This is a genomic window from Microbacterium aoyamense, assembly GCF_023155855.1.
Lineage (GTDB): Bacteria > Actinomycetota > Actinomycetes > Actinomycetales > Microbacteriaceae > Microbacterium > Microbacterium aoyamense.
Map to the genome: position 1 here is coordinate 282,153 of NZ_JAKNUT010000004.1, position 57,428 is coordinate 339,580.

48 protein-coding genes, 3 tRNA genes and 1 other RNA gene (2 of these 52 cut by a window edge) are annotated in these 57,428 nt (G+C 69.6%); 28 read left to right on the top strand and 24 right to left on the bottom strand.

Annotation, left to right across the window (positions count from 1 at the left end; translation table 11 throughout):
• From MA876_RS12665 to MA876_RS12680, 4 genes are all read left to right on the top strand, one after another.
• A protein-coding gene (locus MA876_RS12665; RefSeq protein ID WP_248149695.1) for a deoxyguanosinetriphosphate triphosphohydrolase crosses the window boundary here: on the top strand, positions 1-330 show its 3' end. 1,032 nt of this gene lie to the left of the window's left edge; 330 of the gene's 1,362 nt are visible here — the last part of the coding sequence; its start codon lies beyond the left edge, outside the window; the stop codon is at positions 328-330.
• Positions 330-2,177: a DNA primase gene (gene dnaG / locus MA876_RS12670; RefSeq protein WP_248149698.1), complete on the top strand. Its 1,848-nt coding sequence runs from the start codon at positions 330-332 to the stop codon at positions 2,175-2,177. Before MA876_RS12665 ends, dnaG begins: the two co-directional genes overlap by 1 nt.
• Before the next feature lie 36 nt (positions 2,178-2,213).
• Positions 2,214-2,996 carry an ATP-binding cassette domain-containing protein gene (locus MA876_RS12675; protein ID WP_248149701.1) on the top strand — a complete coding sequence of 261 codons (783 nt, stop codon included), beginning with the start codon at positions 2,214-2,216 and terminating at the stop codon, positions 2,994-2,996.
• A gap of 62 nt (positions 2,997-3,058) precedes the next feature.
• Positions 3,059-3,131 (top strand) — tRNA-Asn (locus tag MA876_RS12680).
• Positions 3,132-3,212: 81 nt separating this feature from the next.
• Here MA876_RS12680 and def read toward each other — a convergent pair.
• Positions 3,213-3,779 (bottom strand): peptide deformylase, encoded by a 567-nt coding sequence (gene def / locus MA876_RS12685; RefSeq protein ID WP_248149710.1) that lies wholly within the window; start codon positions 3,777-3,779, stop codon positions 3,213-3,215.
• Positions 3,780-3,820: 41 nt separating this feature from the next.
• Between def and MA876_RS12690 the strand changes: the two genes are divergently transcribed.
• Entirely contained in the window at positions 3,821-4,906 is a 1,086-nt protein-coding gene (locus MA876_RS12690) for a DMT family transporter (RefSeq protein WP_372491526.1), read from the top strand.
• A gap of 22 nt (positions 4,907-4,928) precedes the next feature.
• Here the strand turns inward: MA876_RS12690 and MA876_RS12695 are convergent, their stop codons facing one another.
• Entirely contained in the window at positions 4,929-5,210 is a 282-nt protein-coding gene (locus MA876_RS12695; RefSeq protein WP_248149713.1) for a hypothetical protein, read from the bottom strand.
• 48 nt (positions 5,211-5,258) lie between these two features.
• On the opposite strand from MA876_RS12695, the gene MA876_RS12700 reads away from it, so the two are divergent.
• Positions 5,259-5,332: transfer RNA gene (locus MA876_RS12700), tRNA-Ile, on the top strand.
• An 8-nt stretch (positions 5,333-5,340) separates the two neighbouring features.
• Here MA876_RS12700 and mgtE read toward each other — a convergent pair.
• Both mgtE and MA876_RS12710 read right to left on the bottom strand, forming a co-directional pair.
• The gene (gene mgtE / locus MA876_RS12705; RefSeq protein ID WP_248149717.1) at positions 5,341-6,723 is read right to left on the bottom strand and encodes a magnesium transporter; all 1,383 of its coding nucleotides are present in this window, start codon (positions 6,721-6,723) and stop codon (positions 5,341-5,343) included.
• 60 nt (positions 6,724-6,783) lie between these two features.
• Entirely contained in the window at positions 6,784-8,781 is a 1,998-nt protein-coding gene (locus tag MA876_RS12710; protein WP_248149718.1) for a DUF262 domain-containing protein, read from the bottom strand.
• 155 nt (positions 8,782-8,936) lie between these two features.
• Between MA876_RS12710 and MA876_RS12715 the strand changes: the two genes are divergently transcribed.
• The 3 genes from MA876_RS12715 to MA876_RS12725 all read left to right on the top strand — a co-directional run bounded on the left by MA876_RS12715 (position 8,937) and on the right by MA876_RS12725 (position 12,570).
• Positions 8,937-9,710, top strand: coding sequence for a hypothetical protein (locus MA876_RS12715; RefSeq protein WP_248149720.1), 774 nt, complete (start codon positions 8,937-8,939; stop codon positions 9,708-9,710).
• Positions 9,711-9,804: 94 nt separating this feature from the next.
• Positions 9,805-11,907, top strand: coding sequence for a RecQ family ATP-dependent DNA helicase (locus MA876_RS12720; protein WP_248149722.1), 2,103 nt, complete (start codon positions 9,805-9,807; stop codon positions 11,905-11,907).
• A gap of 159 nt (positions 11,908-12,066) precedes the next feature.
• Complete coding sequence (locus MA876_RS12725) at positions 12,067-12,570, top strand: DUF3145 domain-containing protein (protein ID WP_248149724.1); 504 nt, start codon at positions 12,067-12,069, stop codon at positions 12,568-12,570.
• Positions 12,571-12,703: 133 nt separating this feature from the next.
• Here MA876_RS12725 and MA876_RS12730 read toward each other — a convergent pair whose 3' ends face one another.
• From MA876_RS12730 to aceE, 6 genes are all read right to left on the bottom strand, one after another.
• A complete protein-coding gene (locus tag MA876_RS12730; RefSeq protein ID WP_248149727.1) occupies positions 12,704-13,942 on the bottom strand; it encodes a beta-ketoacyl-[acyl-carrier-protein] synthase family protein in 1,239 nt (412 codons plus the stop codon).
• A 54-nt stretch (positions 13,943-13,996) separates the two neighbouring features.
• Entirely contained in the window at positions 13,997-14,245 is a 249-nt protein-coding gene (locus MA876_RS12735; protein ID WP_248149729.1) for an acyl carrier protein, read from the bottom strand.
• A gap of 76 nt (positions 14,246-14,321) precedes the next feature.
• The gene (locus MA876_RS12740; RefSeq protein WP_248149731.1) at positions 14,322-15,323 is read right to left on the bottom strand and encodes a beta-ketoacyl-ACP synthase III; all 1,002 of its coding nucleotides are present in this window, start codon (positions 15,321-15,323) and stop codon (positions 14,322-14,324) included.
• Complete coding sequence (locus tag MA876_RS12745) at positions 15,320-16,234, bottom strand: ACP S-malonyltransferase (protein ID WP_248149733.1); 915 nt, start codon at positions 16,232-16,234, stop codon at positions 15,320-15,322. The genes MA876_RS12740 and MA876_RS12745 overlap by 4 nt, the downstream gene beginning before the upstream one ends.
• 93 nt (positions 16,235-16,327) lie before the next feature.
• Positions 16,328-17,539, bottom strand: a complete 1,212-nt coding sequence (locus MA876_RS12750; protein WP_248149735.1) for a PucR family transcriptional regulator — start codon at positions 17,537-17,539, stop codon at positions 16,328-16,330.
• A gap of 8 nt (positions 17,540-17,547) precedes the next feature.
• Entirely contained in the window at positions 17,548-20,274 is a 2,727-nt protein-coding gene (gene aceE / locus MA876_RS12755) for a pyruvate dehydrogenase (acetyl-transferring), homodimeric type (RefSeq protein WP_248149737.1), read from the bottom strand.
• Positions 20,275-20,425: 151 nt separating this feature from the next.
• Between aceE and MA876_RS12760 the strand changes: the two genes are divergently transcribed.
• Positions 20,426-20,498: transfer RNA gene (locus MA876_RS12760), tRNA-Val, on the top strand.
• A 3-nt stretch (positions 20,499-20,501) separates the two neighbouring features.
• Here MA876_RS12760 and MA876_RS12765 read toward each other — a convergent pair.
• The gene (locus MA876_RS12765; RefSeq protein ID WP_248149739.1) at positions 20,502-22,022 is read right to left on the bottom strand and encodes an amino acid permease; all 1,521 of its coding nucleotides are present in this window, start codon (positions 22,020-22,022) and stop codon (positions 20,502-20,504) included.
• Positions 22,023-22,101: 79 nt separating this feature from the next.
• On the opposite strand from MA876_RS12765, the gene MA876_RS12770 reads away from it, so the two are divergent.
• A complete protein-coding gene (locus MA876_RS12770) occupies positions 22,102-22,833 on the top strand; it encodes a zinc ribbon domain-containing protein (protein WP_248149741.1) in 732 nt (243 codons plus the stop codon).
• Between the two features lie 20 nt (positions 22,834-22,853).
• Positions 22,854-24,566, top strand: a complete 1,713-nt coding sequence (locus tag MA876_RS12775; RefSeq protein WP_248149745.1) for a bifunctional 3'-5' exonuclease/DNA polymerase — start codon at positions 22,854-22,856, stop codon at positions 24,564-24,566.
• A gap of 17 nt (positions 24,567-24,583) precedes the next feature.
• Here the strand turns inward: MA876_RS12775 and MA876_RS12780 are convergent, their stop codons facing one another.
• On the bottom strand, positions 24,584-26,338 hold the full coding sequence (locus MA876_RS12780; protein WP_248149748.1) for a DUF4012 domain-containing protein: 1,755 nt from the start codon (positions 26,336-26,338) through the stop codon (positions 24,584-24,586).
• 29 nt (positions 26,339-26,367) lie between these two features.
• A complete protein-coding gene (locus MA876_RS12785; protein WP_248149750.1) occupies positions 26,368-27,063 on the bottom strand; it encodes a cell wall protein in 696 nt (231 codons plus the stop codon).
• Positions 27,064-27,198: 135 nt separating this feature from the next.
• Between MA876_RS12785 and rnpB the strand changes: the two genes are divergently transcribed.
• Positions 27,199-27,565, top strand: an RNA gene (gene rnpB, locus MA876_RS12790) — RNase P RNA component class A.
• A gap of 23 nt (positions 27,566-27,588) precedes the next feature.
• Here rnpB and ppgK read toward each other — a convergent pair.
• The gene (gene ppgK, locus MA876_RS12795; protein WP_248149752.1) at positions 27,589-28,350 is read right to left on the bottom strand and encodes a polyphosphate--glucose phosphotransferase; all 762 of its coding nucleotides are present in this window, start codon (positions 28,348-28,350) and stop codon (positions 27,589-27,591) included.
• 89 nt (positions 28,351-28,439) lie between these two features.
• On the opposite strand from ppgK, the gene MA876_RS12800 reads away from it, so the two are divergent.
• Genes MA876_RS12800 through MA876_RS12810 form a run of 3 tightly spaced genes read left to right on the top strand, consistent with a single transcriptional unit; the run spans position 28,440 to position 33,056 of the window.
• A complete protein-coding gene (locus tag MA876_RS12800) occupies positions 28,440-28,670 on the top strand; it encodes an SPOR domain-containing protein (RefSeq protein WP_248149755.1) in 231 nt (76 codons plus the stop codon).
• A 2-nt stretch (positions 28,671-28,672) separates the two neighbouring features.
• Positions 28,673-30,010, top strand: a complete 1,338-nt coding sequence (glnA, locus tag MA876_RS12805) for a type I glutamate--ammonia ligase (RefSeq protein ID WP_248149758.1) — start codon at positions 28,673-28,675, stop codon at positions 30,008-30,010.
• Between the two features lie 25 nt (positions 30,011-30,035).
• Complete coding sequence (locus MA876_RS12810; protein WP_248149761.1) at positions 30,036-33,056, top strand: bifunctional [glutamine synthetase] adenylyltransferase/[glutamine synthetase]-adenylyl-L-tyrosine phosphorylase; 3,021 nt, start codon at positions 30,036-30,038, stop codon at positions 33,054-33,056.
• A 72-nt stretch (positions 33,057-33,128) separates the two neighbouring features.
• Here MA876_RS12810 and glnA (MA876_RS12815) read toward each other — a convergent pair whose 3' ends face one another.
• Positions 33,129-34,553, bottom strand: a complete 1,425-nt coding sequence (glnA, locus tag MA876_RS12815) for a type I glutamate--ammonia ligase (RefSeq protein WP_248149764.1) — start codon at positions 34,551-34,553, stop codon at positions 33,129-33,131.
• A 133-nt stretch (positions 34,554-34,686) separates the two neighbouring features.
• On the opposite strand from glnA (MA876_RS12815), the gene MA876_RS12820 reads away from it, so the two are divergent.
• The gene (locus MA876_RS12820) at positions 34,687-35,088 is read left to right on the top strand and encodes an RDD family protein (RefSeq protein WP_248149767.1); all 402 of its coding nucleotides are present in this window, start codon (positions 34,687-34,689) and stop codon (positions 35,086-35,088) included.
• On the opposite strand, the gene MA876_RS12825 is transcribed toward MA876_RS12820, so the two are convergent.
• Positions 35,085-35,792: a DUF4191 domain-containing protein gene (locus MA876_RS12825; protein WP_248149770.1), complete on the bottom strand. Its 708-nt coding sequence runs from the start codon at positions 35,790-35,792 to the stop codon at positions 35,085-35,087. The genes MA876_RS12820 and MA876_RS12825 overlap by 4 nt on opposite strands.
• A 125-nt stretch (positions 35,793-35,917) precedes the next feature.
• On the opposite strand from MA876_RS12825, the gene MA876_RS12830 reads away from it, so the two are divergent.
• On the top strand, positions 35,918-37,237 hold the full coding sequence (locus tag MA876_RS12830; protein ID WP_248149773.1) for a hypothetical protein: 1,320 nt from the start codon (positions 35,918-35,920) through the stop codon (positions 37,235-37,237).
• A 17-nt stretch (positions 37,238-37,254) separates the two neighbouring features.
• Here MA876_RS12830 and sucB read toward each other — a convergent pair whose 3' ends face one another.
• From sucB to MA876_RS12845, 3 genes are all read right to left on the bottom strand, one after another.
• Positions 37,255-39,006, bottom strand: a complete 1,752-nt coding sequence (sucB, locus tag MA876_RS12835; protein WP_248149791.1) for a 2-oxoglutarate dehydrogenase, E2 component, dihydrolipoamide succinyltransferase — start codon at positions 39,004-39,006, stop codon at positions 37,255-37,257.
• An 82-nt stretch (positions 39,007-39,088) separates the two neighbouring features.
• Positions 39,089-40,462 carry a dihydrolipoyl dehydrogenase gene (lpdA, locus tag MA876_RS12840; RefSeq protein WP_248149794.1) on the bottom strand — a complete coding sequence of 458 codons (1,374 nt, stop codon included), beginning with the start codon at positions 40,460-40,462 and terminating at the stop codon, positions 39,089-39,091.
• Positions 40,463-40,464: 2 nt separating this feature from the next.
• Positions 40,465-41,928: a leucyl aminopeptidase gene (locus tag MA876_RS12845; protein ID WP_248149797.1), complete on the bottom strand. Its 1,464-nt coding sequence runs from the start codon at positions 41,926-41,928 to the stop codon at positions 40,465-40,467.
• An 89-nt stretch (positions 41,929-42,017) separates the two neighbouring features.
• Between MA876_RS12845 and MA876_RS12850 the strand changes: the two genes are divergently transcribed.
• From MA876_RS12850 to MA876_RS12875, 6 genes are all read left to right on the top strand, one after another.
• Positions 42,018-42,938: a proteasome assembly chaperone family protein gene (locus tag MA876_RS12850; protein WP_248149800.1), complete on the top strand. Its 921-nt coding sequence runs from the start codon at positions 42,018-42,020 to the stop codon at positions 42,936-42,938.
• 219 nt (positions 42,939-43,157) lie between these two features.
• Complete coding sequence (locus MA876_RS12855; protein ID WP_248149803.1) at positions 43,158-44,525, top strand: RNA polymerase sigma factor; 1,368 nt, start codon at positions 43,158-43,160, stop codon at positions 44,523-44,525.
• Positions 44,522-45,829: a MurT ligase domain-containing protein gene (locus MA876_RS12860; RefSeq protein WP_248149806.1), complete on the top strand. Its 1,308-nt coding sequence runs from the start codon at positions 44,522-44,524 to the stop codon at positions 45,827-45,829. Before MA876_RS12855 ends, MA876_RS12860 begins: the two co-directional genes overlap by 4 nt.
• Entirely contained in the window at positions 45,826-46,563 is a 738-nt protein-coding gene (locus MA876_RS12865) for a glutamine amidotransferase (protein WP_248149809.1), read from the top strand. The genes MA876_RS12860 and MA876_RS12865 overlap by 4 nt, the downstream gene beginning before the upstream one ends.
• A 21-nt stretch (positions 46,564-46,584) precedes the next feature.
• Positions 46,585-47,205, top strand: a complete 621-nt coding sequence (locus MA876_RS19320; RefSeq protein ID WP_248149812.1) for an alanine racemase C-terminal domain-containing protein — start codon at positions 46,585-46,587, stop codon at positions 47,203-47,205.
• Positions 47,202-48,230, top strand: a complete 1,029-nt coding sequence (locus MA876_RS12875) for an alanine racemase (RefSeq protein ID WP_248149815.1) — start codon at positions 47,202-47,204, stop codon at positions 48,228-48,230. The genes MA876_RS19320 and MA876_RS12875 overlap by 4 nt, the downstream gene beginning before the upstream one ends.
• Position 48,231: 1 nt before the next feature.
• Here MA876_RS12875 and MA876_RS12880 read toward each other — a convergent pair whose 3' ends face one another.
• Positions 48,232-48,456, bottom strand: coding sequence for a DUF7455 domain-containing protein (locus MA876_RS12880; protein ID WP_248149817.1), 225 nt, complete (start codon positions 48,454-48,456; stop codon positions 48,232-48,234).
• A 169-nt stretch (positions 48,457-48,625) separates the two neighbouring features.
• Here MA876_RS12880 and MA876_RS12885 point away from each other — a divergent pair, with 169 nt between their 5' ends.
• Positions 48,626-50,695: a DNA gyrase/topoisomerase IV subunit B gene (locus MA876_RS12885; RefSeq protein WP_372491527.1), complete on the top strand. Its 2,070-nt coding sequence runs from the start codon at positions 48,626-48,628 to the stop codon at positions 50,693-50,695.
• Positions 50,696-50,698: 3 nt separating this feature from the next.
• On the opposite strand, the gene MA876_RS12890 is transcribed toward MA876_RS12885, so the two are convergent.
• Positions 50,699-51,340, bottom strand: coding sequence for a nitroreductase family protein (locus MA876_RS12890; RefSeq protein WP_248149819.1), 642 nt, complete (start codon positions 51,338-51,340; stop codon positions 50,699-50,701).
• Positions 51,341-51,360: 20 nt separating this feature from the next.
• Complete coding sequence (locus MA876_RS12895; RefSeq protein WP_248149822.1) at positions 51,361-53,817, bottom strand: DNA gyrase/topoisomerase IV subunit A; 2,457 nt, start codon at positions 53,815-53,817, stop codon at positions 51,361-51,363.
• Positions 53,818-53,885: 68 nt separating this feature from the next.
• On the opposite strand from MA876_RS12895, the gene MA876_RS12900 reads away from it, so the two are divergent.
• Positions 53,886-54,995: an alkaline phosphatase family protein gene (locus tag MA876_RS12900; protein WP_248149825.1), complete on the top strand. Its 1,110-nt coding sequence runs from the start codon at positions 53,886-53,888 to the stop codon at positions 54,993-54,995.
• A gap of 4 nt (positions 54,996-54,999) precedes the next feature.
• Here the strand turns inward: MA876_RS12900 and sepH are convergent, their stop codons facing one another.
• A complete protein-coding gene (gene sepH, locus MA876_RS12905) occupies positions 55,000-56,031 on the bottom strand; it encodes a septation protein SepH (RefSeq protein ID WP_248149828.1) in 1,032 nt (343 codons plus the stop codon).
• A 224-nt stretch (positions 56,032-56,255) separates the two neighbouring features.
• Between sepH and MA876_RS12910 the strand changes: the two genes are divergently transcribed.
• A complete protein-coding gene (locus MA876_RS12910; protein WP_248149831.1) occupies positions 56,256-56,549 on the top strand; it encodes a DUF4193 domain-containing protein in 294 nt (97 codons plus the stop codon).
• A 6-nt stretch (positions 56,550-56,555) separates the two neighbouring features.
• On the opposite strand, the gene MA876_RS12915 is transcribed toward MA876_RS12910, so the two are convergent.
• Positions 56,556-57,044 carry a DUF3093 domain-containing protein gene (locus MA876_RS12915; RefSeq protein WP_248149833.1) on the bottom strand — a complete coding sequence of 163 codons (489 nt, stop codon included), beginning with the start codon at positions 57,042-57,044 and terminating at the stop codon, positions 56,556-56,558.
• Between the two features lie 18 nt (positions 57,045-57,062).
• On the opposite strand from MA876_RS12915, the gene dut reads away from it, so the two are divergent.
• Positions 57,063-57,428, top strand: partial view of a dUTP diphosphatase gene (dut, locus tag MA876_RS12920; RefSeq protein ID WP_248149835.1) — the 5' portion only. Its footprint extends 87 nt past the window's final position; the window shows 366 of its 453 coding nt (coding positions 1-366); its start codon is at positions 57,063-57,065; its stop codon lies beyond the right edge, outside the window.

The following is a 57,428-nucleotide window of genomic DNA, read 5'->3' on the forward strand; positions in this document are numbered from 1 at the left end:
GGCATCATCGGCGCGGCCGTCGTGTCGATCGACGGCCGCAAGCAGCTCTACAAGGAGCAGCGGCGTGTGCTCAAGCGCCTCGCGACCGCGTTGTGGGAGCACCCCGGCGAGCTCGACGCCATGAGCTCCGAGGACTTCGAGAGCGCGTCGACGGATGCCGCGCGTCGCCGCGTCGTCGTGGACCAGGTCGCGAGCCTCACGGATCAGATCGCGATCGCCTGGCACGAGCGTCTCGTGGGCGATGTGGATGTCGCATCCATCGGCATCTGGGCGCCGCGTGGTTCAGATACGCGCGCCACGCGGCCCGCGCGGGTCGCGGAGGCGACCTGATGGCCGGGCGCATCCGGCAGGCCGACGTCGACGAAGTCAAGGCACGGACGAACATCGCCGACATCATCGGCGAGCGCGTCGCGCTCAAGCCCGCGGGCGTCGGTGCGATGAAGGGACTCTGCCCCTTCCACGACGAGCGCAGCCCGAGCTTCAACGTGCGTCCTCAGGCCGGCTTCTACCACTGCTTCGGCTGCGGCGAGTCGGGCGACGTGTACTCGTTCCTGCGCGCGATGGACCACGTCACCTTCACCGAAGCCGTCGAGCGCCTCGCGGGGAAGATCGGCTACACGCTTCACTACGAGGACGGGGGAGCGGCGCCCGAGACGACCGGCCGCGCGCGCCTGTACGCCGCGAACGCGGCCGCGGCGGAGTTCTTCCGCGCGCAGCTCGCCGCGCCCGAAGCCGACATCGCGCGCCGGTTCCTCGGCGAGCGGGGCTTCGACGCCGGCGCTGCGGCGCACTTCGGCGTCGGCTATGCGCCGAAGGGCTGGTCGAACATGCTGGCGGCCCTGCGCGACAAGGGGTTCACCGACGACATCCTCTCGGCCGCCGGACTCGTCTCGCAGGGCCAGCGCGGCGTCTACGACCGCTTCCGCGGGCGGGTCGTCTGGCCGATCCGCGACGTGACGGGCCAGGTCATCGGATTCGGTGCGCGGCGTCTGTTCGACGACGACAACGGCCCGAAGTACCTCAACACCCCCGAGACGACGATCTACAAGAAGGCCCAGGTGCTCTACGGTCTCGACCTCGCCAAGCGCGACATCTCGCGCGAGCACCGGGTCGTCGTCGTCGAGGGCTACACCGACGTCATGGCGTGCCATCTCGCGGGCGTCACGACAGCGATCGCGACGTGCGGCACGGCGTTCGGCTCCGATCACATCACGGTGCTGCGACGGGTGATGGGGGATGACTCGGCCGCCGGCGAGGTCGTCTTCACGTTCGATCCGGATGCCGCGGGTCAGAAGGCGGCGCTGCGCGCCTTCGCCGATGCGAAGCGGTTCAACGCGCAGACGTACGTCGCCACGGGGCCCGAGGGTCTCGACCCGTGCGATCTGCGTCTGCAGCGCGGAGACGGCGCCGTGCGCACGCTCATGGACGCCAAGGTGCCCATGGTCGAGTTCGTCATCGACCAGCGGATCACCGGCTACGACCTGGCGTCCGTCGAAGGGCGCGTCGGCGCGCTCCGCGCCGCCGCTCCCGTCGTCGCCGAGCTGCGGGATCCGCTGCTCCAGCCCGAGTACGTGCGCGTGCTGGCGCGGCGCCTGGGCCTGGACACCGAGGACGTCCGTCGCGAGGTCGAGCGTGCAGCCCGGGGCGGCTCCTCGCGCCCCGAGCGCACACCTCAGGCGGACGCGCCCGCCGACGTGGCAGAGGTGCGCGTGACCCTCGCGTCGTTGCCGCAGACGCCGGATGCCGCGCTCGAGCGAGACGCGCTGAAGGGCTTCCTGCAGTTCGGGCACCGACTCGACGGCGGATTGATCGACCGTGCCGTGGCGCTCCCGATGCGGCATCCCGCGCTCGATGCCGTCCGCCAGGCCGTCGCCTCAGCGCCCGACCGCGCGAAGGTCGGCTGGTCGGCGGACGCGGTCACGACGGTGCGCGAACCGTTCCGGGGCCTGGGCGCCGAACTGCTCGCATCGGACTTCCCCGCTCTCACCGACGACGCCGCCGTCGCCTTGGCGGCATCGTTGGCACGCCGACTCATTCTGCGGGGGATCGGCGCCGAGAAGGCGGAGCTGCTCGGCGCGATCCAGCGCGTGCCCGTCGATTCGGCGGAGGGCCGCGGCATCCGTCTTCGTCTTCATGAGCTCGACCAGGACCGCCGGCGACTCACCGACGAGGAGTAGCTGGCGCGAACGCGCACCGACAGGCAGGATGGCGATATGGCCGCATCACGAGACGCCGACGTCGCGATCCGCGCGATCGACCTGTCGATCGCCCACGACCGCCGCGCGGGCACCCCGCGCGTCGTGGACGGGGTGTCCTTCACCCTGGCGCGCGGCGGCATGCTCACGGTCATGGGCCCGACGGGCGCGGGCAAATCGAGCCTCGCCGCCGTGCTCGCAGGGCACGACCGCGGCCTCGGCGTCGTCGGCGGCGAGGCGTACGTCGAGGGCATCCGTGTGCGCCGCCCCGGCCGCGACCACCGGGTGCTGACCTACGTCACCGGGTATCTGCCGCAGGCCGCGGGGGCGGGGCTTCCGGCGCGCCAGACGGTCTCCGAGGTCATCGGCGCGCCCATCACGAGCCGTGACCGGCACGTCAACCAGCGCGCCCTCGCCGTGCGGATCGCAACCCTGCTGGACGAGCTCATGCTGCCGCTGGGCGCCGCGAACCAGTTCCCCTACGAGTTGAGCGCGGGCATGCGACAGCGCGTCGCGCTCGCGCGCGCCCTGGTGCTGCAGCCGAAGATCCTCGTCGCCGACGAACCCTTCGCGAACATGGACGTCGAGGTGCGTCGCGCCGCCCGCGATGCGATCCTGCGCCGGCGCCGGGACTACAGGATGTCGGCGCTCATCGTGACGAACGAGCCCGAGGTCGCCTCAGAACTGGGCGCGCACGTGCTCGTGCTGAGGAGCGGTCACGCCGTCGCCTTCGGCCGGAGCACGGCGGATCTGCTGTGGACGCCGAGCGGCGAGGCGGACCGTCGATTGATCACCGTCTGAGTTCACGAGCACCCCTCAGGCTTTGCTAGGATAGTCGAGTTGCCTCGCGCGAGCGGGGCTCTTCCTCGGTAGCTCAATTGGCAGAGCAGCCGGCTGTTAACCGGCAGGTTCTTGGTTCGAGTCCAAGCCGGGGAGCGAGAATCCCGCGTCATCTGCGCGGCTCTCGAATGAAGGCCCGGGCTTCCACCCCGGGCCTTCCCCGTTCCTGCAGGAACCTCAGGCGTCGATGTCGTCGACGCCCGGCATCCACGAGACGCCGGGACGCCCCCACCCGCGCTTGCGGGCGATCTTCTGCACCGTCTTCCAATCGCCGTCGTCGAGGCGATCGACGTAGAGCACGCCGTCGAGGTGGTCGAACTCGTGCTGCAGGATGCGGGCGCGCCAGCCGTCGACCTCGAGGCGGACGGCGGCCCCGTCGAGGTCGGTGCCCGTCAGGAGCGCCGACTCGGAGCGGCGGAGCGGGAATCGCTCGCTCGGGAACGACAGGCACCCTTCGGACTCCTCATCGGGGTCCGGAGCGCCGGGCTCGAGCGGACGGATCCACAGCTCGGGGTTGATGACGACACCGCGCCACGGCGTGCCGTCGTCGTCGGCGTACGAGTACGTGAAGATCCGCAGCGACACGCCCACTTGCGGCGCCGCGAGGCCGACGCCCGGTGCGCGATCCATCGTCTCGAACATGTCGGCGACGAGGGTGCGCACCTCGTCCGTGATCTCATCGACGAGGGACGCAGGAGCGTGAAGGACGGGATCGCCCATGATGCGAATCGGGAGAACGGCCACGTCTCCAGCCTATCGAGCGGCACTGCGGTTAGTGTCGAGGGGTGATATCGAGCGGGGACATCGACAACATCGGGGACGTCGGAGACGTCCTGATCGGCGTCTTCGAGAACCCCGCGCTGCTCATCGGCATCCCGCTCGCCCTCGTCGGCGCAGTCTTCATGTCGTTCGGCGCGCAGTACCAGCACCGCGGCGTCACGAAGGTCGAGGCGCTTTCCGGCGGGGCGGCATCGGGTGGTCTCACCCTGCAGCAGCTCGGTCGCCTCCTGACCCGGCCGTCCTGGGTCGTCGGCACCGTCATGCTCGGCCTGGCGATCGTCTGCCAGCTCGGCGCGCTCTACTTCGCGCCGCTCATCGTCGTCCAGCCGCTCGGTGCGATCGCCCTCGTCATCACGACGCTGCTCAACGCACGGATCAGCGGCCACAAGCCGACGAAGCGGTCGATCCGAGCCATCATCGAGTGCGTCGGCGGCATCTTCATCTTCGTGACGATCGCCGCGCTCGTCGCGACGGACGAGCCCGTCTCGAATCAGCAGCTGATCACGATCCTCCTCATCCTGCTGGCAGTGCTGATCGCGTTCGGTGCCCTGTGGCTGTGGCTGCGCCACCGCATGAGCGCGCTCTTCTACATCATCGGCGCCGGCGTCATGTACGGCTTCGTCGCGACGCTCGCGAAGGTCGTGCTCAGCCGCATCTCGAGCGGCGACTTCGAGTGGCTCACCGTCGTGTGTCTGCTCGGCCTTCTCATCGCCGCCGGCATCGGGGCGTACTTCGTGCAGAGCGCCTACTCGTCGGGCCCGCCCGACCTGGTGATCGCCGGCCTCACGGTGATCGACCCGATCGTCGCGATCGTCATCGGGCTCACCGTGCTCGGCGAGGCGGCCAACGCGCCCCTGTGGGCGTACATCGGCTTCGGCGTCGCGGGCGTCATCGCGGTGATCGGGGTGTGGGACCTCGCGCGCAACCACCCCCAGGTCGTGAGCGACAGTCAGGAGCTGCCGATCCAGCGGGGGAGCGGCGCTGAAAAGCCCCCCGGCGCGCCGAAGACCAACACCGAGAAGTTCGACGAGGCCGTCGCGAAGGTCTGGCCGAATCCTCCCGTCGACGACGAACGCAAGCCGCGCCGCTGAGGGCGGCGGATGCTGCGGTCGCTCAGTCCGCGACGTCGATCGTGATCCGGCCGTCCTGCATCCGGCCCTTGTCGCCCGGCGTCGGCGCGGGCGCCGGAACCTCGATCTGAGCCTCCCACTGCGCGTGGGCATCTTCCGCGCTCGGGCGCCACACGGAGTCGAACCCCGATCCGACGCCGGATATCGTTCCCTGACCGCGCGCCTGCCTTCGGCGGGTGTCGCGGATCATCGCGGGGATCGCGATCATGAGTCCGATGACCGCGACCACGCCGATCACAGCGGCGAGCAGGGCTCCGGCATCCATGCCTTGCATTCTCGCACCGTCGCCTGCCGGTAGGCTCGATGACCGCAGGGGGCGGTGGCCAAGCTGGTTAAGGCAGCGGGCTCATAACCCGACGATCGCGGGTTCAAGTCCCGCCCGCCCTACAGCCCTTTCAGAGCCCGGCGAGCTCGGGGAGCAGCGCCTTCGCGATCAGGAAGTAGATCAGCAGGCCCGTGCCGTCGACGATCGTCGCGATCATCGGCGCCGAAACGACCGCCGGGTCGACGCGCGTCTTCTGCAGCAGCAGCGGCAGGATCGACGCGATGAGCGCCGCCCAGAGCACGATCGCGGCGAGCGACAGCGAGACCACCAGCATGATCTGCCAGCCCACTCCGAGCGTGAAGGCGCGGATGAGGCCCGCCCCGGCCATCGCGACGGCGATGAGGCCCGCGGTGCTGAGCTCTTTGACGACCACCCTCCCGATGTTGCGCAGCCGCACCTGCCCGGTCGCCATGGCGCGCACGAGCGTCGACGTGATCTGCGTGCCCGTGTTCCCACCCGTGCCGATGAGCAGCGGGATGAAGAACGCGAGCACCACGACTGCTTCGAGCTCGTCCTCGAACGCCTGCAGGACGCTCGACGTGTACGCCTCGGCGACGAAGAGCACGAGCAGCCACACGACGCGCTTGCGCCACAGCAGCCACGGCGACGCACGGAGGTAGGGCACGTCGAGCGGCTGCGAGCCGCCCTGGCGCTCGGCATCCTCCGTCGCCTCCTCCTCGGCGATGTCGGCGGCCGCATCCGCCGTGATGATGCCCAGGATGCGACGCTCGCCGTCCACGACGGGGATGGCGAGCAGACGGTGGTCGAGGAGCAGGCGGGCCGACTTCTCTGGATCGTCGAGCGGTGAGACCGCGAGGACGTCGTCGTCCATGAGGTCGGCGACGAGTGCATCGGCCGGTGCGAGGACGAGTGCGCGGAACGCGACGACTCCGCCGAGGCGGCCGTTGCCGTCGACGACGTAGACGTACCCGCCGGACTGCGAGTCCGCGCGCAGATGCGCCGCCCCCGAGCGCACGGAGTCGATCGCCGCCGCGGCCGTGGACTGCGCCTCGACCGTCAGTACGTCGGGGATCATGTGGGCGGCGCTCGAATGCTCCGGCCACGACAGCAGACCGCGCAGCACGAGCGCCTGATCGGCCGGCACAGCGGACAGCAGCGTTTCGCGGTCGTCGGGTGGGAGCTCACGCAGGATATCGGCCGCGAGGTCGGTGTTGAGCTCGTTGAGGATCAGCCCCGCGGTCGGAACCCCGATCCCGATCAGCAGTTCGCCGGCAGCGAGCGGGTCGAGCGTCGAGACGAGCTCCTCACCCGTCTCGGCGTCGAGCAGCCCGTCGAGGACGCGAAGGTGCTCGGGGGTGAGCGCGGCGATCTGCTCCTCGCGCTCCACCGGGTCGGGGACGACCTCGAGCCACAGGGCGACGGCGCGCGTCGTCCCTCGATCGAGGACCTGGGCGAGCTCGATCGTGGCAGGCGGTTGTGCAGCGCGGGCCATAGCGCCCCCTTTCCCGGCGGTGAGTCGCATTATCCACCCCGAGGCGATCGCGAAAGTGAACTACATCGCGTTGCCGATGTAGGAGTACTTCACGAAGACCTCCGGTGCGCTCCCGGCCTCGTCGAGCACGCCCTGCACGGCGGTCAGCATGTAGTGGAGATCCCAGCCCATGTAGAGGAAGTTCTCGTCGTCGAGGGCGTCCCACTGGCCGTTCCACGCCATAGCAGGGTAGACGGGGCCGCCACGGCGTGCGCTGAAGCGCACGACGCTGTCGCGGTCGTCCGCCCAGAGGCGCTTGAAGACGCGGTTGAAGAGGTACTTCACGTCGGGCACCTCCCAGTGCTCGCCGCGGTATTCCGTGTAGGCGAACTCGCGCTCCCAGCCGGGCGGGAACCCGCGCCGCAGGATCGCATCGAGGATCGGCGTGAGACCGTCGTCGTCGATCCCGACGATGTCGGGGCGTCGCCAGACCTCGATGAAGCGCTCGGTGAGCTCCGTGGTGCGTGCGGAGATGGATGCCGTGCCCCACGCATCCGCATCGGCCAGCGCTCGTGTCTGCGGTACCGCGCTGCGCGCATAGGCGGCATCGCGCTTCTCGGGGAAGGGCAGGTCCATCGCGCGCAGCGCGAGGTCGTCCTCGAGGAGCGCGAGATTGCCGAGCGTCTTCGAGAGTGCGCGGTGGCTGTTCTGCTCGTCATCGGTGTAGTCGGCCCACACGCGCACGCCGTCGCCCGACCACGTCGCGTGCGGCGAGAGCGGGAAGACGTGATCGACACCCAGGTCGTCGACGGCGTCGAGGTCCGCGAGACGGCCGAGCACGTATGCCGGATGCGGCAGCTCCGCGAACTTCAGTGCGGCGCGCATGCGCTCATCCGAGGGGGTGATCCGGGCGATCGCGTGGCGCAGAGCCTGCTCGCCGTCGGACCGCGCGCGACACAGGCGCGCGACGAGCCGCTCCGTCGGCAGGCCCGCGACCGCCCGCCGCAGCAGCAGCGCCTGAACGTCGTCGAGCGTCGCCGCGACGGCAGCGCGATCCACGCTCCCTTCGCGCAGATCGAGGAGAGCGCGCATGACGAGGGGATACATGCCGCGCCCGAAGGTCGAGAGGTGTCGCAGCCGGCGCGCGAGCGCGGCATCCCTCTCGTACGACGGCTCGAGCAGAGTGCGGTAGACCTCGGAGCACGCGAGCCATTCGGCGGCGTGGACACGCAGCGTGTCGAGATCGAGTCGCGGAAAGCGCGCGCGGAACTCTCCGTAGACGCCGTGGTCGCCGGATGCCGCGACCTCGCGCCCCGTCGTCATGACCATGTAGTGGCGCCAGAATGCGCCGATCGCCGCGCCCGTGTTCTGCTCGATCGGCAGCCAGAAGTCCGCTTCGACCTCGCGCTGCTCGGCGTGCGTGAGGCCCATCAGGATGTAGTTGTGGATGAGCTCGTGGTCGCGCAGGGGCTCGCCGGTGGAGTTGAGGCTCGCGAAGATCTGCTGCGCGTTCGCACCCGCACCGAGGGTGATCGCGACGTGCTCGAGCTTCTGCAGTCCGCGCCAGATGTGCGGAGCCTCGTCGGGCGAGATCTTGCTGCGGAAGAACGCGTAGTTGTCGTCGAAGCGCGAATCGCGGAGTGTTCCGTCCGCCGGCCGACGATCGAACACGACGCTCTCGAAGACGTCTGCCCACGCCTCGTGGGGGCGCAGCTTGGTGCGGCCGTCGGGGCCGGACAGCACGCGGGAGAGGTCGTCGGCGAGGTCGGGATGCTCGGCGCGGACGGTGTGGTGGAGAGCGGCGACGAGGAGCATGAGCGTCGTGATGCGCTGCTGCCCGTCGATGAGGACGAGTTCGTCCCCGCCGGCGCTCATGGAGGACAGCACCGACCCGATGAAGTGCATGTGGTGGGGATCCGAATCGGCGACGGCGCGCACGTCGGCGAGGAGCTGCTCGCAGCCGCCGATGTCCCAGCGGTACTGGCGCTGGTACACGGGGACGACGATCGTGGCATCCACTGTCTGCAGCCAGGAGATCGTGTTGACGGCCGTCGCATCGATGTTCGTGGCCGTCGTCATGTGGTGTTTCCGCCCCCTCGGTGCTGCGCAAACGAGTCTAGCCGCGGCGGGATTATTCACGGTCGCCCCCCGGGCGCGTCGGGGAGCGCCAGGTAGGCTTGCCTAAGTTGGGCCTGTTAAAACGTGCTGGCCCCCTACGAAAGGCTGATCCTCTCATGGGTTACATCAAGTCCGCCGCGCTCGAAGAGACCGGCTACGTCGTCCTCGACCGTTACAACCAGGAGCTCGACCCCAAGGAATGGCTCGACATCGAGTACAACGACTGGAAGTCCTCGGGTGACACCCGCTTCGCGCCGCTCGCGAGCGCCTTCGGCGAGATCGAGTGCAACGGGTTCTGGAACCACAAGCCTCCGCGCACCGACAAGGACGGCGTCTGGATCGACTCGCAGGTCGAGAAGGCCCCGAACCTCACGCGTCGCGCACAGGAGCCCGGTGCGAACGTCGGCCGCTGCCGCGTCATCGAACTGCAGCCGACGCCCTACGGCGAGTGCCTCTACAACCTGCACCAGGACGACAACAACCGTCTGAACCCCGATGGCACCGGCTGGGTCGTGCGCGGATTCTTCAATCTCACGGACGACAAGGACAGCTACTTCGTCCTGCGTGAGAACCGCACCGACCCCGCGGGCGAGGTGCGCATCGCGCTGCCGGCCGGCGCTCAGCTCATCATCGACACGCAGCGCCTGTGGCACGCGGCGACGCACAACGGCGACGAGCCCCGCTACTGCCTCATCACGTCCTGGACCTCGGGGCCCGAGCTCGATGCCTACATCGAGAAGTACAACGGCGTGAACCACACCGAGAGCGTCCACGTCGACCAGGACATCCTCGACGCCGGCTACGCAGAGCAGGCGCGCAAGGATGCCGCGCGCGCCGCGTACTACGCCGCGAAGGGCCAGGTCGAGGTCCAGGCCATGAGCGAGGCCTGACCTCTCGCCTGAAGAGAATGGATGCCCCTGACCGCCCGGTCGGGGGCATCCGTCGTCCTGCGTGGTGTCGGTGGAGACTGGCAGACTCGCTGTGATGAACGACGACACCCGGTCCGCCTCCCTCGAGACTCTGCGGGCGCTCGTCGGCCGCGACGACGCCGACTTCCACGAAGGCCAGTTCGAGGCGATCTCGGCCCTCGTGGACGACGGCAGCCGCGCGCTGGTGGTGCAGCGCACCGGGTGGGGCAAGTCGGCCGTGTACTTCGTCGCGACGCTGCTGCGCCGCCGGATGGGTGCCGGGCCGACGGTGATCGTCTCGCCGCTGCTCGCCCTCATGCGCGACCAGATCGCCGCCGCGCAGCGCGCGGGCGTGCGGGCCGTCGCGATCAATTCCACGAACGCTCACGAGTGGTCCGACGTGCTCGCCCGCCTCCACGACGACGACATCGACGTCCTTCTGCTCTCGCCCGAACGGCTCAACAACCCCGCGTTCCGCGACGAGCAGCTGCCGTCCCTCGTTCGGCGGATGGGGATGCTGGTGGTCGACGAGGCGCACTGCATCAGCGACTGGGGTCACGATTTCCGCCCCGACTATCGCCGACTCGGCGAGCTCATCACGAGCCTGCCGGCGGGAGTGCCCATCCTCGCGACCACCGCGACGGCGAACAGCCGCGTGGTCACCGACATCTCGGAGCAGCTGGCTGCGTCCTCCGACGGAGGTTCGGTCGATGTCGTCACCATCCGCGGTGCGCTGGCGCGTGCGTCGCTGCGACTGGGTGTCCTGCGGCTCCCGGACGCCCGGGCCCGACTCGCGTGGCTGCTCACACACATCGGCGAACTGCCCGGATCGGGCATCATCTACAGCCTCACGGTCAGCGGTGCACAGGATGTCGCCCGACTTCTGCGCGAAGCGGGGCACGACGTGCGCGCCTACACGGGTCAGACGGACGCCTCCGAGCGCGAGGAGTCCGAGGCGCTGCTGAGGGACAATCGCGTCAAAGCGCTGGTCGCGACGAGCGCGCTCGGTATGGGGTTCGACAAGCCCGACCTGGGTTTCGTCGTGCACCTCGGCGCTCCGTCCTCGCCCGTCGCGTACTACCAGCAGGTGGGCCGCGCGGGCAGAGCGACCGACAACGCCGACGTGCTGCTGCTGCCGGGGCCCGAGGATCCCGACATCTGGCGCTACTTCGCCACGGCCTCGATGCCGACGCGCGAGCGGGCAGAGCGCGTGATCGCCGAGCTCGGCGACGCACCTGTCTCAACGCCTTCCCTCGAGGCGCTCGTCGACATCCGGCGTACACCCCTCGAGCTTCTCCTGAAGGTGCTCGATGTCGACGGCGCCGTCCGCCGGGTGCGCGGCGGGTGGGTCGCCACGGGCGAGCCGTGGGTGTACGACGCGGAGCGCTACGAGCGCATCGCCGCGGCGCGCGTCGTCGAGCAGCAGCACATGCTCGACTACGAGAGCACGGCCGGGTGCCGCATGGAGTTCCTCCAGCGCGCACTCGATGACGAGTCGGCGGCCCCCTGCGGGCGCTGCGACAACTGCGTCGAGGCGTGGTACCCGACCACGGTCGACGCGGGCGCGGCGACGTCCGCCGACGCCGCGCTCGCGCGCGTCGGCGTGCCCATCGAGCCGCGCGCGCAGTGGCCGACGGGCGCTGATCGGCTCGGTATGCCGCTCAAAGGCAACATCCCGCTCGCCGAGCGCGCCGAACCCGGACGCGCGCTCGCACGGCTCACCGATCTGGGATGGGGCGGCCGGCTGCGCGCGATGTTCGAGGGCGCAGCCGCCGATGCAGAGGTCAGCCCCGCGCTACGGGAGGCGGTGATCAGAGTGCTCGCCGACTGGGACTGGGTGGAGCGTCCCGCATCGCTCGTCGCCGTCCCGTCGCGGCGACGTCCGGCACTCATCGAGACGCTGGCCCGATCGCTCGCCCAGGCGGGGCGTCTGCCCTATCTCGGCACGCTGCCGATCCGCAACGGCGGACCCAGCGGGGAGCCTGGCGGCAACAGCGTCTACCGGCTCGCCGGCCTCTGGGACCGCTTCGATGCGTCGGGCTTCGCGTTTCCACCGGGCCCCGTCCTGCTGGTCGACGACATCGCCGACAGCCGGTGGACGCTCACGGTCGCCGCGCGCGAACTCCGCCGGGCCGGAGCCTCGGCGGTGCTGCCCTTCGCCCTCGCCCTGCGAGGCTGACCACTTCGAACGCGGGGTGGCGCGACACGCGCGACACGCAGGGAATCACACGGTTGTGATTCCGGGTGGTCGTGGGCGATAATGGGCCCACAACCGAACACGCCACGAATCCGTGACCCAGGTCGTTGGGGAAGACGCACCTGACGGAACGGAGAGATCATGGCGACACCACAAGCGCGTGGGGTGGTCTTCATCCACTCTGCGCCACGAGCACTATGCCCGCACCTCGAGTGGGCTGTCGGTCGCGCCCTCGGGCGCGCGGTGAGCTTCGAGTGGGCAGAGCAGCCCGTCCTGGCGGGCAGCCGCCGGGCGGAGTTCTACTGGGAGGGCACGGCCGGCATGGGCGCCGCCCTCGCGACCGCGATCCGCGGCTGGGAGCATCTGCGGTTCGAAGTGACCGAGGATCCGACGCCCCGCAGCGACGGCGGACGCTGGCTGCACACGCCGGGCCTGGGCATCCACTTCGCGCAGACGGACACGGCGGGCAACGTCGTGATCGGCGAGGACCGCGTGCGCTACGCGATGGAGGTCGCGGCGGGCGATGCCGCGGAGCTGCAGCGCGAGCTCCAGATCGCCCTCGGCGCCGCGTGGGACGAGGAACTCGAGCCCTTCCGCCACGCGAGCGACGACGCGCCCGTCGTGTGGCTGCACAAGGTCGGTTGACCTCAGAGACTCGGGCGGATCGAGGCGCGACTACCGACGGTCGGAGACCAAGCTCCCGGACGACGCGAAAGCGAATCGCCGCCTGACACGAAAGACGCCCCCGGGGAACCGGGGGCGTCTTCGGTTGCGGGGATCAGACCGAGGCGAACGCCGCGACGGCGTTGTGACCGCCGAAGCCGAACGAGTTGCTGATCGCGAGCTGCGAGCCGTCGCCGAGGGGCTGCGGCTCACCCGAGAGCCGGAACGGCACCTCGGGGTCCTGCTCGGTGATGTTGATGGTCGGGGGAGCGACGCGGTCACGCAGCGCGAGCACCGTGAAGATGGCTTCGAGCGCGCCCGTGCCGCCCAGCAGGTGACCCGTCGAAGCCTTCGTGGCCGAGACCGGGATGTCGTCGATCCGCGCGCCGAAGACGGCCTTGAGAGCGGTGTACTCGTTCGGGTCGCCGACGGGGGTCGACGTCGCGTGCGCGTTGACGTGCGTCACGTCGTCGGGCGAGGCATCCGCCATCGCCAACGCCATGCGCACGGCCCGCGCCGCACCCGTGCCCTCGGGGTCGTTGGCGGTGATGTGGTACGAATCGGCGGTGACGCCGCCGCCGACGACCTCGGCGTAGATCTTCGCGCCGCGCGCCTTCGCGTGCTCCTCGGACTCGAGGATGAGAACGCCCGCGCCCTCGCCCATGACGAAGCCGTCACGGTCGATGCTGCCGGGGCGGGACGCCGTCTCGGGGGAGTCGTTGCGGCGCGAGAGCGCCTGCATCGACGCGAACGATGCCACGGTGATCGGGTGGATCGCCGATTCGGTGCCGCCCGCGATCACGATGTCGGCGTATCCGGCGCGGATGTGCTCGACGGCGTTCACGATCGACTCGGTGCTCGACGCGCACGCGCTCGCGACTGTTCGTGCGTATGCGCGGGCGCGGAAGTGCAGCGAGAGGTTGCCCGCGGCGGCGTTCGGCATGAGCATCGGCACCGTCATCGGCATGACCCGACGCGGTCCCTTCTCTTTGAGGGTCTCCCACGCGTCGAGAAGCGTCCACACGCCGCCGATCCCGGTGGCGAAGTCGACGCCGAGGCGCTCGGGATCGACCTCGGGGCTCCCGGCATCCGCCCACGCCTCCATCGCCGCGACGAGCGCGAGCTGCGACGACGGGTCGAGACGCTTCGCGATCGGGCGCTCGAGCACGGTGTCGGGCCGCACGAGGGCCTCGGCGGCGAACGTGACGGGCAGCTGGTACTGCTCCACCCAGTCGTGCTCGAGCGTGCGGGCGCCGGACGCTCCGGCGAGGAGCGCCGACCAGCTGTCGGGGGCGGTGCCGCCGATCGGCGACGTCGCGCCGATGCCGGTGACGAAGATGCGGGTGCTGCTCATGCGTGGTGTCCTCGTGAGGTGTCCGGTGGGGGCGCGAACCCCCACCGGTGCGACTTACGCCTGGTTGGACGTGATGAAGGTGACGGCGTCGCCGACGGTCTTGAGGTTCTTGACCTCGTCGTCGGGGATCGTGACGCCGAACTTCTCCTCGGCGTTGACGACGATCGTCATCATCGAGATCGAGTCGATGTCGAGGTCGTCGGTGAACGACTTCTCGAGCGCGACCTCGTCGGCTGAGATGCCGGTCTCGTCGGTGATGAGCTCGGCGAGTCCGGCGAGGACCTCGTCAGTGCTGAATGCCATGGGATTCTCCTGTTTCTTGTGAGGTTCTTGAGCCCGGGGCGGGCCGTTGTTCAGTCTAGGGTCGGGCTTCCCGCCGTCAGGGGAGGACGACGACCTGCGCGCCGAACACGAGTCCGGCGCCGAAGCCGATCTGCAGCGCGAGCCCACCGCTCAGCTCTGGGTGCTCATCGAGCAGCCGATGCGTCGCGAGCGGGATCGAGGCCGCCGACGTGTTGCCGGTCGTCTCGATGTCGCGGCCGATCACGACGGTGTCGGGGAGCTTCAGCTGCTTGGCGAACTCGTCGATGATCCGCATATTGGCCTGGTGCGGCACGAAGGCGGCGAGGTCGGATGCCTCGACTCCCGCGGCCTCGAGGGCCTGGCGGGCGACCTTGACCATCTCCCACACCGCCCAGCGGAACACCGTCGGGCCCTCCTGGCGGAGGGTCGGCCACGGCACCTCGCCGTCGCGGAACTGCGTCAGGGTGCCGTTCATGCCCACGGCTTCGGCCTTCGAGCCGTCCGAGCCCCACACGGTCGGGCCGATGCCGGGGAAGTCGCTCGGACCGACGACGACCGCGCCCGCGCCGTCGCCGAGCAGGAACGAGATGCTGCGGTCGGCGGGATCGACGACGTCGCTGAGCTTCTCGGTGCCGATGACGAGCGCGTAGTGGGCGGCTCCTGCGCGGATCAGCGCGTCGGCCTGGGCGACGCCGTACGCGAAGCCCGCGCACGCGGCGTTGACATCGTAGGCGGCCGCGGGGTTCGAGCCGACGCGGTCCGCGACGATGGCCGAGACCGACGGCGTCTGCTTCGGGTTCGAGATCGTCGCGACGATGACGGCGTCGATGGATGCGGCATCCACCCCCGACTTCTCGATGGCCTCGCGGGCGGCATCGGTCGCGAGATCGATCGCGTCGGTGTCGTGCACGGCGCGCATGCGCGTCACGATGCCGGTGCGCTGGCGGATCCACTCGTCGCTCGAGTCGATCGGCCCGATGAGGTCGTCGTTGGGCACGGCGATCTCACCTCTGGCGGCACCGTACGAGTAGATGCGCGTGTGGGCGGGGCCCGTGGGCTGGATGAGCGCGTGGGTCATGCGGTGCCTCCCGAAAGCAGCGTCTGGGCCGCGACGAGGTCGTCGGGGGTCTTCACGGCGACCGTCGGCGTGCCGCGCAGGGCGCGCTTGGCGAGCCCTGCCAGCGTCCCGGCGGGAGCGAGTTCGATGATGCCGGTGACCCCGGCGTCGCCGAACGCGGCCATGCTGAGATCCCAGCGCACGGGCGAGGCGACCTGGCTCACGAGCAGCTCGGCGAAGACCGCGCCGTCCGCGACGACGGTGCCGTCGCGGTTGGTCCATACGGTGAGCGCCGGGTCCTGCGTCGTGGTCTCGGCGACCGCCTCGCGCAAGGCGTCCACGGCCGGTGCCATGTAGCGCGTGTGGAAGGCTCCCGCCACCTGCAGCGGGATGACGCGCGTGCCGGCCGGCGGCTCCGCCGCGAGTGCTGCGAGGGCGTCGAGGGCGCCGGCGGCGACGAGCTGGCCGCCGCCGTTGTAGTTGGCGGGCGCGAGGTCGAGTTCTTCCAGGCGGGCGACGATGGATGCCTCGTCCCCGCCGATGACGGCCGCCATGCCGGTCTGCGCCGCGGCCGCGGCATCCGCCATCGCCCGCCCGCGCAGGCCCACGAGGCGCAGGGCGTCCTCCTCGGACAGGATGCCGGCGGCCGCCGCGGCGGCGAACTCGCCGACGGAGTGACCGGCGACGCCCGCAACGGCGGTGCGGTCGTCGAGCGCGTTCCACGACAGGAGGCTCGCGGCGACGATCAGCGGCTGCGCGACCTTCGTGTCGCGGATCCGGTCGGCATCCCACTCCGTGCCGGCGGCGACGAGGTCGACGCCCGCCCACTCGGAGTACGCCTCGAGCTGCTCGCGCGCACCGGCGCGCTCGAGCCAGGGTGCGAGGAACCCGGGCGACTGGGAGCCCTGCCCGGGGAAGACAGCGATGATCACCGTTCTATCCTTCCGATCCATGTGGTCCACCCTTCTGGCGGAGATGTCACAACTATCCGGCGATGCTTTGTGCGTGACGCACAGCCTGCCGGGTCAATGCGCCGATCGGCGCGCGGGGGCGCGCCGGCGTGTCGCCTCGGAGCCGACGGATCCGAGGATGAGCGCCGTCTGCAGGATGAGCGCCTCGCGCGCACCCGTGGCATCCCACCCGATGACTTCGGACACGCGCTTCAAGCGGTAGCGGACCGTGTTGGGATGCACGAAGAGCTCGCGTGCCGTCGCCTCGAGCGACCGCCCGTTGTCGAGGTAGCTCCACAGCGTGAGCACGAGGTCGGCACTGTGGGTCTGGAGCGGCCGGTAGATCCGTTCGACCAGGGTGATCTTCGCGAGCGGATCGCCCGCGAGCGCGCGCTCGGGGAGCAGATCGTCGGCTTCGACGGGCCGCGGGGCGTGCCGCCACGCGCGCGCGACGGCGAATCCGGCGAGCGCGGCGCGGGCGCTCTGGCTCGCGTCGACGAGCGCGGGGACGGCGGGACCGAGCACGAGGTGACCGGCGCCGAATCCCGGTTCGAGCCGCTTCGCGATCTCGAGGAACGCGAGGTCGACCTCGATGTCGTCGCGCTGCGACGTATCGGCCCGACCGATCACGAGCACGAGTCGCGACCCCTGCACGCCGATGAGCACATCGACTCCGAGCTTGCGAGCCGTGCGACGCAGCTGGTCGACGTCGAACTGCGGGGGAGTCGTGCCCACGAGCACCGAGACCTCGCCGTGTCCGTGCCAGCCGAGCGCCGCGATCCGGCTCGGGAGCTCCTCATCGGCCTCGCCCGTGAGGATCGAGTCGACGACGAGCGCCTCGAGGCGGGCATCCCACAATCCGCGGGCCTCGGCAGCACGGGCGTAGACGTCCGCCGCAGCGAAGGCGACGTCGCGCGAGTACAACAGGATCGCATCGCGGATGCTCGCGCCCTTGCCCGCGACGCGCTCCTCGGTGACGCCGACCGTGACGCGGATGAGTTGGAGCGTCTGCTGCAGGCTCACGCTGCGCAGGAGCTCCCGGGGAGCCGCTGCGAAGATGTCGGCCGCGATCCACGGCGTCGAGGTGGGGTCGTCGTACCACTGGATGAACGACGAGATGCCCGCCTGCGCGACGAGGCCGACCGCCGACCGTCGCGCGGGCGGCATGTCGGCGTACCAGGGCAGGGTGTCTTCCAGCCGCTGGATCGTCGCCGTCGCGAGATCACCCGAGATGCGTCGCAGCCAGGCGAGCGTCTCGGCCTTGTCCATCTCGGGAGCGCCGGGCATGGCGGCGGTCAGCTCTCGCCGCCCGCGTTTCCGCTCGTTCCGGCTGTCACGTCATGCAGGCGGTACTTCTCGATAGCCTGTGCCGCGAGGCTTCGGTCGACGGCGCCTTCGTCCGCGAGCGCTTGCAGCGTCCGCACGACGATCGACGGACCGTCGATCTTGAAGAACCGGCGCGCCGCGGGACGCGTGTCGGAGAACCCGAAGCCGTCGGCGCCGAGCGTCGCGAAGTTGTTCGGCACCCACGGACGGATCTGGTCCTGCACGGCGTGCATGTAGTCGCTCACCGCCACCACGGGCCCGGGGACGTCGCGCAGCTTCTCGGTGAGGTACGCCGTGCGGGGCTCCTCGTGCGGGTACAGGAAGTTGTGCTCGTCGGCGGCGAGGCCGTCGCGGCGGAGCTCCGTCCACGACGTGACCGACCAGACGTCCGCCTGCACGCCCCAGTCGTCGCGCAGCAGCTGCTGCGCTTCGAGGGCCCACGGGACGCCGACGCCCGACGCGAAGACCTGCGCACGAGGACCCTCGCCCTCGAACGACGAGATGCGGTGGATGCCGCGGACGATGCCCTCGACATCGACGTTCTCGGGCTCGGCCGGCTGGACGATCGGCTCGTTGTAGACCGTCAGGTAGTACATGACGTCGGGATCGGGGTGGTTGCCGCCGTACATGCGCTCGATGCCCGAGCGGACGATGTGCGCGATCTCGTATCCGTACGCGGGGTCGTAGGACACCGTCGCGGGGTTCGTCGAAGCGAGCAGGTGCGAGTGGCCGTCGGCGTGCTGCAGGCCCTCGCCCGTCAGCGTCGTGCGCCCGGCGGTCGCGCCGATGATGAAGCCGCGCGCCATCTGGTCGCCCGCCGCCCACTGGGCGTCGCCCGTGCGCTGGAATCCGAACATCGAGTAGAAGACGTAGACCGGGATGAGCGGCTCGCCGTGCGTCGCGTACGACGTGCCGATGCCGGTGAAGGCCGCGAGCGCCCCCGCCTCGTTGATGCCGACGTGGACGATCTGCCCCTGCGGGCTCTCCTTGTAGGCCAGGAGCAGCTCCCGGTCGACCGACGTGTAGTGCTGGCCGTTGGGGTTGTAGATCTTCGCCGTCGGGAAGAACGCGTCCATGCCGAACGTACGTGCTTCATCGGGGATGATCGGCACGATGCGGTGGCCGAAGTCCTTCGCCCGCAGGAGGTCCTTCAGCAGCCGCACGAACGCCATCGTCGTGGCGATCTCCTGCGTGCCCGAGCCCTTCTTCGGCAGCGCGTACGCGTCGTCGCCGGGGAGCGTCAGGCCCACGTGGTGGGTGCGACGCTCGGGAAGGAACCCGCCGAGCTCCTTGCGGCGCTCGAGCATGTACTGGATCGTCTCGTCCTGCGCGCCGGGGTTGTAGTACGGCGGCAGGTACGGGTTCTCTTCGAGCTGGGCATCCGTCACCGGGATGTGCATCGAGTCGCGGAAGAGCTTGAGGTCGTCCAGCGTCATCTTCTTCATCTGGTGCGTCGCGTTGCGCCCCTCGAAGTGGGGACCGAGGCCGTAGCCCTTGATGGTCTTGGCGATGATGACCGTCGGCTGGCCCTTGTGCTCCATGGCCGCCTTGTAGGCCGCGTAGACCTTGCGGTAGTCGTGGCCGCCGCGCTTGAGGCTCCAGATCTGGTCGTCCGTGTAGTCCTTGACGAGGGCGAGGGCGCGCTCGTCCCGGCCGAAGAAGTTCTCGCGCACGTAGGCGCCGTTCTCGGTCTTGAACGTCTGGTAGTCGCCGTCGGGCGTGACGTTCATGAGGTTGCGGAGGGCCCCGTCGGTGTCGCGGGCGAGGAGGTCGTCCCACTCACGGCCCCACACGACCTTGATGACGTTCCAGCCCGCGCCGCGGAAGAAGCTCTCGAGCTCCTGGATGATCTTCCCGTTGCCACGGACGGGTCCGTCGAGGCGCTGCAGGTTCGCGTTGATGACGAAAGTGAGGTTGTCGAGGCCTTCGTTCGCGGCCACCTGCAGCTGGCCGCGGCTCTCGACCTCGTCCATCTCGCCGTCGCCGAGGAACGCCCAGACGTGCGAGTCGGCCCGGTCGGCGATCCCGCGGTTGCTGAGGTACTTGTTCGTCATCGCCTGGTAGATGGCGTTGATCGGGCCGAGGCCCATCGAGACCGTCGGGAACTGCCAGAAGTCCGGCATGAGGCGCGGGTGCGGGTACGACGGGATGCCGTTCGGCGCGGCCGACTTCTCCTGGCGGAAGCCGTCGAGCTGCTGCTCCGTGAGGCGCCCCTCGAGGAATCCGCGCGCGTAGGCGCCGGGCGACGCGTGGCCCTGGATGAAGATCTGGTCGCCGCCCGAGGGGTGGTCGTGACCGCGGAAGAAGTGGTTGAAGCCGACCTCGTACAGCGCCGCAGAGGACGCGTAGGTCGAGATGTGACCGCCGACGCCGATCCCGGGGCGCTGCGCGCGATGCACCGTGACGGCGGCGTTCCACCGCAGCCAGCGGCGGAAGCGGCGCTCGAGCTCTTCATCGCCCGGGAACTCGGGCTCGTTCTCGGGGGCGATCGTGTTGAGGTAGTCGGTCGTCGGCACCATCGGCACGCCCAGGTGCAGATCGTGCGACGTCTTGAGCAGGCTCAGCATGATCTCGCGGCCACGGGCGTGGCCTTTCGCGCGGACGAGCTGGTCGAGTGACTCCTGCCACTCCGACGTCTCTTCGGGATCGCTGTCGAGGGCGTCCTGCGAGTACGGATCCTGGTCGTTGACAGTCACGGAAGACCTTTCGCTATCTGGCAGATCGTGCCAGGGAATCTCAACGGAAGCGGGCTCGGCTTTGTCGGCCGCGCACAACGCACCGCCGACTAGCCTACTCATGTCGCAGAGCCCACGGATGCGTGCGTCGCGCTCTAGACTCGGAGGCTGAGGGCCTTTAGCTCAGCTGGTAGAGCGCCACGTTTACACCGTGGATGTCGTCGGTTCGAACCCGGCAGGGCCCACCGTCATCCATCGCCCGCAGGCGTCTCACCCGGCGGCGGCGCCACGACGTGGGGCTTCGCGAAATCGATGTAGTCCGCCTGCCCGACGCGCGAGCGCCGCCGTGAGTAGGCGAAGTAGATCAGGAAGCCGATCGCGAGCCACACGAGGAACCGCAGCCACGTGTCGACGGGCAGATTCAGCATCAGGTAGAGGCAGATGAGGGCCGAGAGCCCGGGCAGCCAGGGGTTGAGCGGCACGCGGAACCCGCGCTTGAGGTCGGGCTGCTGGCGCCGCAGCACGATGACGGCGATCGAGACGAGCACGAACGCCGAGAGCGTGCCGATGTTCACCATCTCTTCGAGGGTGCCGATCGGCGTGACACCGGCCGTGATCGCGACGACGATCGTCACGAGGATCGAGATCACCCACGGCGTCCGCAGCTTGGGGTGCACCTTCGCGAGGCCCCGGGGCAGGAGCGCGTCGCGCGACATCGCGAAGATGATGCGCGTCGCACCGATCATGAGGGTCAGGACGACCGTCGTGAGGCCCGCGACCGCGCCGGCCGAGATGACCGTCGCCATCCACTCCTGGCCGTGATACGCGAAGGCCTGCGCGAGCGCCGCGGACGGATCGAGTTCGTCGTAGCGCACCATGCCTGTGACGACCGTGGCGACGGCGCAGTAGAGCACGGTGCAGATGAGCAGCGATGCGATGATTCCGATCGGGAGCGCCTTCTGCGGGTTCTTGGTCTCTTCCGCGGTTGTGGCGACGACGTCGAAGCCGATGTAGGCGAAGAAGACGAGCGCCGCGCCGGCGAGGATGCCGCCGACACCGAACGTCTGCGGGGGCAGGCCGAAGAGGAACTGCAGCAGAGGTTGGTGCAGACCCGACGCGCCTTCCGTGGCGACCGCCTCGGGCACGAACGGTGACCAGTTCGCAGGGTTGATGAACGCGATGCCGGCGACGATCACGAAGAGGACGATGAAGAGCTTCACCGCGACGAGGACGAGGTTGACCCGCATCGACTCCTTGATGCCGAACGTCATGAGTGTCCCGAGCACGAGCACGAAGACGATCGCGACGAGGTCGACCGTGCCTCCGTAGCTGATCGCCTCGGGGAGCACGACTCCGAGTTGGGAGAGGAAGGTGGAGAAGTACGCGCTCCAGCCCTGCGCGACGACGCTCGCGCCCAAGAACATCTCGAGGATGAGATCCCACCCGATGATCCAGGCGAACAGTTCGCCGAGCGTCGCGTACGAGAACGTGTACGCCGAACCCGATACCGGGACCGTCGATGCGAACTCGGCGTAGCACATCGCGGCGAGCGCGCACGCGATCGCCGCGATGACGAAGCTGATGACGATCGCCGGCCCCGCGACGTCATGGGCGGCGCGACCTGTGAGCGTGAAGATGCCGGCGCCGATCACGACCCCCACGCCGAAGACCGTGAGGTCGAGCGCCGTCAGCGAGCGCTTGAGTTTGAACTCGGGCTCGTCGGTGTCGGCGAGCGACTGCTCGATAGATTTCGTGCGCAGCAGGCTCATGGCATCCATCCCTCCGGAGTCGTTTCTGCAGACTAGACCCGACGCGTACGGCGTCGACACCCCGCGGTAGGTTGGAGGGGTGAAAGCCAGCCCTGCCGACCAGACCCGACTTCTCGAGGTCGCCGAGCTCGACGCCCGCATCCGTCAGGCAGACAACGCCCGCCGCAATCCGCCGCAGGCGGCCCGTGTGCAGGAGCTGCTGGCGCAGCGTCAGACCCTCGCGCAGGAGCTCTCGACTCGTCTCGGCGCGCGCGACGACCTGCGTACCGAGATCTCGCGCATCGAGTCCGATGTCGCCGTCGTCGACGCCCGGCGCGCACGCGACGCCGAGCGCCTCGCCGGTACCTCGAATCTCAAGGAGGTGCAGGGCTACGAGAGCGAGCTGCAGGCTCTCGCGAAGCGCAAGAGCGACCTCGAGGACCTCGAACTCGACGCCATGGACCGTCTCGAGCAGGCCGACGCATCGGTCGCCGAGCAGGAGGCCCTGATCGCGGCGACGAATGCCGAGGGAGCCGAACTGAGCGCCGAGGCCAAGCGACTCGTGGCCGAAGCCACCGCGGCGGGCGAAGCGGCGACGCGAGATCGCGCCGCGGTCGCCGGGACGGTGCCGGCCGACCTGCTCGCGCTCTACGAAAAGCTCGCGACGCGCAGTGCGGGCGCCGGTGCGCTGCGCCGGCGCACATGCGAAGGCTGCCACATGGTGATCTCGGGCTCCGATCTCGAAAAGCTGCGCGCCCTCGCGTCCGACGACGTCATGACGTGCCCCGAGTGCGGCTGCATCCTCGTGCGCACCGAGGACTCGGGGCTGTGACCCGCGGCGCCTGACGGCCGATGAGCCCCTCCTGGGTGGTGCTGGGCCGAACCGCGGGCACCATCAGCGCCGTGCTGCTGGGGCAGGAGGGCGAGGAACTCGAGCGATCGACGTTCGATCCGGCCGTCCTTCCCGATTGGATCGCGGCCACGGAGCGCGAGTACGCTCCTCGATGGGTGTGGAACGACGCTCCCGCCTGGTACCCGGCGCTGCTCGAGCGCGGCATCCGGATCGCCCGCTGCCACGACCTCCGCCTGTGTCACCTCATCCTGCGCGCGAGTGCCCTGGTGGATCAGGGTGCCGTCGTGCGGCTTCCGTCGGCATGGGATGCCGCGGCCGCGACGATCGAGGCCGCACCGACCCTCTTCGACCTCGACGCGGACGACGGCCAGACGCTGCCTGACGACCTCGACGCGGCGGTCGCCGAGTTCACACGCCAGCGTGACGCCGTCGCGACGTCGGGGGATCCCGCGCGACTGCGCCTTCTCGTCGCGGCCGAGTCCGCCGGCGCCCTCGTGGCCGCGGAACTGCAGGCCGCCGGGTTGCCGTGGAACACCGCGGAGCACGACCGCATCCTCACCGACGTCCTCGGCGCACGGCCGGTGGCCGGGGGAGTTCCGGCGAAGATGGATGCCGCGGCCCGCCGCGTCCGCGACGCGCTGGGGGATCCGGCGGCGAGTCTGGACTCGCAGCCCAAGCTCCTGCGGGCGCTCCACCGCGTCGGCGTGCCGGTCGAATCGACCAGCAGGTGGGAGCTCGCAGAGCACCAGCATCCCGTCATCGCACCGCTGCTCGAGTACAAGAAGCTGTCGCGACTGCATTCGGCCAACGGCTGGGCCTGGCTCGCGGAGTGGGTGCGCGATGAGCGCTTCCGGCCCGTCTACGTGCCCGGCGGGGTCGTCACGGGTCGGTGGGCGTCCTCCGGCGGTGGCGCGCTGCAGCTGCCGCGGCAGCTCCGCGCCGCCGTCCGGCCCGACCCGGGCTGGCTGCTCGTCGTCGCCGACGTCGCGCAGCTCGAGCCCCGCGTGCTCGCCGCGATGGCACGGGATACGGCGCTCGCGGACGCGGCGCGCGGACGCGACCTCTACGCCGGAATCCTCGAGACCGGCGCCGTCGACACCCGCGCCGAAGCGAAGATCGCGATGCTCGGGGCGATGTACGGAGCCACGACGGGGGATTCGGGTCGTCTCGTGCCGCGCCTGCGTCGGACCTTCCCACGAGCGATGGGTCTGGTCGACGACGCGGCGCGCATCGGCGAGGACGGCGGTGTCGTCTCGACATGGCTCGGCCGCACGTCGCCGCCGCCCTCGGACGGATGGATGCAGGTGCAGTCCCGCGCGACGGAGGCCGACGCCGCCGCCGGTGAGGAGACCCGCGCACGACGCTGGGCGCGCGATCGGGGCCGGTTCACCCGCAACTTCGTCGTGCAGGGAACGGCCGCGGAATGGGCGCTCGCCTGGCTGGCGGATCTGCGGACGCGGCTCGCCGCATTGCCGGAGGTCGACGAGAGACGCGCCGCTCCGCGATCGGGCGCGGCCTTCGCACGGCGACCTCATCTCGCCTTCTTCCTCCACGACGAGATCATCGTGCATGCGCCCGAGGCGGTGGCAGAGGAGGCCGCCGCAGCCGTCCGTGCCGCGGCCGAGGTCGCCGGCAGGCTCCTGTTCGGCGACTTCCCGATCGACTTTCCGCTCGACCTGCGCATCGCCGACTCGGCCGACAAACCCGGGTGAGGAACGCCCGTCCGCGACTACGGGCAGGCCGGTGCGAGGTCGAGCAGTTCGACGTCGTCGAGGAGAGGCGTGTGGATGAGGGAGATGTCGGTGTCGCCTGCCGTGCGCTGCGTGTACCGGAACTCGATCGTGTGCGACGTGCCGGGGGCAGCGGTGACCGACGCTGCAGTCGTCGGTGAGCCCGCCTCGGTCGCCGTCACCGTCTGCACGATCTCTCCATCGACCCGCACGCCGTTCAGCACCACGTCGTCCGACGACGCGACGGACACGCTCGTGGAGATCTCGCCGGGAGGCACACCCTCGATGCCGCCGCCCGTGATCCACCATGGCCACGTCGCGGCGTCGGCGGGCGCGTCGTTGCTCAGCACGACGGTCACGATGAGGTCCTGTCGTCCGTCCGATCGACATTCGATCGCACCGGCCGCCATCCCGACGCGGAGGTAGGGGCCCATCTTGCCGGCGGTGTCGTCGTTGAGGTAGACGCCGAACGCTTGCGGATCTGCGCCGGCCAAACGGACGGATTGGCCGCCGAGCACGGAGTGGCTGATCTCGTCCTGCAGAGACGTGTCTGCGCTCCACGCCGAGATCCGACCGTCCTGAACCGGCGCCAGCAGTGCCTGCGACCACGCGATCGGGTCGGAGGCTCCCCGGAAGAGCTGCGCAGCGGCGGCGGCGACCACAGCACGCTGAACAGTCGACTGCTCTTCGCGATCGAAGTCGAAGTAGGTGTCGACGACGAGCGCCTCGACGAGTGATTCGCCCGCGATCTCGGTGCCATCGGGCAGCAGAAGCGGTCCCGTCGCACCGACGAGAGCAGCGACGGCGGGGAGATCGATCGAGAGCACGGCGTCGGGCTCCTGGCCTTTGACCTCGGTCCACCACGAGCTGATGAGGCCCGCGGTGACGGCGAAGTCGGGTGTCATCGTGGAGTTCTGGATGAAGGCGCCCGCACCGGCGCCGTACAGCTCCGCCGTCGACGCCGGGAAGCCCGACACCTCAGGGTCCCGCGGTGGGAAGTCCGCGGCGTCCGCCTGATCGACCACGGTGAGGGTTCCCTCGTTCGCGTCGAGGAGGATGAACCACCCGGCGATACCGCCGGCGGTGCGGACCTCGGCGCCGTTCTGGATGACCAGCAGGACCTCGCTCCGACCACCGACGCCGAGAAGCGTCGGCAGCACTGCCGCGATGTCGGCGACCGTCGTGATGTACGGCGCTCCCTGCGACACGACCGCCTCGAGTGCTCCGACGCCGTCGGCGACCTGGGGGATCATGGCGGCGGGCTCGAGTGCGGAGAGCTCGGCCCCCGCAGTCGTGAAGGCTTCGGCTGCCGCGGACAGCGACGGGGCGAGTTCAGCTGCCGACTCGAGTCCGAGATCGTCGCCGTCGGCTCCGATCTGCTGGATTTCATCGAGGACCTCGCCGACGCCGGCTGCGAGGGCGTCGGCGGACGCCGACACGACCCGCGCACCGGCCAGGTTCGGTCCGATCACGGGAACCCACTCGGCGGCCCGCCACACGGGATCACCCGTGAGACCGCGCGCTTCCGCCGCGTGCCCTTCGGCCTCTGCGAGGAGCTCCCGAAGCGAGTCGAGATCCCGCGCGTCGGCGGCTTCCTGAATGGGCGCGGCCAACGGCATGATCATTTCGAGCTCGCTCTTGGCCATGAGCGCCCTGATTCCGACCCATGCGCCGCACGCGACCAGCACCGCGACGATCGCCGTCAGCGTCAACACGACCCAGAGCACTCGACGTCGACGCGTGGGCTGGCTCACGTCGCCCAACCTAGCTCAGGAGCGAGGGATTACGCGTTCGAGCCTCGGCGACGCGTGACGATCATCGCGCCGACACCGACGAGCACGAGGGCACCCGCGAACAGGCTGATCGGGAGCATGGCTGCCTCGACACCGGTGCGGGCGAGATCGCCCTTACCCGCGACATCGCCCGTGAGGCCGAGCGCGATCGGATTCGTGGCGCAGTCCGGAGTCGCCTCGGGGTAGGAGAGCGGGACCTCGAGCTGCGGGTTCACCTGGATGACCGCCTTGATGTCGCCGCGGGTCCAGGCGAAGTTCTCGTCCGTCGGGACGTACGTGCCCGAGGCATCGATCGTCCAGCCGGGCCAACCGATGGCGTTGCCGTTCTCGTCGACCTCTGCGCCGGGCCACAGGACCCGACCGGAGAGCTTGTTGTCGACGAGCGTCCCGAGCTCGACCTTGTACTCCTCGTCACCGGCGGTCATGACGAGCGACGCGACGTGACCCGTCGCGACGTTGTCGGGATCGAGCAGGAAGACCGAGTAGTTGATCCACGGGACGTCGCGGTCGCACTCGCCCACGGCCGTGGATCCGCCGAGCGTCGGCTCGGTCGGGTCGACCGGCGTGTAGCCGGTCGCGGCCGGCGACGGTGCCGACGGATCTCCATCCTCGACAGCAAGGGCAGCCGAGCCGCCCATCACGACGAGTGCGGCGGCCAGCGCCGCGGAAAGCACGATCTTGCGCATGATAATTGCCTCCCCAAAGGCGATTGATCTTCGGACCCAACCCCAGTTGCAGGGTCCGTAGCGGTCTCACACTACAACAGAGGTCGGTGGACCGTCGGTAATACTCAGGGTTTCTTCATACAATCGTGAGGCGAATGGGTCGGCTGGACGGTCGCGTCGCCCACGGTCATCCGTGGGCGCCGAGGAACGTCCGGGCTCCACAGGGCAGGGCGGTGGGTAACACCCACCCGGAGTGATCCGCGAGACAGTGCCACAGAGAGCAGACCGCCGGGCTACGGCCCGGTAAGGGTGAAAGGGTGGTGTAAGAGACCACCGGGGTCGCGGTGACGCGACTCGCACGGCAAACCTCGCCCGGAGCAAGGCCAGACAGGGGATGATGACGCGGCCCGCCGAGTCCCCGGGTAGGCCGCTGGAGCGGCACGGCAACGTGTCGCCGAGAGAGATGACCGTCCACGGGGCGCGAGCCCCCGGACAGAACCCGGCGTACAGGCCGGCCCATTCGCCCTCTCGCCGCGGTCGCGGCGCTCAGCCCAGTGCGAGCGCCGCGGCCCCGATGATGCCCGCGTTGTTGCGGTGCACGGCCGGCACGATCTCGGTCTTGAGGTTCAGCAGAGGCAGAAACTGGTCCGCGTGCTTCGACACGCCGCCGCCCACGATGAACAGGTCGGGGCTGAAGAGGAACTCGATGTAGTCGTAGTACCACTGCAGGCGCTTCGCCCACTTCTCCCACGACAGGCTCTCGCGTTCCATGGCCGAGTACGCGGCGAAGGCCTCGGCATCCTTCCCGTGCTTCGCACGCTGGACGTGACCGAGTTCGGAGTTCGGCACGAGCACACCGTTGTAGAGCAGCGCCGAGCCGATACCGGTGCCGAGCGTCGTGAGGATCGTGAGGCCGGGCTTGTCCTTCGCGGCGCCGTAGCGCATCTCGGCGACGCCCGCGACATCCGCGTCGTTGGCGAAATGGATGTCGCGGCCCAAGCCGTCCTCGAAGAACTTCTCGGCCTCGAAGCCGATCCACTTGTCGGAGACGTTCGCAGCCGAGAGCGTGCGACCGTTCTTGACGATCGCGGGGAATGCGACGCCGAGCGGGATGGCGTCGTCGGCGATGCCGAGGCGGTCCAGCACTTCTCGGACGGCGGCGAGCACGTCCTCCGGCTCAGCCCCCGCCGGTGTCGCGACCTTCATGCGATCGCTCACGAGGATGCCTTGATCGAGATCGACGATCCCCGCTTTGATGCCGGTTCCGCCGATGTCCACGCCTACCGCGCGCGCTGCTGCCGTTGCCATGCCGACAGCCTATCCAGCACCGTCCGCCGGATCAGTAGGATCGACCATGGCGGCCTCCATCACGCGGAACCGCCCTGGGAGGAGACATCGTGTCGGGCGACAGCGAGAAGTTCTGGTACAACCTCACGACGGGCGAGGTCGAGAAGGGCTTCGAGTCGCCCGCGATCGACCGCGCGGGTCCGTTCGACACGGCCGAGGAGGCTGCGAAGGCTCCTGATCTCCTGCGCGAGCGCTCTCGCTCGTGGGCCGAGGACGAGCGGCGCGAGGACGGCTGGGGCCGCACGCTCGAAGAGGTCACCGAGCAGGAAGACGAGCTGTGACGATGGACAAGCAGCGCGACTTCGTCCTGCGCACGATCGAGGAGCGCGGCGTCAAGTTCGTGCGTCTGTGGTTCACGGACGTCATCGGCACCCTCAAGTCGGTCGCGATCGCTCCTGCCGAGGTCGAGGGAGCGTTCGCAGAGGGTCTCGGCTTCGACGGGTCCGCGATCGAAGGTCTGACGCGCTCGTACGAGTCCGACCTGCTCGCGCACCCCGATCCGACGACGTTCCAGACGCTGCCGTGGCGCGGCGAGATCGACCCGACCGGTCGCATGTTCTGCGACATCACGACGCCCGACGGTCAGCCCGCGGTCGCCGATCCGCGGCACGTGCTCAAGCGCGCACTAGCGAAGGCCGCCGATTCCGGATTCACGTTCTACACGCATCCCGAGATCGAGTTCTATCTTCTGAAGTCGTCGTCGTACGGCCCTGACGGCCCCGAGCCGGTGGATTCCGCCGGCTACTTCGACAACGTGCCCGGAGGGACGGCCCACGACTTCCGCAGGCGCTCGGTGCGGATGCTGGAGGACCTCGGCATCTCGGTCGAGTACAGCCACCACGAAGGCGGTCCGGGTCAGAACGAGATCGATCTGCGGTACGCCGACGCCCTCGCCACCGCCGACAACATCATGACCTTCCGCACCGTCATCAAAGAGGTCGCGATCGAGCAGGGCGTCTACGCGACGTTCATGCCCAAGCCGCTCAGCGGCAAGCCCGGCAGCGGCATGCACACGCACATGTCGCTGTTCGAAGGCGACCAGAACGCGTTCTACGAAGAGGGTGCGCAGTACCAGCTCTCGAAGGTCGGCCGCCAGTTCATCGCGGGCCTCCTGCGGCACGCGAATGAGATCTCTGCGGTCACGAACCAGTTCGTGAACTCGTACAAGCGACTGTGGGGCGGTGACGAGGCCCCGAGCTTCATCTGCTGGGGTCACAACAACCGCTCGGCGCTCGTCCGGGTGCCGATGTACAAGCCCAACAAGGGCCAGTCCTCGCGCGTCGAGTATCGAGCGCTCGACTCGGCCGCCAACCCCTACCTCTCCTTCGCGCTCATGCTCGCGGCGGGTCTCAAGGGGATCGAGGAAGGGTACGAGCTGCCTCCCGAGGCCGAGGACAACGTGTGGTCGCTGACCGACTCGGAACGCCGTGCGCTCGGCTACGCACCGCTGCCCGCGAGCCTCGACCACGCGCTCGAGTACATGGAGGAGTCGGAGCTCGTCGCCGAGACGCTGGGCGAGCAGGTCTTCAACTACGTGCTCCTCAACAAGCGCAAGGAGTGGCAGGAGTACCGCTCGCAGGTGACGCAGTACGAGCTCAAGAGCAACCTCGAGATGCTCTGACCGCGCCCGCGCGCTCCGAACAGCCATGCCGAACGCACGCTCCTCGTCGCTGACGGAGCTCGCGCGACTCGGTTTCAGCGAGCTCTCCGAGGCCGACGCCCTGTTGGGCGAGGTCGAGACCGAGACCGGCATCGCGCGCCACGACCTGCTCATCCACGCCGCGGAGGCGGCGGATCCGGATGCCGCGCTCACCGGCATCGCGCGGATCGCGCGTCGGGATCGCGAGTCCGTCGCGGCGGCCTTCCGCGCACCGGCCGCCTGGCGTGCACTGTGCGCGCTGGTCGGGGCATCCACCGGCTTCGCGGACTTCTTCCTGCGCAATCCCGGTGAGATTGCCCACCTCGCTGACGCCGGCACGCGCCTGCCGACCGCGACGGAGATGACCTCGTCGCTGCTGGATTCGGTCGCCTCGGTCGACGGGTTCGCCGGCGACGGGGGAGAAGCGTCCTGGGTCTCCCTGCGGGTCCGCTACCGGCGCATCCTCGCGCAGATCGCGGCGTACGATCTCCTTCAGCCGTCGCCGGTCGATGTCGTCGCCGACGTCGCGGCGGCGTTGGCGGATGCCGCGGGCGCCGCGCTCGAGGCCTCCCTGTGCGTCGCACGCACGCGCATCTCGTCCGGCGCGGCCGGCGCGGGCCTGTTCCCCCGTGAGCAGGTCGCCCGGGCGCAGCTCGCGATCATCGGCATGGGCAAGACCGGCGCGCGTGAGCTGAACTACGTCAGCGACGTCGATGTGATCTTCGTCGCGGGAGGCGACGACGACTTCGTCGATGAAGTGGGGGAGAGCCGCGTCGTCGACATCGCGACGCGACTCGCCGTGCAGACGATGCGGGGGATCTCGGGGATCGAGATCGAGCCCCCGCTGTGGGAGGTCGACGCGAATCTGCGCCCCGAGGGCAAGCAGGGTGCGCTCGTGCGGAGTCTCGACTCGCACCTGTCGTACTACGACCGGTGGGCGAAGTCGTGGGAGTTCCAGGCGCTCCTCAAGGCACGCCCGATCGCCGGCGACGCGGCGCTCGGTGCGGCGTACGTCGCCGCGGTGCAGCCGAAGATCTGGACGAGTGCCGCGCGTGAGAACTTCGTCGACAGCGTCCAGCGCATGCGCGAGCGCGTCACCGAGCACATCCCGCCCGACGACGTGCCGTATCAGCTCAAGCTCGGTCCCGGGGGCATTCGCGACATCGAGTTCACGGTGCAGCTCCTGCAGCTCGTGCACGGGCTCGCGGACGACCGCATCCGTCAGCGCGGGACTCTCGACGCGCTCGAAGCGCTCGTCGCCGAGGGGTACATCGGGCGCAGCGAAGCATCCGCCTTCGCCCGGGACTATCGCATCCTCCGCCTTCTGGAGCACCGCGTGCAGCTGCGCCATCTGCAGCGCACGCATCTCATGCCCTCCCGGCCGGAGGAGCTGCGCACGCTCGCGCGAGCGACGGGACTCGTCGACAGCGGCCCGGCCGTGTGGGAGCTGTGGGAGTCGGTCAAGCGCGAGGTCCGCGACATCCATGTCCGTCTCTTCTATCGCCCGCTGCTGTCGGCGGTCGCCGCCCTGCCCGCGGACGAGCGTGCGCTGCCCGGGGCGGAACGTGCGCTGTCGACGGAGCAGGCGCACGACCGCCTCGCGGCGATCGGCTTCGCGGATCCTGCAGGCGCACTTCGTCACATCGCGGCGCTGACGAGCGGACTGAGCCGGAAGGCGACGATCCAGCGGCACCTCATGCCCGTCATGATCCGGTGGTTCGCCGACGGCGTGGACCCCGACTACGGCCTGATCGCCTTCCGCCGGCTGAGCGAGCGCCTCGGCGATACGCCGTGGTTCCTGCGCATGCTGAGGGATTCCTCCGGCGCCGCCGAACGCCTCACGCGGGTGCTCGCCGGCTCGCGCTACGTCGGCGAGCTCATGGAGTGGATCCCCGAGTCGGCGGCCTGGCTCGACGATCCCGACGCGCTGCGGCCGCGTTCCGGCGTCGCACTGCAGGACGAGGCCCGCGCGATCCAGACGCGGCACGAGACGACGGATGACGCGATGCGCGCCGTTCGTGGCCTGCGGCGCCGCGAGCTGCTGCGGACGGCGATGGGAGCGCTCGTCGGCGACACCTCGATCGAGGAGGTCGCCGACGCTCTGTCGACGATCACCGAGGTCACGATCCAGGCCACGCTGCGCGCCGTCCGCCGCGAGACGGTGCCTCCCGAGGACGATGCGCTGGACTTCTCCATCGTCGCGATGGGGCGCTTCGGAGGTCGCGAGCTCGGTTTCGGCTCGGATGCCGACATCCTCTACGTCTATCGGCCGAACGGCGTCGATCCGCAGCGCGCGAACGACCTCTCGCGAGGCCTCGTGACGGCGTTGCGCGCACGGTCCGAGGACCACCGAGTGCCGCTCGACCTCGACGCGGACCTGCGCCCCGAGGGTCGCAACGGCCCCCTCGTGCGTTCGCTCGACTCGTACGCCGAGTACTACCGGCGCTGGTCGCTGTCGTGGGAGGCCCAGGCGCTGCTGCGTGCGCGCGGCGTCGCGGGGAGCGTCAAGCTCATCCGCGAGTTCATCGGCCTCGCCGATGACATCCGGTATCCCGCGACTCCCGACCCGCAGGGGCTCCGCGAGATCAAGCGCATCAAGGCTCGGGTCGAGAACGAGCGCCTGCCGCAGGGCGTCGACCCCGCACGCCACCTGAAGCTGGGTCCGGGCTCGCTGAGCGATGTCGAGTGGCTCGTGCAGCTCCTGCAGCTCGAGCACGCGCGCGCGGTGCCCGAGATGCGCACGACGTCGACGATCGGCGCTCTGCGCGCGGCACAGGATGCCGGCATCGTGACGGCGACGGATGCCGATCGCCTCGCCGACGCGTGGCGTCTGGCGAGCAGACTCCGCTCGGCCAACACCCTGCTGTCCGGCCAGACGAGCGACGTCCTGCCGACCGACCGGCGCCGGCTCGACGGGATCGGACGCCTGCTCGGCTATCCGCCGCGCTCGGCGACCGCCGTCGAGGAGGACTACCTCGGCGCGACGCGCCGTGCGCGCCGGGTGTTCGAGCGGCTGTTCTACGGATAGCGGACGTCGCCGAGACGACGGGAAAGCCCCCGGATCCGAGGATCCGGGGGCTTCCCGTCGTGCTGGAACGGGTCAGACGCCGAAGTACAGCTCGAACTCGAACGGGTGCGGGCGCGCGGCCAGCGGCTTGATCTCGTTCTCGATCTTGTACTCGATCCACGTCTCGATGAGCTCGGGCGTGAAGACGTTGCCCTTCGTCAGGAACTCGTGGTCGGCGCGGAGCGCCTCGAGCGAGTCGAGCAGCGAGTTCGGCACCTGCGGGATGTTCTTCGCCTCCTCGGGGGGAAGCTCGTACAGGTCCTTGTCGACCGGCTCGTGCGGCTCGATGCGGTTCTGGATGCCGTCGAGGCCGGCCATGAGCTGCGCCGCGAACGCCAGGTACGGGTTGCCCGAGGCATCCGGAGCACGGAACTCGATGCGCTTCGCCTTGGGGTTCGAACCCGTGATAGGGATGCGGATCGCCGCCGACCGGTTGCCGGCCGAGTAGACGAGGTTGACGGGGGCTTCGTAGCCCTTCACGAGACGCTTGTACGAGTTGAGCGTCGGGTTCGTGAACGCCAGCAGTGCGGGCGCGTGGGCGAGGATGCCGCCGATGTACCAGCGTGCGGTGTCGGACAGGCCGCCATAGCCCTTCTCGTCGTAGAAGAGGGGCTTGCCATCGAGCCACAGCGACTGGTGCGTGTGCATGCCCGATCCGTTGTCACCGAAGAGCGGCTTGGGCATGAAGGTCGCGACCTTGCCCCACTGCTCGGCGGTGTTCTTGACGACGTACTTGAACTTCAGGATGTCGTCGGCCGCGTGCACCATCGTGTCGAAGCGGTAGTTGATCTCCTGCTGTCCACCCGTGCCGACCTCGTGGTGCGAGCGCTCGAGGAGCAGGCCCGCCTCGATGAGCTTGAGGGAGATGTCATCGCGCAGGTCGGCGGTCTTGTCGACGGGTGCGACGGGGAAGTAGCCACCCTTGTAGGGCGTCTTGTTGGCGAGGTTTCCGCCCTCTTCCTCGCGACCGGTGTTCCAGGCGCCCTCTTCCGAGTCGACGCTGTAGAAGCTCTGGTTCTGCGTCACCGAGTAGCGGACGTCGTCGAAGATGTAGAACTCCGCCTCGGGGGCGAAGAACGCCGTGTCGGCGATACCGGTCGAGGCGAGGTACTTCTCGGCCTTCTTGGCGACCTGGCGCGGGTCCTTCGCGTAGATCTCACCCGTGCGCGGGTTGTAGATGTCGAAGACCATGATGAGCGTCTTCGCTTCGCGGAACTGGTCGAGGTAGGCCGTCGACACGTCCGGGATGAGCTGCATGTCGGACTCGTGGATGTTGGCGAATCCACGGATCGAGGAGCCGTCGAAGAGCTGGCCGACGGTGAAGAACTCCTCATCGACGGTCGCAGCGGGGATGTTGAAGTGCTGCTGGACACCAGGGAGGTCCGTGAAACGGATGTCGAGGAACTTGACGTCCTCGTCCTTGATGAACTTGAGCACCTCGGAAGAATCTTTGAACATTAAGGCTCCAGAGGTAGGGCATTCGGGAACGTCGACCCGCGAGCGGGCTTGTGAGCACGGTACCGGCGGGGCATGTCCCGGCAGTGACACCATTGTTTCCGGCATGTTACACAGCCCTGTTTAGGCTGGACGAATGCCAGACGAACTGCCAGCAGGCTTCTACCCGGGCGAACGACTCGGTCTGCCCGAGAACGGCCCCGGCAGTCTCGCGAAGCTCGGCCGCCGCGTGGGCGGGATCGCGATCGACTGGGCGTGCGCCGTCCTCATCTCGATCGCCTTCTTCTCCTATGACGCGATCGCGACCACCGTCATCTTCATCGTCGTGCAGTGCGTCTTCATCCCGACGATCGGTGGAAGCCCCGGGCATCGACTGCTGGGAATGCGCGTGATCCGCGTCACCGGAGGATGGCCCGGCCTCTGGCGTCCGATCGTCCGCTCGGTCCTTCTCTCGCTCGTGATCCCCGCCGTCATCTGGGACGCCGACAACCGCGGCGTCCACGACAAGGCCGCCGGAACGGCGCTCGTCCGCTCCTAGCGGGGGCGGGGCGCCCGAGCCTTCGTCGGGTCGATGCCCTTCGGGATCGGCAGCGACGCGAGCGACTGCGATACCGAATCGACACGCTTGATGACGGCCGCCATCGTCGCGCGGTCGATGGCCTTGGGGTACGACTTGATGGTCGACGCGAGCTTGGCGATGGGGACCTCGTCCTCGCCGTGTCCGATGTAGATCACGTGGACGGGCACGCCCGACGCCACGCGCTGCACCTTGGAGCGCTCGTCGTTGACCAGGCGCGTGAGGCGACCGCGCGCCCCTTCGCCGACGATGACGACACCGCCGCGGCCGATCGCGCGGTACACGGCTTCCTGCGTCTTGGGGTTCACGCCGACAGGCATGTCGCTGGCCTGCCACCGACGGCCGAGGGAGGTCGACAGCACGTGTCCGGTCGCTCCCGGCATCCCGTCGAGTCGCTTGTACATGGCCCGCGTCGAGAGTCGCGTCATCAGCATGAGCGAACCGAGCACACCGAGCATGAGGCCCGTGACGCCCCAGAGGATGACGCTCCAGATGGCGACGGGCGGGATGAGGAAGCCGACCGCGATACCGGCGCCGATGCCGAGGAGCACGATGCCGACGAGGAGGAACGGCAGCCAGCGGAAGGCCTTCTGCGTGAAGGTGTAGAGCGTGCGGAGCTGGGAGAAGAAGCCGGGACGCTTCTCGGGAGCGGTACTGCGGGCCATGCCCACCAGCCTACCGTCGGCGCTGGGCCGCCATTCGCTCCTCCCCAGGCGACGTTCGCGCACAGCGTTCCACCGTTGTGTCGTCCACGGCGGGTCGGCGCTTGTGGAGAACGGATGCTCGGAGGGTGACCGCAGATCCCACCGACCGCCTCCTCGCCCCCTACCGCGCGGTGCGGCGCGTCGCCGCGCCGGCGGACGGGCCGTGGTCGGGAGTGCTCGTGCGCACTCCGGCAGGCGTGTCGGGCGTGCTCGTCGAGGCGGACAGCCTCACTGACGATTGGGCCGGGTGGGATGCTGCGGCCGACGGCCACATCGCTGCGCCGCTCGACCTCGTGCGGACCTCACACGGTCACCAGGTGCTCCTGCCGGTGTGCGGCGAACGTCTCGCCGACTTCCTCACCCGGCGTCGTGACGCCGGGTGCCCGGTGAGTCGCGGCGAAGCCGTCACCATCGGCGTCAGTCTGGTGCGGGCGATCGCCGAACTCGGACACCGTATGCACACGACGTGCGGTGAATGGTGGCTCACGGATGACCGCCGCCCGGTCTTCGCCGCAGATGCGGGGGAGCGTGGCGCAGCGGACGAGACGATCGATGTCGTGCGCGGGCTGGCCGCCGAGGCCTCGGATCTGCCCTGGCATCTGCTGGACGAACTGCTCACGCGAGAACGGATCAGCGACCGCGACTGCGTGCGCGTGGAAGATGAGCTGTTCTCGCACGCCGCTGCCGAACCTCTGGCCGACGCTCCGCTGGCTGTGCGGCGCTCCCTCGCCACGTTGAGCCCGGGGCATCCTCCGCTGCGCGTACACGAGCCGGATCGCGAGCACGAGCTCGCGGCATCCGGAGGCTGGATGGACCACCTCACGCGGCACGTGGACGTCGGCCTCGCTGACGCGGTGTCCCGCGCGACCACCGGCCTGTGGCGTCGCGTGTCCGTGCGCGGATCCGGTCGGCGACGTTCACCCTGGCTCGTCGCCGCCGCTGTCGGTGCGGTCGTGCTCGCAGGCGGACTGCTGTGGCCGGCGACCGGGGCCGAGCCGGTGGCTGCCGACCCCCGTGCATCCCCATCACCCGCTGCGGACGGGACGCCGAGCCCGAGTGCGGACGCAACAGGGTCTACCGACGGGCAGAGCCCGGCGCCCGAGCCAGCGGCTGCGGGAGACGATCTGACGGGAATCGTCGCCGAACTGCTGAGTGCGAGAACGGTGTGCCGCGAGGAGACCTCATGCCTGGCGGACGTCGTGGTCCCGGGGGCGGATGTCTTCCCCGAAGGCGTCATCGACCTGGACGCGAGAGAGCGCACGCTGACGATCGTGGACGAGTTCGGCGGCGTCGCCGTGCTGCGTGCCGACGACGCATCGGGAGCTCTCGCTTCGCAGCTCATCGTCGTGCAGCAGGACGGACGACGATGGCTGCTGCGCGACGTGTATGTCGCGCAGCAGCCATGATCGGTCGTGCCGCTGGTTCAGACTCCGAGCTGAGGCGCGAAGTCCGCGGCTTCGAGTCGTGCCTTCACCGCGCCGAGGAAGCGGGCCGCGTCGGCACCGTCGATGATGCGGTGGTCGTACGACAGCGCGAGGTAGACGTACGAGCGCACGGCGATCGCGTCCTTGCCGTCGACAGAGACGACGCCCGGCTTCTTCACGACGGCACCGAGACCGAGGATCGCCGACTGGGGCAGGAACACGATCGGGGTGTCGAACAGCGCGCCGCGCGAACCCGTGTTCGTGAGCGTGAACGTTCCGCCCGCGAGCTCGTCGGGCTTGAGCTTGTTGTCGCGCGTACGCGCGGCGAGGTCGGCGATGTCACGCGCGAACTGCGCGATGCTCTTGCCCGCGGCATCCTTCACCACCGGCGTCAGCAGCCCGCGCTCGGTGTCGACGGCGATCGCGATGTTCTCGGTCGCGGGGTAGACGATGTCGCTGCCGTCCACGGTCGAGTTGATGATCGGGAACGCCTGGAGCGCTTCGACGGCCGCGATGGCGAAGAACGGCAGGAACGACAGCTTGTCGCCCGTCTTGGCCAGGAAGTCCGCCTTCACCGCATCGCGGTACGAGGCGAGCTTCGTGACATCCACCTCGACGACCGTCGTCAGCTGGGCGGTCTGCTGCATCGAGGCGACCGCGCGCTCGGCGATCACCTTGCGCAGACGCGACATCGGCTGGGTCGTGCCGCGCAGCGGCGAGACTTCGAGCGGGGCCGGGGCCGGGGCGGCCGCTGCCGGGGCGGCTGCCGCCGGGGCGGACGCCGCCGCAGCGGCCTTGAGCACGTCCTCCTTGCGGATGCGACCGCCCACGCCTGTTCCCTTGACCGACGCGAGGTCAACGCCCTGCTGCTGCGCGAGCCTGCGGACGAGCGGAGTGACATACGAGACGCCGTCGTCGTCGGATGCCGCGGCGGCGGGTGCCGCCGGGGCAGGTGCCGCCGGTGCGGGAGCTGCGGGGGCGGGAGCCGCCGGTGCCGGGGCCGCAGCCGACACGGGGGCCGGAGCCTCCGCCGGAGCCGCCTCTTCGGGCTCGTCGTCCTCGTCCGGAGCGGGCTCGGCCGCCGGCGCCTCGGCCGCAGGCGCTGCGCCGTCACCGATGCGCGCGAGCACCGCGCCGACCTCGATGGTCTCGTCCTCCTGGACGAGGACCTCCTGCAGCACGCCGGCGATGGGCGAGGGGATCTCGGTGTCGACCTTGTCGGTCGAGATCTCGAGCAGGGGCTCGTCGACCGCGACATCGTCGCCGACCTTCTTGAGCCACCGCGTGACGGTGCCCTCGGTGACGCTCTCGCCGAGTTCCGGGAGCACGACGTCCTTGCCGCCGGACGCGGCGGGAGCCGCCGGCGCTGCTTCGGCGGGTGCGGGCTCTGCGGGTGCCTCGGCGGGCGCGGGCTCTGCGGGCGTCTCGGCCGTGGGCTCAGCAGCCGCGGGCTCAGCAGCCGCGGGCTCAGCGGGAGCCTCGGCCGGGGCGTCCCCGTCCGACGAAGCGCCGGATCCGTCGCCGATCTTCGCGAGGACGGCGCCGACCTCGACGGTCTCGTCCTCTTGCACGAAGATCTCCTCGATGACGCCGCTGATGGGCGAGGGGATCTCGGTGTCGACCTTGTCGGTCGAGATCTCGAGGAGGCCCTCGTCCGCTTCGACGGTGTCGCCGACCTTCTTCAGCCAGCGGGTGACCGTTCCCTCGGTGACGCTCTCGCCGAGCGCGGGGAGGACCACGGAAGTGCTCATGGGCTTGTCTCCTTCAGGATGCCGATGTCTTGTCTAGCTTAGTGATCCGACTGCACTCGCGCGCCGCGCGCGCGAACGTGGCTCACAGCGCGTGGAGCGGTTTGCCCGCGAGAGCGAGGAACGCCTCGCCGAGAGCTTCGCTCTGGGTCGGGTGCGCGTGGATGTACGGGGCGATGTCTTCGGGATGCGCCTCCCAGCCCACCGCGAGCTGCGCCTCGGTGATGAGTTCGCCCACGCGGTCGCCGACCAGGTGCACGCCGAGCACGGGGCCGTCCTTCGCTCGCACGACCTTGACGAGGCCGCCCGTGCCGATGATCTCGCTCTTGCCGTTGCCGGCCAGGTTGTACTCGTAGGAGAGGATGCCGTCCGCTCCGTGGGCTTCGACCGCCTGCGCCTCGGTGAGGCCGACCGAGGCGACCTCGGGGTGCGAGTACGTGACCTTCGGGATCTGGTGATCGGGGATGACGACGGGGGAGAGCCCCGCGATCTCCTCCGCGACGAAGATCCCCTGCTGGAACCCGCGGTGCGCGAGCTGCAGCCCGGGGACGATGTCGCCCACCGCCCACACGTGGTCCACGCCCGTGCGCAGCCGCTCGTCGGCGACGACGAAGCCGCGGTCGATCGTGATGCCGGCCTCCTCGAAGCCGAGCCCCGCGGTGACCGGCCCCCGGCCCACGGCGACGAGCAGGTAGTCCGCCTCGAACGTCTTGCCGTCCTCGAGCTTCACGGTGACGGCGTCCGCCGTCTGCGTCGCCGACTGGAATCGCACGCCGAGCGAGTACTCGATGCCGCGGCGGCGGAACGCGCGCTCGAGCGTCTTGCTCATCGCCACGTCCTCGTTCGGCACGAGGTGGTCGAACGCCTCGACGATCGTGACCTGCACACCGAACGAACGCCAGACGCTCGCGAACTCGACGCCGATCACGCCGCCGCCGAGGATCACGACACTCGTGGGGATCTCCTCGAGCCCGAGTGCCTGCTCGCTCGTGAGGATGCGTCCCCCGATCTCGAGCCCGGGCAGCGTCCGGCTGTACGACCCGGTCGCGAGCACGACATCGGTGCCGCGATAGAGATCGTCGCCGACCCGCACCGCGGGCCCCGCCTCGAGTCGGCCTTCGCCCGCGACGACGGTGATCCCGCGCGCCTTGATGAGACCCTCGAGCCCCTTGAACTTCTTCGCGACGATGCCCTCGCGGTAGGCGCGGACGCCGGCCGGGTCGACGCCGTCGAAAGTCGTCCGGATGCCGATGGATGCCGCATCCCGCGACACGTCCGCGACCTCCGCCGCGTGCAGCAGCGCCTTGGTCGGGATGCACCCGCGATGCAGGCACGTGCCACCGACCTTGTCCTTCTCGATGAGAGCGACCCTCTTGCCGAGTTCAGCGGCCCGGAGCGCCGCCGCGTAGCCGCCACTCCCGCCGCCCAGGACGACGAGGTCGAAGTCGTGGTCTGCCATGTTCACTCCTGTCCCGCCACGAAGCGGATGAGCGACCGCACCGTCGCGGCCGTCGGTCCCTTGTCGGTGTAGCCGAAGCCCGCACCCTTGTTCATGCCGACACCTGCGATGTCGAGGTGCACCCACGGGATGCGGGGGGCGTCCGCATCATCGGACGCCCGGCCCACGAAGCGCTGCAGGAACAGCCCCGCGAAGAGCGAGCCGCCCGCCGGGTCGCCGATCTTGGCATTCTGCAGATCGGCGATGGGGGAGTCGAGCTCGTCGTTCATGTGTGCCGGGAGCGGCAGGTGCCAGGCGAGTTCGCCCACCTCCGCCGCAGCGGCGAGGTAGTCCGCGACGGCGTCGTCGGATCCCATGACACCCGCGTGCCGATTCCCGAGGGCGATCGTGATGGCGCCCGTGAGGGTGGCGACGTCGACGATGACATCGGGATGCTCGCGGGATGCCGCGACAAGCCCGTCGGCCAGGACGAGGCGTCCTTCGGCGTCCGTGTTGAGCACCTCGACGGTCTGCCCGTCGGCCATGCGCAGGACATCGCCCGGGCGAGTCGCGCGGCCCGAAGGCATGTTGTCCGCGATGCACAGCCACGCCGTGACGTGCACCGGCAGGGCGAGGGTCGCCGCGGCGCGCAGCACCGCGAGGGCCGTCGCGGCGCCGCACATGTCGTACTTCATGCCGACCATCGACGCGGCGGGCTTGAGCGAGAGGCCGCCCGTGTCGAACGTGATGCCCTTGCCGACGAGCGCGACATGACGTGTCGCGCCGTCGGGTGCGTAGTCGAGGCGAACGAGACGCGGCGGGCGGTCCGAGCCCTGCCCGACACCCAGGATCCCGCCGAATCCGCCCTCGCGGAGGGCGTCCTCGTCGAGCACCTCGACCGTGACGTCGAGCCCCTCGACCGCGTCGGCCGCGCGCTGTGCGAAGTCCGCGGGTCCCAGCCACTCCGCCGGGATCGAGACGAGGTCCTTGACGAGCGCTGCGGCATCGGCGATCGCGGACGCGGCCGCGAGGGCTCCGGCATCCTCATCCGTCGTCCCGTGCACGACGACGTGCGCGGCGCGTGGCTTGGGTGCTTCGGACTTGTATCCGTCGAAGCGGTAGCCGCCGAGCGCGGCGCCTTCAGCCGCGGCGCTCCACAGCTCAGCCCCGGCGAGAGGAGCGGCGACGGCGACGGTCTCGAACCCCGTGAGGGTGCGGATGCCGGCGCCCACGGCGTCGCGGAGGGCCGCGGCATCCGGAGCCGTTCCCGTCCCGACGACGGCGAGCGGCACCGACGTGCTCTCGGGGGCGTAGGCACGCACGAACGAGCCTGGGGCGCCCGTGAAGCCGACGGCGGCGAGCGACTCGCCGAGCCCCGGCCAGTCGGCGACGGGGCCACCGTCCAGCGGCGGCAGGGCGAGCAGGATCGCGTCGGCGTCCGACTCTCTGATGGGCGTGGTGCGGTATTCGAGGTCGGGGAAGGCCATGGACTCCATCCTAGGTATGCGGGCATTGTTCGCTGTGGGCGGGATCGCCCTGGCGCCCTCGGGTCGTCGTCGGCTCGTAGCATGGAGGCATGCCCTATCCCGGTTCGCTCTACGAGCGCTCGGCCTCCGCACCGCCCGTGCCGCCGGGGCTGCCGCTCGTCATCGCGCTGACCGGCTTCACGGACGCGGGCAGCGCCGTGAGCCAGCTCGTGGATCACTTCCGCGAAGAGCTCGAGCCCATTCCGCTCGTCGTGTTCTCGAACGACGTGCTCCTGGACTACCGCGCCCGGCGTCCGATCGTGTCGTTCGAGCAGGACCACCTCACCGACTACCGACCGCCGCGCCTCGAACTCTCTCTCGCGCACGACGCGCTCGGTCAGGCCTTCCTCCTGCTCGCGGGGTACGAGCCCGACTTCGCGTGGGATGCCTTCAGCGAGACCGTCCTCGCGTTCGCCGACGACTACGCCGTCTCGACGGTCACCTGGGTGCACGCGATCCCGATGCCGGTTCCGCACACGCGGCCCATCGGCACGACGGTGAGCGGCACGCGCAGCGACCTGACCGAAGCGCATTCCGTCTGGCAGCCGCACACGCAGGTGCCGTCGACGGCCGGCCACCTGCTCGAGTACCGCTTCGCCGAGTCGGGCGCGCGCGTGGCCGGATTCGTGCTCCTCATCCCGCACTATCTCGCCGACACGGAGTACCCCGCCGCAGCCCTCGCGGGCCTGGACAGCCTGGGTGTCGCCACAGGGCTCGTCTTCCAGGGCGACGACCTTCGCGACGAGAACAAGGATTACGTCGCGAAGGTCGCAGAGCAGGTCGAGGGGAGCGATGAGCTCTCGCGGATGCTGCAGGGCCTCGAAGAGCGATACGACGCCTACATGGCGGGCTCGACGCTCGCGACTCCGATGATCCACACGGGCGACCTGCCGAGCGCGGACGAACTCGCCGCCGAGCTCGAGCGCTTCCTCGCCAGTCGTCCGTCCCCCGACGAGGACAAGCGCGCCTGAAGGAATTCCGCTGCTCACCCCTGCGTTGTGGATGGAGCATCCTCTCCTCACGTCGTGTGGTATCGGCCGACGGCGAGTATGAGATACTGGATGGATCGACCCGTTGTCAACCGGTCCCGCAGGTGCGTCCTCGCGGTCTCGGGACTTGACAAGGGTCTTACTAGTGTCCGAAATCTCCCGAGGGCCCGTGAATGAGGGCCCACCGGTGAAAGGCGAACCGTGACCCCTGGCACGAACACAACGACCCGCGCGAGCGCGGCGAAGGACACCGAGGCAGAGCTGACCGAGACGGTCGCCGCCGAGAAGGCTCCCGCCAAGAAGGCGCCCGCGGCCAAGAAGGCCGCACCCGCGAAGAAGGCCGCGCCCAAGACCGCCTCGAAGCGCGGCGCGAAGAAGGACGACGAGAACGAGGATGACGTCGCACTCGACGAGGTCGAGATCGACGACCTCGACGCCGACGACGAGGACGAGACCCCTGCTCCCAAGGGCAAGGGTCGCGCCGCGAAGCCCGTGGCCGACACCGAACCGGCCGCCGAGGCCGAGTCCGAGGATGACGACGACGAGGAGGAGAGCACCAAGCCCGCCTTCACCGAGCCGCTCCCGACCGGTGCGATCGTCATCTCGTCGTCCGACGACGAGGACGTCCCCGTCTACTCGACGCAGATCACGGGGGCGACGGCCGACCCCGTCAAGGACTACCTGAAGCAGATCGGCAAGGTGCCGCTCCTCAACGCGGCCGAAGAGGTCGAGCTCGCGATGCGCATCGAGGCGGGCCTGTTCGCCGAAGAGAAGCTGTCGCACATGTCGGCCGCCGAGAAGACCAAGCAGCTCGGTCTCGATCTGCAGTGGGTCGCCCGCGACGGCCAGCGCGCGAAGTCGCACCTGCTGGGCGCGAACCTGCGTCTCGTCGTGTCACTCGCGAAGCGCTACACGGGCCGCGGCATGCAGTTCCTGGACCTCATTCAGGAGGGCAATCTCGGCCTCATCCGCGCCGTCGAGAAGTTCGACTACACCAAGGGCTTCAAGTTCTCCACGTACGCGACCTGGTGGATCCGTCAGGCGATCACCCGCGCCATGGCCGACCAGGCGCGCACGATCCGCATCCCCGTCCACATGGTCGAGGTCATCAACAAGCTCGCCCGCGTGCAGCGGCAGATGCTGCAGGACCTCGGGCGTGAGCCCACGCCCGAAGAGCTCAGCCGCGAACTCGACATGACTCCTGAGAAGGTCATCGAGGTGCAGAAGTACGGGCGCGAGCCCATCTCGCTGCACACACCGCTCGGCGAGGACGGCGACAGCGAGTTCGGCGATCTGATCGAGGACACCGAAGCGGTCGTTCCCGCCGACGCCGTCGGGTTCACGATGCTGCAGCGTCAGCTCGAGTCGCTCCTGGACTCCCTGTCGGAGCGCGAAGCGGGCGTCATCCGCATGCGCTTCGGCCTCGGCGACGGACAGCCCAAGACCCTCGACCAGATCGGTGACACGTTCGGTGTGACGCGCGAGCGCATCCGCCAGATCGAGTCCAAGACGATGGCGAAGCTCCGCCACCCTAGCCGTTCGCAGTCGCTGCGGGACTACCTCGAGTGAGCGGCGCGACCGGGAGCGGCATCCGGTACGCGCCAGCGATCCTCGCCGGCAAGCTCGCGCGCTTCGCGACGCGCTTGCGCGGCGGCGGTTCGGCGTTCCCGGGCTACGTCGCGAACCGCATGGCGCCGTCGCTCCTGCGTACGCTCGGCGGTCAGTTCCCGTACGGCGTCGTGTTCGTGCTGGGCTCGAACGGCAAGACCACGACGACGCACATGATCAGCGAGATCCTGCGCGCGCACGGTCTGAAGGTCTTTACGAACCCGACGGGCGCGAATCTGCCGCAGGGCGTCACGAGCGCTCTGCTGGCCGACGCGACGCTCACCGGCAGGGTGAAGGCGGATGCCGCCGTGCTCGAGGTCGATGAAGGCTTCGCGGCCGAGCTCGCCGACATCCTCGATCCGAGCGTCATCGTCGCCCTGAACGTCCAGGTCGATCAGCTCTACCGCTTCTACGAGACCGAGCGCGTGGCCGACATGATGCTGGATGCCGCGACGCGCGCATCCGGTCTGGTCGTCGTGAACCGCGACGATCCGTATCTCAGCAAGATCGACACGTCGTCGCTGAAGGCGCCGGCCGCCTTCTTCGGCGCGTCGACCGAGGTCGTCGCCGAATCCGCGCACGGGCTGGTCAACGCGCTCGATACGCGCAGCGGTGAGACGGGCACCCGCGTGCAGGACGCGGCGAGCGAAGTCACCTCGATCTCCGGCCGCGCCGTCGAGATCCGCCTCGGCGGCCAGCAGATCCCGATCACGCTGCCCGCGCGCGGCCTGCACTACGCCGTGGACGCGGCTGCGGCGCTGAGCGCCGCGCAGCAGGTGCTCGGAAACAGGTTCGACGCGGGCGACGCGATCGCCGGCTTCGCGGCCATGGCACCCGCATACGGTCGCGGCGAGCTCGTGCCGCTGCGCCACGCCCGCGGCGGCGAGCAGGTCGAGTTCGTCATGTTCAAGAACGGGCCGAGCCTGCAGCTCAACGTCGACGCGCTCGAGGGCGCTCCCGAGCGGTTGCTGATGGCGATCGACGAGGGCACACCCGACGTCTCGTGGCTGTACGACGTCGACCTCGGCGCTTTCGACCACGTCGATGTCGTGACGGGCGAGAAGGCCCACCAGATCGCCCTGCGACTCGCGTACGCGGGCATCCCGATCGGAACGGTCGAACCCGACATCGAGAAGGCCGTCGAGATCATGCGCGGCTTCGCGCCGACCGCCGCAGGTCGCCAGATCTGGTTCGTCAACTACGAGCTCATGATGCTCGGCCGACGCATCCTCGGCTACGGCGATCAGGAGGTGGCGCGCCGATGACGACCCTGCGCATCGTTCAGCTGTACCCCGACCTGCTCGGCATCACGGGTGACCGCGGCAACGTCGATGTCCTCGCGACGCGCGCACGGCTGGCAGGACACGATGTCGTCGTCGAGTCGGTCGGACTCGGCGACCCGTCTCCGGCCGAGGCGGACGTCATCGTGATCGGCAACGGGCCGCTCTCGGCCGTGCGCGCCGTGCGCGACGACCTCGCGGCGCGGAGCGCCTGGCTCTCAGCGAAGCGGTCCGGCGGCGCATCCCTCTTCGCCGTCGGCGGCGGGGCCGAGCTCTTGACCGAGGGGATCGACCTGCTCGACGGCACCTCGGTCGACGGGCTCGGGATGCTGGCTGCCCGCGTGACGCGGACCCGTACCCGCAAGGTCGGCTACGTCGTCGCTGAGACGGTCGACGGCAGGCTCGTGGGTTTCGAGGACCACGCGTCGGAGTGGTCGGTTCCGGATGCCGCGGCCCGCTATGGTCGGGTCGCCGCGGGCGTCGGCGGCATCGCCGGAGGCTTCGAGACGGTCGCCGTGGACGGCGTGTGGGCGACGAACGTGCAAGGACCCGCGCTGCCTCTCAATCCGCAGCTCGCCGACGCGATCCTGCTTCGCGCGCTCGGCGATGCCTACGCCACGACCGGCGCCCACGAGGCGATCGACGTGCACGCCCGCGCGGCTCGCGCCGAGATCGAGCGTCTCGCCGCGAGCAAGCACTTCACCGCGATCAAGCTCTGAGCCGCGGATAGTCTGAAGCGTGTGATCGCCGATCCTCCCGTGCGGAGTGCTCCCCTCGCGCGGATCTCGCGCGAGGCCGTGCGGGAGAACGCCGCAGGCCTCGCTCCCGGCAGCACCGTCGGGATCGCGGCGGACGCGCTCGGCCACGGTGCCGACGAGGTCGCCGCGATCCTTCTCGCACACGGTCTCGTGCCCGACCCCGCAGGGATCGAGAATGCCGACCGCGTGCTGGGCCTCGCAGAGGGGACCGTTTCCGCCATGCGCATGTCGGGCACGGTGCTGAGCGTGAAGCCGCTGTTCGCTGGCGAGGGCGTGTCGTACGGCTACGCGCACCGCGCGGCGCACGACACGCACGTCGCACTCGTCGTCGGCGGATACGCGCAGGGGATCGTGCGCTCGCTCGGGGGTCGCGCGTCGGTCACGATCGCGGGGGAGCGGCATCCCATCGTCGGTCGCGTCGCGATGGACGTCTGCGTCGTCGACATCGGCGACGCGCCCGTCTGGCGGGGCGCCGAGGTCGTCTTCTTCGGCGATGTCTCGCACGGAGAGCCTTCGGTTTCGGACTGGGCATCCGCGTCCGGTCTGACCACGCTCGAGATCGTCACGACCGTCGGTCTTCGGTCACAGCGGGTGTGGTCGTGAAGCCGCTCCTGCGCGTCGACCTCGACGCCTTCGCCGCGAACCTGGCCCGCATCCGCACGCAGGTCGAGCCCGCGCAGCACATGCTCGTCGTGAAGGACGACGCGTATGGTCACGGCCTCGAGCAGATCGTGCGCCGCGCGTGGCGCGAGGGTGTGCGGTGGTTCGGCGCCTTCGACGTGCGCACGGGCGCCGACGTGCGCCGCGTCGCAGGCCCGGAGGCGCGGATCTTCGCGTGGATCGCGGCGACGGATGCCGAGGTGCGCGCGGCCCTCGATCTCGACCTCGACATCGGGGTCGGTGAGCCGACGCTCCTGGACGACGTGGCGCGTCTCGCCGACGGCGGGCGCGCGCGCGTGCACCTCAAGATCGACACCGGTCTGCACCGCAACGGCATCCGCACGGAGGATTGGGATGCCGCAATCCGCCGAGCGGCGGAGCACGAGGCATCCGGAGCCATCGTCGTGGAGGGCATCTGGAGTCACCTCGCAGAGGCGTCGGACGACGAGGACGACGCGGCTGCGGCTGCGTTCTCGACGGCGGTCGAGGCCGCGCGCGATGCGGGCTTGACCCCGCGTATCCGGCATCTCGCGGCCAGTGCTGCGTCGTTCGAACGGCCCGAATTCCGAGGGGACCTCGTGCGCGTCGGCGCGTTCGCGTACGGGATCCGCCCTGCGGGCGGACCGGGAGAGGGCGACCTGGGCATCCGGCGCATCGCCTCGCTCGTCGCTCCCGTCGTCGCGGTGGAGCCCGCCGGTGTGCGGGTCGCGACCGGATCACTCCACGGATTGCCGTCGACCCTCGCGGGCCGGGTCACGGTCAGCACGCCGGTCGGACCGCGCCGGCTGATCCGTGTCGGGGCACTCGAAAGCGTCGTCGAAAGCTGGCGGGAGGCGCTGCGCGGCGACGAAGTCGTCGTCTACGGCGAGGGCGCCGCCTCGGCGACGGATCTGGCCGAGCAGACCGACACGATCGGCGAAGAGATCGCCGTACGGGTGTCGCCGCTCGTCGAGCGGGTCTGGCTCTAGATCAGCGCGCCTCGGCGAGACGAGCCGTCTCGTCGTGCCACGACGTCGCGATCGAGCGCAGCTTCTCTTCGTACTTGCGGCCGTGGTGGGCGCAGAAGAGCAGCTCACTGCCGTTGACCTCGGCGGCGATGTAAGCCTGTGCCCCGCAGGAATCGCAGCGATCCATGGCGCTCAGGCGGTATTCGAGGACGGCGGTGTTCTCAGCGGGTGTCGAAAGCGTGTTCATCTCGGTGCCTCCTCGTATGTGTGGAGCGTTTCGTGCAGGTATGAAATACAACCACGGCATTGTTTCGAGAATGCCGCGAATCGGTCGCAGTTCGCTCACCGCGTACGCGATCACGCCCGTCGCCGTGTCTGCGGCTGCATGTCATTCGGCGCGGATACGCTTGAGGATTGTGACCGCCGAGTATTCCGCCCATCACCTCCAGGTGCTCGAGGGACTCGAAGCGGTCCGCAAACGCCCCGGCATGTACATCGGCTCCACCGACTCGCGCGGGCTCATGCACTGCCTCTGGGAGATCATCGACAACTCCGTCGACGAGGCCCTCGGGGGGTTCGGTTCACGGATCGACATCATCCTGCACCCCGACGGCAGCGTCGAAGTGCGAGACCGCGCCCGCGGCATCCCCGTCGACATCGAACCGCGCACCGGGCTCTCGGGCGTCGAGGTCGTCTTCACGAAGCTCCACGCCGGCGGCAAGTTCGGCGGCGGTTCCTACGCAGCCTCGGGAGGGCTCCACGGCGTCGGAGCATCGGTCGTCAACGCCCTCTCGGAGCGTCTGGACGTCGAGGTCGACCGCGGCGGCAAGACGTGGGCGATGTCCTTCCACCGCGGAGAGCCGGGCGTCTTCGCGAACGGCGCACCCGACAGCGCCTTCACGCCGTTCGAGAAGAGCTCCGAGCTGCGGGTGGTCGGCCGTGCGGCCAAGGGTGTCACGGGCACCCGCATCCGCTACTGGGCCGACCGGCAGATCTTCACGAAGGACGCCGCCTTCAACCTGCAGGAGCTCGAGCAGCGCGCCCGTCAGACGGCGTTCCTCGTTCCGGGGCTCGAGATCGTCATCCGCGACGAGCGCGGTGAGGCCGTCGAGGAGACGAGCTACCGCTTCGACGGCGGCATCTCGGAGTTCGCCGATTTCCTCGCGCCCGATGCCGCGATCACCGACACCTGGCGCCTCGCGGGCACCGGGAGCTTCACCGAGACCGTCCCCGTGCTGCAGCCGTCCGGCGCCATGGTGCCCACCGAGGTCGAGCGCGAGTGCCACGTCGACATCGCGGTGCGGTGGGGCACGGGATACGAGACGACATCCCGCTCGTTCGTCAACATCATCGCGACGCCCAAGGGCGGCACGCATCAGGCGGGCTTCGACCTCGGCCTCATGAAGGTGCTGCGCACCCAGGTCGAGCAGAACGCGCGACGCTTGAAGGTCGGCAACGACAAGCTCGAGAAAGACGACATCCTCGCGGGTCTCACTGCCGTTCTCACGGTCCGTCTGCCCGAACCGCAGTTCGAAGGCCAGACGAAGGAAGTGCTCGGTACGCCGGCTGTCCGCCAGATCGTCGCGAACGTCGTCTCACGCGAGCTCGCGGCGCGGTTCAGCTCGACCAAGCGCGACGACAAGGCGCAGACGGCGCTGCTGCTCGAGAAGGTCGTCTCGGAGATGAAGGCGCGCATCTCGGCGCGCACCCACAAAGAGACGCAGCGCCGCAAGAACGCCCTCGAGTCCTCGTCGCTTCCGGCGAAGCTCGCCGACTGCCGCACGAACGACGTCGAGGCATCCGAGCTCTTCATCGTCGAGGGCGACTCGGCGCTCGGCACGGCCAAGCTCGCGCGCAACAGCGAGTACCAGGCTCTGCTGCCCATCCGCGGCAAGATCCTCAATGTGCAGAAGGCGTCGATCAGCGACATGCTGAGCAACGCGGAATGCGCCGCGATCATCCAGGTGATCGGCGCGGGCTCGGGTCGATCGTTCGATCTCGAGGCCGCCCGCTACGGCAAGATCGTGCTGATGACCGACGCCGACGTCGACGGCGCGCACATCCGCACGCTGCTGCTGACCCTCATCTTCCGATACATGCGCCCGCTCGTCGACGCGGGGCGCGTGTACGCCGCCGTCCCCCCGCTGCATCGGATCATCGTGATGAACCCGGGCTCGAAGCCGAACGAGACGATCTACACCTACTCGGAGCAAGAGCTGCATACCCTGCAGGCGCGCTTGACCAAGGCCGGCAAGCGCTGGCAGGAGCCCGTGCAGCGCTACAAGGGTCTCGGCGAGATGGATGCCGATCAGCTCGCGACGACGACGATGGATCGCTCGGGGCGCACCTTGCGTCGCGTTCAGATGAAGGATGCCGAGGCCGCGGCATCCGTCTTCGAACTCCTCATGGGCACCGACGTCGGGCCCCGCAAGGAGTTCATCATCGACTCGTCCGCCAACCTCAGCCGCGAACGCATCGACGCATAGGGCTCACCAGCCGTCGATGTGCACGACCTCGTCCAGCGGCGCGCGATGCGCGGGACGGAAGTCCGTGCCGAGCGCATACGCGACGGGGAGCAGCACGCCCTGGTGGACGGTGGCGGGGATGCCGAGGAGCTCCGCGATCTCGCGCTCGTAGGCGAGGTGCAGGGTCGTCCACGCGCTGCCGAGGCCGCGCGCGCGAAGCGCGAGCTGCAGGCTCCACGCTGCAGGCAGCAGCGACCCCCAGAGCCCGGCCTGAGAGCCCGGCTCGAAGTCGTCTCGTCCGTTGAAGATCGCGCCGATCACGAGCACCGGGACCTCGGCCATGTGCTCCGCGAGGTAGTCCGCGCTCGACGAGACGCGCTCCTGGACCGCTTGGCGCTCGGCGTCCGCATACGCCCGCCCGCCGGAGGAGCGGTACCGAGCGAACGACCGGGCGTAGAGCTCCGCGATGGCCGCGCGCTTGTCGGGGTCGGTGACGATGATCCAGTGCCAGGTCTGGGCGTTGCTCCCCGTCGGCGCCTGCAGGGCGACCTCGAGGGCTTCGCGCACGATCTCGAGCGGCACGGGTCTGGTGAGGTCGAGACGCTTGCGCACCGAGCGGGTCGTCGTCAGCAGTTCATCGGGATCGAGGGGGAGGAGATCGGTCACAGCTCGACGATAGCCGGGGGTCAGTCGACCCCGGTGCCGATCGCGGCGACGACGCCGTCGAGCGGGGCGCCCGAGGCATCCCGTTTCGCCCCGGCCGCCGGCAGTGCACGCGTCGCTCCGTCCGCCCCGACGGCGCGCGGTTCGCTGCCCACCCAGGCGAGCGTGAGGGCGTTCTCGCCCTTGAGGAAGCGCTGCGCGCGCACACCGCCCGTGCCACGGCCCTTGGCGGGGAACTCGTCGAACGCCGAGACCTTCGCGGTCGCGGAGTCCGCCCCGGCGAGGGTCTCGGTCGAGCCCGCGACCGTCACCACGACCACGTCGGGCGCGTCAGCGGGCACGACGTCGAACGAGACTACCCGCTCGCCCGACGACACGCGGATGCCCGCCATGCCGCCCGCCGAGCGACCCTGCGGGCGGACGGATGCCGCGTCGAAGCGCAGCAGCTGGGCATCGGTCGCGACGAAGACGAGTTCGGAGCCGTCCGGCGCGGGCGCCGCGCCGACGACGCGGTCGCCGTCCTTGAGGGCGATGAGCTCGACGTCGTGCTTGTTCGCGATCTCACTCGCGGAAACGCGCTTCACGACGCCCTGAGCCGTGCCGAGGGCGATGACAGGGGTATCCACGAGCGGCACGACGGCGACGACGTGCTCGCCGGTCGGAAGCGCGAGGTACTGATCGGCACGCGTGCCGGCGGCGAGCTGGACCGAGTTGCCGGGCACAGCGGGCAGGTCGACGGGCGAGAACCGCACGATGCGACCGAGCGAAGTGACGGCGCCGAGATCCCCGCGCGTCGTCGTGTCGACCGCGGAGCGGATCGCGTCGTGCTTCGACCGGCGCGACGGCGGGACGATGCCACCGCCGTCCTCGTCGAGCGCGGCGCGCACCATGCGGCCGGTCGCCGAGAGGAAGACGCGGCACGGGGCGTCGGCGATCTGCAGATCGGCCGCCGCGGCTGCCGCCCGCGAACGCGGCTGGACCGGACCGCCATCGAGCAGGAGCGTGCGGCGCGGCGTGCCATAGGCCTCGGCTGCGGCATCCAGTTCCCGCGCCACCTGCGACCGCAGCAGAACGTCGCTCGCGAGAAGCTCTTCGAGCTGAGCGATCTCGGCTTTGAGGTTGTCGCGTTCGGTCTCGAGTTCGATGCGCGAGAACTTCGTCAGTCGCCGGAGACGCAACTCGAGGATGTACTCCGCCTGCAGCTGCGACAGATCGAAGACGTCCATGAGGCGCGTGCGCGCCTGCTCGCCGTCGTCGGATGCACGGATGACCTGGATGACCTCGTCGATGTCGAGGATCGCGATGAGCAGACCCTCGACGAGGTGCAGGCGCTCCTGCCGGCGCGCGAGGCGATAGCGGCTGCGGCGCGTCACGACACTGAGACGATGCGCGAGGTAGACCTGCAGGAGCTCCTTGAGGCCGAGCGTCTGCGGCTGCCCGTCGACGAGGGCGACGTTGTTGATGCTGAACGAGTCCTCGAGCGGAGTGAGGCGGTAAAGGTGCTCGAGGACGGCGTTCGCGTCGAAGCCCGTCTTGATGCCGATGACGAGCCGCAGACCGTGGTGCCGGTCGGTGAGGTCGGTCACGTCGGCGATGCCCTGGAGCTTCTTCGCCGTGACGGCGTCCTTGATCTTCTCGATGATCCGCTCGGGACCGACGAGGTACGGCAGCTCGGTGACGATGATGCCCGTGCGCCGCGGACCGAGCGACTCGACGGACACCTTCGCGCGCGTGCGGAAGCTGCCGCGGCCCTTCGCGTAGGCGTCCTTGATGCCGTCGAGGCCGACGATGATGCCGCCGGAAGGCAGGTCGGGGCCGGGCACGAACTCCATGAGGTCTTCGACGGATGCCTCGGGGTTGTCGAGCAGGTGGATCGCGGCGCCCACGACCTCGATGAGATTGTGCGGCGCCATGTTCGTCGCCATGCCGACCGCGATACCGGTCGTGCCGTTGACGAGCAAGTTCGGGAAGGCGGCGGGCAGGACCTCGGGCTGCTGGAACTGGCCGTCGTAGTTCGGGATGAAGTCGACGACGTCCTCGTCGAGGTTCTCGGTCAGCGCGAGCGCGGGCGCGGCGAGTCGCGCTTCGGTGTAGCGGGGCGCGGCGGGACCGTCGTCGAGCGAGCCGAAGTTGCCATGGCCGTCGACGAGCGGCACGCGCAGCGAGAACGGCTGTGCGAGGCGCACGAGCGCGTCGTAGATGGGCGCATCCCCGTGGGGGTGGAGCTTTCCCATGACCTCGCCGACGACGCGGGCGCTCTTGACGTGCCCGCGGTCGGGGCGCAGCCCCATGTCGGCCATCTGGAACAGAATTCGCCGCTGCACCGGCTTGAGTCCGTCACGCGCGTCAGGCAGGGCGCGGGAGTAGATGACGGAGTACGCGTACTCGAGGAAGGACCCCTGCATCTCGGTCGAGACGTCGACGTCTTCGATGCGACCGTGATCGGCGGGGGAGGAGGAGTCGGTGCGGGATGCGGGCATTGTGCGGAAGAGGCCTCGGTGACAGCGGGTTCGGGTGGAGGCCTGCCGCCTGTGCGAGACTGGCCCCGATGCCACTCAGCCTACCCGCGGACCCGCCCCGGGCCCGGAGCCTCACCGGTGTCGTGCCACAGCTGTTCGACGCCCTCGACGGACGCTCGGAGTGGTTCGCACCGGCCACGTCGGCCATCGTCCTGCTCGTCGACGGTCTCGGCGCCGCGAACCTCGCGGCCCGGTCGGGTCACGCTCGCTTCCTGTCGCAGATCGGCACGAAGAAGGATGTCGCCCGCACGGTCTTCCCGTCCACGACCGCGACCGCGCTGACGGGACTGCTGACCGGCGAGCCCGCGGGCGAACACGGAATCGTCGGCTACCGCGCGCGGATCCCCGGCACCGACGAGGTGCTCAATCAGCTCCGCGGTTACGACACCGACGGCCTGCCGACCTCGTGGCAGCGCGCGCCGCGCCTCGTGGCTCAGCGGCCCTCGTTCGTCGTCTCCAAGGCACAGTACGCCGGCACCGGCTTCACGCAGGCGATCATGGGGGAGGCGGAGTTCGTGGCCGTGGCCGACCTCACCGAGCGGGCCGAACGCGCCGCAGCGCTCGCGGCGCAGCATCCCGGCTCCTTCATCTATCTCTATATGACCGAACTCGACGCCGCGGGTCACAAGCACGGCTGGCAGTCCGACGAATGGATCGCAGCGCTGGAGAGAGTGGATGCCGCGGCCAGCGCGCTCGGCGCCGCGCTCGCCCCGGGCACAGGCGCGGTCATCACGGGCGACCACGGCATGGTCGACGTGCCGCGGCACCGACAGGTGCTCCTCTCGGATGGCGACCGCCTGCTGGACGGCGTGCACCTGATCGGCGGCGAGCCGCGCATGCTGCACCTGTACTCCGAGCCCGGACGGGCGGCCGACGTGCGCGCCGCATGGGAGGCATCGGAGTCCGGGCGATCCTGGGTCATGTCCCGCGACGAGGCGATCGGGGCCGGGCTCTTCGGGCCCGTCGACCCTGCGGTGCGCGAGCGGATCGGAGACGTTCTCGTCGCGGCGCGCGCGGCCGTCGCGTACTACGACGATCGTGAACCCGACAAGAAGCCGCAGAACATGATCGGCCAGCACGGCTCGCTCACCAACGAGGAGCGGGTCGTCCCGCTCCTGCGACTCGGCGCTATCGCCTGAGTCGTCAGTCCTCGCCCTTGGCGCCGAAGACGATCTCGTCCCACGACGGCATCGATGAGCGACCCTTGCGACGGCCGGCGGCTTCGGCCACCGCGACGGGCTCGAGGCGCGCGTCTTCGTCGTCCTCCGCGCCCTCGGTCTCGTCGTAGCCCGGCTCGAGGGCATCGAACAGCGCCACCGGCGCCGACGTGCGGGCCGGGGCGACCTCGTCCGTCCCGGGCAGCGGCTCGCGCTGGCCGCGACGCCGGCGCAGCGCCTCGAGAAGGTCGGCCGTTTCGGCGGACGTGACGGTCGGCTCGCTCGCGCGCTTGATCGCAGCCTGTTGGACGGCGGGCGCGACGGGCTCGGGCAGTTCCGGCGAATCGAGATCGGCGTCCGGGATGCGACGCGGGCCGAACGCGCCGCTGTCGAAGCGCGACTCGTCCTTCTGCGTCGCCGAGTCGAGAGCGCGCAGACGGGGGATCAGCCCCTCGGGCAGCGAGCCCTGCCGGGAGAGCTGCGTCGCGTCGGAGTTCTGAGGCGACAGCGTGCCACGGCGGGGATCGAAGCCCCAGCGCGCATCGTGATCGATGTCGTTCGCAGTGAACTCGAGCTTGACGACCCAGCCCGTGGGCTCCTTCCAGCTCGTCCACCGCTCGCCGGATGCGCCTGCCTCGGCGAGCTTGGCCCGCACGGCCGAGCCGAAGCTCGGGTGCGGATCGCCATCGAGCTCGGTCGCCAGCAGCACGGGAACGGCGAGTGCCTGACCGACGATGTGCTCGCGTTCGGCCAGCACCGGACGCTCGAACCGCACGACGTCCTCGACGCGGGCGCCCAGCAGCTGAGCGACCTCTTCCGCGGACAGGCCAGCGCGGATGTGCGACTGGATCTCACGCGGGCTCGGGCGATCGACGGGTGCGTCCGCACTCGCGTCGGATCTGCTCCGACGCAATTCGGCGCGCAACGATTCGTTGACGGCCAAGGCGAAACGCTCGCCCGACTCGGTCGCCAGGATGAGCTTGTCGTCCTCGGTGGCGATGACTCTGAGCTGTTCCATGCGAAAAGCCCTCCGATCCAGCTGTCTCCGCACCATGCTGACACGCTGCACACCGTTCGCCGGGAATATCGCGCGCGCGCCGTGAGTTTCACGCGGAGCACGCCGCGTCAGGGGTGTGAGCATTTGCGAAATGCCCCGCCGTCGTGCAAACTATCGCCGCCCAAGCTGGCCGAAAGCCAGGGGCGCAAAGACTCGAGAAATCCGGAAGTTGAGACGCTGAAGCAATGGCCACCGATTACGACGCCCCCCGCAAGACCGAGGACGACAGCGAGTCGATCGAGGCTCTCAAGGAGCGCGTTCCCGACAAGCTCTCGGGTTCGGTCGACGTCGAGGACGCCGACAACCCTTCGGGATTCGAACTGCCCGGTGCCGACCTCTCCGACCTCGAACTGGATGTCGTCGTGCTTCCGCCTCAGGAGGACGAGTTCACCTGCATGAGCTGCTTCCTGGTGAAGCACCGCTCGCAGCTCGACCACGAGGAGAAGACCGGCGCCATCTGCATCGAGTGCGCCGCCTGAGTACTTCTACCGCTGTTCCTGGACCGCTTCGCGGGCTCGCCGTACGGCAGCCGCGAGGCGGTCCGGCGTTCGGGACGACACCACCCACACGGGGGTCGGGTCGTCCGGATCGACGACGGGGAAGACCGCTACACCGTCGATGCCCCCGCGGATGACGTGCCACGCGCGGGGATCCAGCTCCGGCCCGCGTGCCGTGCGGGCGTCGTCGCCCGTCGAGATCACGGGATCTCCCAGCAGATCGACAGGAATGCGGGCACGGCCGGCTCGCAGCATCCCGTCCCGCACCTCGAGGGTCGGCGAACCGGCCACCAGCAGCGCGACGATGCCCACTCCGACGAGCGCGCCGACGACGAGGGCGAGCGTCGTGTCGATCGGCGAGAACACGAGCGCAGCCATCGGTCCGCACACGGCGGCCGCGACGAGCACCCACAGCGACGGACTCAGCCGCTCGCGATAGCGGAGGCCGACCGGCGTCTCGACGTGCGTGGATGACATCTGCATTACCCTCGATGCGTGACCGAAACCGTGGACGTCCTCATTATCGCTCCCGAGGTCCCCTCCTACGCACAACCCGGCGATGCCGGCGCCGACCTCGTCTCGACCGAGAGCCTGCGGCTCGAGCCCGGCGCACGTGCACTCGTGGGCACGGGGGTGCGCATCGCGCTGCCCGACGGCTACGCGGCGTTCGTGGTGCCGCGCAGCGGTCTCGCCGCCCGACACGGGATCTCGATCGTGAACTCGCCGGGGACGGTGGATGCCGGTTACCGCGGTGAGATCAAGGTCTCGCTGATCAACACCGACACCGAGCACGCGTACGATGTCGCGGTCGGCGATCGCATCGCCCAGCTCATCGTGATGCCCGTCGCGAGAGCGAATTTC

What these genes read in the sequence shown, in the direction of transcription:
- dnaG (WP_248149698.1), top strand. Translation starts at nt 330, where the DNA reads ATGGCCGGGCGCATCCGGCAGGCCGACGTCGACGAAGTCAAGGCACGG.
- MA876_RS12675 (WP_248149701.1), top strand. Translation starts at nt 2,214, where the DNA reads ATGGCCGCATCACGAGACGCCGACGTCGCGATCCGCGCGATCGACCTG.
- MA876_RS12695 (WP_248149713.1), bottom strand. Translation starts at nt 5,210, where the DNA reads ATGGATGCCGGAGCCCTGCTCGCCGCTGTGATCGGCGTGGTCGCGGTC.
- mgtE (WP_248149717.1), bottom strand. Translation starts at nt 6,723, where the DNA reads ATGGCCCGCGCTGCACAACCGCCTGCCACGATCGAGCTCGCCCAGGTC.
- MA876_RS12710 (WP_248149718.1), bottom strand. Translation starts at nt 8,781, where the DNA reads ATGACGACGGCCACGAACATCGATGCGACGGCCGTCAACACGATCTCC.
- MA876_RS12715 (WP_248149720.1), top strand. Translation starts at nt 8,937, where the DNA reads ATGGGTTACATCAAGTCCGCCGCGCTCGAAGAGACCGGCTACGTCGTC.
- MA876_RS12720 (WP_248149722.1), top strand. Translation starts at nt 9,805, where the DNA reads ATGAACGACGACACCCGGTCCGCCTCCCTCGAGACTCTGCGGGCGCTC.
- MA876_RS12725 (WP_248149724.1), top strand. Translation starts at nt 12,067, where the DNA reads ATGGCGACACCACAAGCGCGTGGGGTGGTCTTCATCCACTCTGCGCCA.
- MA876_RS12730 (WP_248149727.1), bottom strand. Translation starts at nt 13,942, where the DNA reads ATGAGCAGCACCCGCATCTTCGTCACCGGCATCGGCGCGACGTCGCCG.
- MA876_RS12735 (WP_248149729.1), bottom strand. Translation starts at nt 14,245, where the DNA reads ATGGCATTCAGCACTGACGAGGTCCTCGCCGGACTCGCCGAGCTCATC.
- MA876_RS12740 (WP_248149731.1), bottom strand. Translation starts at nt 15,323, where the DNA reads ATGACCCACGCGCTCATCCAGCCCACGGGCCCCGCCCACACGCGCATC.
- MA876_RS12750 (WP_248149735.1), bottom strand. Translation starts at nt 17,539, where the DNA reads ATGCCCGGCGCTCCCGAGATGGACAAGGCCGAGACGCTCGCCTGGCTG.
- MA876_RS12765 (WP_248149739.1), bottom strand. Translation starts at nt 22,022, where the DNA reads ATGAGCCTGCTGCGCACGAAATCTATCGAGCAGTCGCTCGCCGACACC.
- MA876_RS12775 (WP_248149745.1), top strand. Translation starts at nt 22,854, where the DNA reads ATGAGCCCCTCCTGGGTGGTGCTGGGCCGAACCGCGGGCACCATCAGC.
- MA876_RS12785 (WP_248149750.1), bottom strand. Translation starts at nt 27,063, where the DNA reads ATGCGCAAGATCGTGCTTTCCGCGGCGCTGGCCGCCGCACTCGTCGTG.
- ppgK (WP_248149752.1), bottom strand. Translation starts at nt 28,350, where the DNA reads ATGGCAACGGCAGCAGCGCGCGCGGTAGGCGTGGACATCGGCGGAACC.
- glnA (WP_248149758.1), top strand. Translation starts at nt 28,673, where the DNA reads ATGGACAAGCAGCGCGACTTCGTCCTGCGCACGATCGAGGAGCGCGGC.
- MA876_RS12810 (WP_248149761.1), top strand. Translation starts at nt 30,036, where the DNA reads ATGCCGAACGCACGCTCCTCGTCGCTGACGGAGCTCGCGCGACTCGGT.
- glnA (WP_248149764.1), bottom strand. Translation starts at nt 34,553, where the DNA reads ATGTTCAAAGATTCTTCCGAGGTGCTCAAGTTCATCAAGGACGAGGAC.
- MA876_RS12820 (WP_248149767.1), top strand. Translation starts at nt 34,687, where the DNA reads ATGCCAGACGAACTGCCAGCAGGCTTCTACCCGGGCGAACGACTCGGT.
- MA876_RS12825 (WP_248149770.1), bottom strand. Translation starts at nt 35,792, where the DNA reads ATGGCCCGCAGTACCGCTCCCGAGAAGCGTCCCGGCTTCTTCTCCCAG.
- sucB (WP_248149791.1), bottom strand. Translation starts at nt 39,006, where the DNA reads ATGAGCACTTCCGTGGTCCTCCCCGCGCTCGGCGAGAGCGTCACCGAG.
- lpdA (WP_248149794.1), bottom strand. Translation starts at nt 40,462, where the DNA reads ATGGCAGACCACGACTTCGACCTCGTCGTCCTGGGCGGCGGGAGTGGC.
- MA876_RS12845 (WP_248149797.1), bottom strand. Translation starts at nt 41,928, where the DNA reads ATGGCCTTCCCCGACCTCGAATACCGCACCACGCCCATCAGAGAGTCG.
- MA876_RS12850 (WP_248149800.1), top strand. Translation starts at nt 42,018, where the DNA reads ATGCCCTATCCCGGTTCGCTCTACGAGCGCTCGGCCTCCGCACCGCCC.
- MA876_RS12865 (WP_248149809.1), top strand. Translation starts at nt 45,826, where the DNA reads ATGACGACCCTGCGCATCGTTCAGCTGTACCCCGACCTGCTCGGCATC.
- MA876_RS12880 (WP_248149817.1), bottom strand. Translation starts at nt 48,456, where the DNA reads ATGAACACGCTTTCGACACCCGCTGAGAACACCGCCGTCCTCGAATAC.
- MA876_RS12895 (WP_248149822.1), bottom strand. Translation starts at nt 53,817, where the DNA reads ATGCCCGCATCCCGCACCGACTCCTCCTCCCCCGCCGATCACGGTCGC.
- MA876_RS12900 (WP_248149825.1), top strand. Translation starts at nt 53,886, where the DNA reads ATGCCACTCAGCCTACCCGCGGACCCGCCCCGGGCCCGGAGCCTCACC.
- sepH (WP_248149828.1), bottom strand. Translation starts at nt 56,031, where the DNA reads ATGGAACAGCTCAGAGTCATCGCCACCGAGGACGACAAGCTCATCCTG.
- MA876_RS12910 (WP_248149831.1), top strand. Translation starts at nt 56,256, where the DNA reads ATGGCCACCGATTACGACGCCCCCCGCAAGACCGAGGACGACAGCGAG.
- MA876_RS12915 (WP_248149833.1), bottom strand. Translation starts at nt 57,044, where the DNA reads ATGTCATCCACGCACGTCGAGACGCCGGTCGGCCTCCGCTATCGCGAG.